This window comes from Riemerella anatipestifer (assembly GCF_009932355.1).
Lineage (GTDB): Bacteria > Bacteroidota > Bacteroidia > Flavobacteriales > Weeksellaceae > Riemerella > Riemerella anatipestifer_E.
In genome coordinates, this window is record NZ_LEKU01000005.1 from 173014 (window position 1) to 230684 (window position 57671).

The 57671-nt window shown below is 34.2% G+C and carries 56 protein-coding genes, 6 tRNA genes and 1 pseudogene (2 of these 63 only partly in view); 41 read left to right on the top strand and 22 right to left on the bottom strand.

Annotated elements, in window-relative coordinates; genetic code table 11:
• The 4 genes from GXW81_RS01925 to GXW81_RS01940 form a co-directional block, all read right to left on the bottom strand.
• A protein-coding gene (locus tag GXW81_RS01925; RefSeq protein ID WP_161530962.1) for an Arm DNA-binding domain-containing protein crosses the window boundary here: on the bottom strand, positions 1–50 show its 5' end (the start). The gene continues 112 nt to the left of window position 1, outside the view; the window shows 50 of its 162 coding nt (coding positions 1–50); its start codon is at positions 48–50; its stop codon lies off the left edge, out of view.
• A gap of 189 nt (positions 51–239) precedes the next feature.
• Positions 240–313, bottom strand: a tRNA-Asn gene (locus tag GXW81_RS01930).
• A gap of 71 nt (positions 314–384) precedes the next feature.
• Complete coding sequence (gene rseP, locus GXW81_RS01935; RefSeq protein WP_161530963.1) at positions 385–1716, bottom strand: RIP metalloprotease RseP; 1332 nt, start codon at positions 1714–1716, stop codon at positions 385–387.
• A 107-nt stretch (positions 1717–1823) separates the two neighbouring features.
• Positions 1824–2252 carry a DUF6646 family protein gene (locus GXW81_RS01940; RefSeq protein ID WP_161530964.1) on the bottom strand — a complete coding sequence of 143 codons (429 nt, stop codon included), beginning with the start codon at positions 2250–2252 and terminating at the stop codon, positions 1824–1826.
• Between the two features lie 80 nt (positions 2253–2332).
• Between GXW81_RS01940 and GXW81_RS01945 the strand changes: the two genes are divergently transcribed.
• Complete coding sequence (locus tag GXW81_RS01945) at positions 2333–3094, top strand: amidohydrolase (RefSeq protein ID WP_161530965.1); 762 nt, start codon at positions 2333–2335, stop codon at positions 3092–3094.
• Positions 3095–3155: 61 nt separating this feature from the next.
• Here the strand turns inward: GXW81_RS01945 and GXW81_RS01950 are convergent, their stop codons facing one another.
• A complete protein-coding gene (locus GXW81_RS01950) occupies positions 3156–4202 on the bottom strand; it encodes a Cj0069 family protein (protein WP_161530966.1) in 1047 nt (348 codons plus the stop codon).
• Positions 4203–4358: 156 nt separating this feature from the next.
• On the opposite strand from GXW81_RS01950, the gene uvrB reads away from it, so the two are divergent.
• The 26 genes from uvrB to GXW81_RS02070 all read left to right on the top strand — a co-directional run bounded on the left by uvrB (position 4359) and on the right by GXW81_RS02070 (position 27199).
• Positions 4359–6359 (top strand): excinuclease ABC subunit UvrB, encoded by a 2001-nt coding sequence (gene uvrB, locus GXW81_RS01955; RefSeq protein ID WP_161530967.1) that lies wholly within the window; start codon positions 4359–4361, stop codon positions 6357–6359.
• A 25-nt stretch (positions 6360–6384) separates the two neighbouring features.
• Positions 6385–6909, top strand: a complete 525-nt coding sequence (locus GXW81_RS01960; RefSeq protein WP_161530968.1) for a Crp/Fnr family transcriptional regulator — start codon at positions 6385–6387, stop codon at positions 6907–6909.
• 48 nt (positions 6910–6957) lie between these two features.
• Positions 6958–7506 (top strand): DinB family protein, encoded by a 549-nt coding sequence (locus GXW81_RS01965; protein ID WP_161530969.1) that lies wholly within the window; start codon positions 6958–6960, stop codon positions 7504–7506.
• A 173-nt stretch (positions 7507–7679) separates the two neighbouring features.
• Positions 7680–8915, top strand: coding sequence for an OmpP1/FadL family transporter (locus GXW81_RS01970; RefSeq protein WP_161530970.1), 1236 nt, complete (start codon positions 7680–7682; stop codon positions 8913–8915).
• A gap of 12 nt (positions 8916–8927) precedes the next feature.
• Positions 8928–10445, top strand: a complete 1518-nt coding sequence (locus GXW81_RS01975) for a G-D-S-L family lipolytic protein (RefSeq protein WP_161530971.1) — start codon at positions 8928–8930, stop codon at positions 10443–10445.
• A gap of 94 nt (positions 10446–10539) precedes the next feature.
• On the top strand, positions 10540–11478 hold the full coding sequence (locus GXW81_RS01980; protein WP_161530972.1) for a ribose-phosphate pyrophosphokinase: 939 nt from the start codon (positions 10540–10542) through the stop codon (positions 11476–11478).
• A 56-nt stretch (positions 11479–11534) separates the two neighbouring features.
• A complete protein-coding gene (locus tag GXW81_RS01985) occupies positions 11535–12143 on the top strand; it encodes a 50S ribosomal protein L25/general stress protein Ctc (RefSeq protein ID WP_004916215.1) in 609 nt (202 codons plus the stop codon).
• Between the two features lie 80 nt (positions 12144–12223).
• A complete protein-coding gene (locus GXW81_RS01990) occupies positions 12224–12805 on the top strand; it encodes a SprT-like domain-containing protein (RefSeq protein WP_049334464.1) in 582 nt (193 codons plus the stop codon).
• A 9-nt stretch (positions 12806–12814) separates the two neighbouring features.
• Positions 12815–13903 carry a mannose-1-phosphate guanylyltransferase gene (locus GXW81_RS01995; protein WP_161530973.1) on the top strand — a complete coding sequence of 363 codons (1089 nt, stop codon included), beginning with the start codon at positions 12815–12817 and terminating at the stop codon, positions 13901–13903.
• Between the two features lie 44 nt (positions 13904–13947).
• On the top strand, positions 13948–15480 hold the full coding sequence (locus tag GXW81_RS02000; RefSeq protein ID WP_161530974.1) for a YifB family Mg chelatase-like AAA ATPase: 1533 nt from the start codon (positions 13948–13950) through the stop codon (positions 15478–15480).
• 178 nt (positions 15481–15658) lie between these two features.
• Positions 15659–16249 carry an RNA polymerase sigma factor gene (locus GXW81_RS02005; RefSeq protein ID WP_161530975.1) on the top strand — a complete coding sequence of 197 codons (591 nt, stop codon included), beginning with the start codon at positions 15659–15661 and terminating at the stop codon, positions 16247–16249.
• Positions 16250–16447: 198 nt separating this feature from the next.
• Complete coding sequence (locus tag GXW81_RS02010; RefSeq protein ID WP_161530976.1) at positions 16448–17143, top strand: HAD family hydrolase; 696 nt, start codon at positions 16448–16450, stop codon at positions 17141–17143.
• 97 nt (positions 17144–17240) lie between these two features.
• Positions 17241–18209, top strand: coding sequence for a tryptophan--tRNA ligase (gene trpS / locus GXW81_RS02015; protein WP_014937644.1), 969 nt, complete (start codon positions 17241–17243; stop codon positions 18207–18209).
• 46 nt (positions 18210–18255) lie between these two features.
• Positions 18256–18942 (top strand): LysE family translocator, encoded by a 687-nt coding sequence (locus GXW81_RS02020; protein ID WP_161530977.1) that lies wholly within the window; start codon positions 18256–18258, stop codon positions 18940–18942.
• Positions 18943–18948: 6 nt separating this feature from the next.
• Positions 18949–19878 (top strand): LD-carboxypeptidase, encoded by a 930-nt coding sequence (locus tag GXW81_RS02025; RefSeq protein WP_161530978.1) that lies wholly within the window; start codon positions 18949–18951, stop codon positions 19876–19878.
• 3 nt (positions 19879–19881) lie between these two features.
• Positions 19882–20250: a YraN family protein gene (locus GXW81_RS02030; protein WP_161530979.1), complete on the top strand. Its 369-nt coding sequence runs from the start codon at positions 19882–19884 to the stop codon at positions 20248–20250.
• Between the two features lie 70 nt (positions 20251–20320).
• A complete protein-coding gene (locus GXW81_RS02035) occupies positions 20321–21067 on the top strand; it encodes a prolipoprotein diacylglyceryl transferase (protein ID WP_161530980.1) in 747 nt (248 codons plus the stop codon).
• Positions 21057–22448, top strand: coding sequence for a radical SAM protein (locus GXW81_RS02040; RefSeq protein ID WP_161530981.1), 1392 nt, complete (start codon positions 21057–21059; stop codon positions 22446–22448). Before GXW81_RS02035 ends, GXW81_RS02040 begins: the two co-directional genes overlap by 11 nt.
• On the top strand, positions 22445–22648 hold the full coding sequence (locus tag GXW81_RS02045; protein ID WP_161530982.1) for a hypothetical protein: 204 nt from the start codon (positions 22445–22447) through the stop codon (positions 22646–22648). The genes GXW81_RS02040 and GXW81_RS02045 overlap by 4 nt, the downstream gene beginning before the upstream one ends.
• A gap of 155 nt (positions 22649–22803) precedes the next feature.
• Entirely contained in the window at positions 22804–22998 is a 195-nt protein-coding gene (locus GXW81_RS02050) for a hypothetical protein (protein ID WP_161530983.1), read from the top strand.
• Between the two features lie 121 nt (positions 22999–23119).
• Positions 23120–23263: a hypothetical protein gene (locus tag GXW81_RS10335; protein ID WP_185153007.1), complete on the top strand. Its 144-nt coding sequence runs from the start codon at positions 23120–23122 to the stop codon at positions 23261–23263.
• 83 nt (positions 23264–23346) lie between these two features.
• Positions 23347–24015, top strand: coding sequence for a hypothetical protein (locus tag GXW81_RS02055; protein WP_161530984.1), 669 nt, complete (start codon positions 23347–23349; stop codon positions 24013–24015).
• Between the two features lie 166 nt (positions 24016–24181).
• Positions 24182–24352: a hypothetical protein gene (locus GXW81_RS10340; RefSeq protein WP_185153008.1), complete on the top strand. Its 171-nt coding sequence runs from the start codon at positions 24182–24184 to the stop codon at positions 24350–24352.
• A gap of 350 nt (positions 24353–24702) precedes the next feature.
• Positions 24703–25362, top strand: a complete 660-nt coding sequence (locus tag GXW81_RS02060) for a hypothetical protein (RefSeq protein WP_161530985.1) — start codon at positions 24703–24705, stop codon at positions 25360–25362.
• A 57-nt stretch (positions 25363–25419) separates the two neighbouring features.
• Positions 25420–26442 (top strand): sensor histidine kinase, encoded by a 1023-nt coding sequence (locus tag GXW81_RS02065; RefSeq protein WP_161530986.1) that lies wholly within the window; start codon positions 25420–25422, stop codon positions 26440–26442.
• Positions 26443–26452: 10 nt separating this feature from the next.
• Positions 26453–27199: a LytTR family DNA-binding domain-containing protein gene (locus GXW81_RS02070; protein WP_161530987.1), complete on the top strand. Its 747-nt coding sequence runs from the start codon at positions 26453–26455 to the stop codon at positions 27197–27199.
• On the opposite strand, the gene GXW81_RS02075 is transcribed toward GXW81_RS02070, so the two are convergent.
• From GXW81_RS02075 to GXW81_RS02095, 5 genes are all read right to left on the bottom strand, one after another.
• Positions 27196–27552: a DUF4870 domain-containing protein gene (locus GXW81_RS02075; RefSeq protein WP_161530988.1), complete on the bottom strand. Its 357-nt coding sequence runs from the start codon at positions 27550–27552 to the stop codon at positions 27196–27198. The two genes, GXW81_RS02070 and GXW81_RS02075, sit on opposite strands and share 4 nt — an antisense overlap.
• 93 nt (positions 27553–27645) lie before the next feature.
• Positions 27646–28821: a CapA family protein gene (locus GXW81_RS02080; RefSeq protein WP_161530989.1), complete on the bottom strand. Its 1176-nt coding sequence runs from the start codon at positions 28819–28821 to the stop codon at positions 27646–27648.
• A 109-nt stretch (positions 28822–28930) separates the two neighbouring features.
• Positions 28931–29653, bottom strand: a complete 723-nt coding sequence (locus tag GXW81_RS02085) for a C40 family peptidase (RefSeq protein WP_161530990.1) — start codon at positions 29651–29653, stop codon at positions 28931–28933.
• A gap of 229 nt (positions 29654–29882) precedes the next feature.
• Entirely contained in the window at positions 29883–32078 is a 2196-nt protein-coding gene (locus GXW81_RS02090; RefSeq protein ID WP_161530991.1) for a glutamine synthetase III, read from the bottom strand.
• A gap of 97 nt (positions 32079–32175) precedes the next feature.
• On the bottom strand, positions 32176–33285 hold the full coding sequence (locus GXW81_RS02095) for a DUF3078 domain-containing protein (RefSeq protein ID WP_161530992.1): 1110 nt from the start codon (positions 33283–33285) through the stop codon (positions 32176–32178).
• A 106-nt stretch (positions 33286–33391) separates the two neighbouring features.
• Between GXW81_RS02095 and GXW81_RS02100 the strand changes: the two genes are divergently transcribed.
• Positions 33392–34156 (top strand): rhomboid family intramembrane serine protease, encoded by a 765-nt coding sequence (locus GXW81_RS02100; protein ID WP_161531022.1) that lies wholly within the window; start codon positions 33392–33394, stop codon positions 34154–34156.
• Here the strand turns inward: GXW81_RS02100 and GXW81_RS02105 are convergent.
• Together GXW81_RS02105 and GXW81_RS02110 are read right to left on the bottom strand one after the other, a co-directional pair.
• A pseudogene (locus GXW81_RS02105) lies at positions 34157–34626 on the bottom strand (YdeI/OmpD-associated family protein).
• Between the two features lies 1 nt (position 34627).
• A complete protein-coding gene (locus tag GXW81_RS02110) occupies positions 34628–35335 on the bottom strand; it encodes a DNA alkylation repair protein (RefSeq protein ID WP_161531023.1) in 708 nt (235 codons plus the stop codon).
• Between the two features lie 68 nt (positions 35336–35403).
• On the opposite strand from GXW81_RS02110, the gene GXW81_RS02115 reads away from it, so the two are divergent.
• Together GXW81_RS02115 and GXW81_RS02120 are read left to right on the top strand one after the other, a co-directional pair.
• The gene (locus GXW81_RS02115) at positions 35404–35775 is read left to right on the top strand and encodes a hypothetical protein (RefSeq protein WP_260393527.1); all 372 of its coding nucleotides are present in this window, start codon (positions 35404–35406) and stop codon (positions 35773–35775) included.
• A 106-nt stretch (positions 35776–35881) separates the two neighbouring features.
• Positions 35882–38236, top strand: a complete 2355-nt coding sequence (locus GXW81_RS02120; RefSeq protein ID WP_161530993.1) for a TonB-dependent receptor domain-containing protein — start codon at positions 35882–35884, stop codon at positions 38234–38236.
• Between the two features lie 67 nt (positions 38237–38303).
• On the opposite strand, the gene GXW81_RS02125 is transcribed toward GXW81_RS02120, so the two are convergent.
• From GXW81_RS02125 to GXW81_RS02135, 3 genes are all read right to left on the bottom strand, one after another.
• Complete coding sequence (locus GXW81_RS02125) at positions 38304–40910, bottom strand: TonB-dependent receptor (RefSeq protein WP_161530994.1); 2607 nt, start codon at positions 40908–40910, stop codon at positions 38304–38306.
• A 228-nt stretch (positions 40911–41138) separates the two neighbouring features.
• The gene (locus GXW81_RS02130) at positions 41139–41966 is read right to left on the bottom strand and encodes a sulfurtransferase (RefSeq protein WP_161530995.1); all 828 of its coding nucleotides are present in this window, start codon (positions 41964–41966) and stop codon (positions 41139–41141) included.
• Between the two features lie 11 nt (positions 41967–41977).
• Complete coding sequence (locus GXW81_RS02135; RefSeq protein WP_161530996.1) at positions 41978–42610, bottom strand: NAD(P)H-dependent oxidoreductase; 633 nt, start codon at positions 42608–42610, stop codon at positions 41978–41980.
• An 85-nt stretch (positions 42611–42695) separates the two neighbouring features.
• Between GXW81_RS02135 and GXW81_RS02140 the strand changes: the two genes are divergently transcribed.
• Positions 42696–44303, top strand: a complete 1608-nt coding sequence (locus GXW81_RS02140) for a hypothetical protein (protein WP_161530997.1) — start codon at positions 42696–42698, stop codon at positions 44301–44303.
• A gap of 129 nt (positions 44304–44432) precedes the next feature.
• Positions 44433–45203 (top strand): NUMOD4 domain-containing protein, encoded by a 771-nt coding sequence (locus GXW81_RS02145; protein ID WP_161530998.1) that lies wholly within the window; start codon positions 44433–44435, stop codon positions 45201–45203.
• Positions 45204–45258: 55 nt separating this feature from the next.
• Here GXW81_RS02145 and hflX read toward each other — a convergent pair whose 3' ends face one another.
• On the bottom strand, positions 45259–46479 hold the full coding sequence (gene hflX, locus GXW81_RS02150; RefSeq protein WP_161530999.1) for a GTPase HflX: 1221 nt from the start codon (positions 46477–46479) through the stop codon (positions 45259–45261).
• 16 nt (positions 46480–46495) lie between these two features.
• Positions 46496–47683 (bottom strand): tRNA 2-thiouridine(34) synthase MnmA, encoded by a 1188-nt coding sequence (mnmA, locus tag GXW81_RS02155; RefSeq protein WP_161531000.1) that lies wholly within the window; start codon positions 47681–47683, stop codon positions 46496–46498.
• Between the two features lie 146 nt (positions 47684–47829).
• Here mnmA and GXW81_RS02160 point away from each other — a divergent pair, with 146 nt between their 5' ends.
• The 3 genes from GXW81_RS02160 (at position 47830) to feoB (ending at position 50787) form a co-directional block, all read left to right on the top strand.
• A complete protein-coding gene (locus tag GXW81_RS02160) occupies positions 47830–48366 on the top strand; it encodes a hypothetical protein (RefSeq protein ID WP_161531001.1) in 537 nt (178 codons plus the stop codon).
• Between the two features lie 95 nt (positions 48367–48461).
• Positions 48462–48713: a FeoA family protein gene (locus GXW81_RS02165; RefSeq protein ID WP_161531002.1), complete on the top strand. Its 252-nt coding sequence runs from the start codon at positions 48462–48464 to the stop codon at positions 48711–48713.
• 34 nt (positions 48714–48747) lie between these two features.
• Positions 48748–50787 (top strand): ferrous iron transport protein B, encoded by a 2040-nt coding sequence (gene feoB, locus GXW81_RS02170; RefSeq protein ID WP_161531003.1) that lies wholly within the window; start codon positions 48748–48750, stop codon positions 50785–50787.
• Positions 50788–51059: 272 nt separating this feature from the next.
• On the opposite strand, the gene aat is transcribed toward feoB, so the two are convergent.
• Both aat and GXW81_RS02180 read right to left on the bottom strand, forming a co-directional pair.
• Complete coding sequence (gene aat, locus GXW81_RS02175; protein ID WP_161531004.1) at positions 51060–51743, bottom strand: leucyl/phenylalanyl-tRNA--protein transferase; 684 nt, start codon at positions 51741–51743, stop codon at positions 51060–51062.
• A 72-nt stretch (positions 51744–51815) separates the two neighbouring features.
• On the bottom strand, positions 51816–52196 hold the full coding sequence (locus tag GXW81_RS02180) for a DUF3127 domain-containing protein (protein ID WP_154137456.1): 381 nt from the start codon (positions 52194–52196) through the stop codon (positions 51816–51818).
• A gap of 250 nt (positions 52197–52446) precedes the next feature.
• Between GXW81_RS02180 and GXW81_RS02185 the strand changes: the two genes are divergently transcribed.
• From GXW81_RS02185 to GXW81_RS02200, 4 genes are all read left to right on the top strand, one after another.
• Positions 52447–52528 (top strand) — tRNA-Leu (locus GXW81_RS02185).
• A gap of 6 nt (positions 52529–52534) precedes the next feature.
• Positions 52535–52607 (top strand) — tRNA-Gly (locus tag GXW81_RS02190).
• 10 nt (positions 52608–52617) lie between these two features.
• Positions 52618–52701 (top strand) — tRNA-Leu (locus GXW81_RS02195).
• A gap of 136 nt (positions 52702–52837) precedes the next feature.
• Complete coding sequence (locus tag GXW81_RS02200) at positions 52838–54460, top strand: S41 family peptidase (protein ID WP_161531005.1); 1623 nt, start codon at positions 52838–52840, stop codon at positions 54458–54460.
• Between the two features lie 62 nt (positions 54461–54522).
• On the opposite strand, the gene GXW81_RS02205 is transcribed toward GXW81_RS02200, so the two are convergent.
• The 3 genes from GXW81_RS02205 to GXW81_RS02215 form a co-directional block, all read right to left on the bottom strand.
• Positions 54523–54597: transfer RNA gene (locus GXW81_RS02205), tRNA-Val, on the bottom strand.
• A gap of 3 nt (positions 54598–54600) precedes the next feature.
• Positions 54601–54678 (bottom strand) — tRNA-Val (locus GXW81_RS02210).
• Positions 54679–54712: 34 nt separating this feature from the next.
• Positions 54713–55960 (bottom strand): folylpolyglutamate synthase/dihydrofolate synthase family protein, encoded by a 1248-nt coding sequence (locus GXW81_RS02215; protein WP_161531006.1) that lies wholly within the window; start codon positions 55958–55960, stop codon positions 54713–54715.
• Between the two features lie 61 nt (positions 55961–56021).
• Between GXW81_RS02215 and GXW81_RS02220 the strand changes: the two genes are divergently transcribed.
• Both GXW81_RS02220 and rimP read left to right on the top strand, forming a co-directional pair.
• Positions 56022–57170, top strand: a complete 1149-nt coding sequence (locus GXW81_RS02220; RefSeq protein ID WP_161531007.1) for a hypothetical protein — start codon at positions 56022–56024, stop codon at positions 57168–57170.
• A 222-nt stretch (positions 57171–57392) separates the two neighbouring features.
• Positions 57393–57671: the 5' portion of a ribosome assembly cofactor RimP gene (rimP, locus tag GXW81_RS02225; protein WP_064969851.1), read on the top strand. Its footprint extends 189 nt past the window's final position; the window shows 279 of its 468 coding nt (coding positions 1–279); the start codon lies at positions 57393–57395; its stop codon lies off the right edge, out of view.

Sequence of the window (57671 nt, forward strand, 5' to 3'; positions counted from 1 at the left end):
TTCATATTAATTTTGTTCTTTCTTAAAAGGAATAATAATGATAATTTCATAGTATTTTAATAAGAGTTTGAATGGTAACCTGAAAAATAAAATGGGTAACCTAATTGTATGCCTTTTTATCTCAAAAACTAGGATAAAATAATGACTTAAAGACTATGAGAAAAATATTAAGTTATGAGATAACTTGCAGATATAGAGTTATAAAACAAAAAAGACTTACATTTCTGTAAGTCTTTTTGCTCCTCCTGCTGGGCTCGAACCAGCGACCCTCTGATTAACAGTCAGATGCTCTAACCAACTGAGCTAAGGAGGAATGGTTTGTTGTTTTTTCGTGGCGCAAATATAGAAACTTTTTCTAATATCTTCCAAATTTATTTTTAAAATTTATTTAAAAATTTTAAAAATGTCGCTTCCAATAATGAGTAGCATCAATCCCATAAGGAAAATTACTCCTATGGTTTGAGCGTTTTCAAGCACTTTTTGAGGCACGGGTTTTCCTGTAATAACTTCCCATAGAGTAAACATAACATGCCCGCCATCTAAACCTGGTATAGGCAGTAAATTAAGGAATGCCAACCATACCGAAAACATAGCAGTAAACGCCCAAAATGCTTCCCAATTGATAGAGGTTGGCATCATTTTAACGATACCTATTGGTCCAGAAACTTTTTTATAACCTTGTGTCTTTTGGTTGAAGATAATTTTGAACTGTTTTACTTGCATTACTAGAGCGTCTATTGTTCTTTCTAGTCCTCTAGGTATAGCTTGTAGTAAACTGTACTCCTTGTTTACTAATGTACTATTAAGTGATTTTAGGCTTTCTTCTTCGTCGGGAATAAAACCAAGTTTTCCATCCTTATTTACTGTAATAGTTTGCTTCAATAGATTCCCATTTCTCAGAACTTCAATTTCTGTCGTTTGATTTTTAAGATTTTTAAGCACAGAGGCAAGATTATCAAAATACTTTATAGGAGTATTGTTTATACCAACTATTTTGTCTCCTTTTTTAAGTTGAGCCTTTTGTGCAGGACTATTGGATAAAATACTATCTATAACCACAGGGAATCTAGCAGAATAGATTGCTCTAACTTCATTAGCTTTCATAACTTCTGCTACACCATCTTCATTGGTAGGAAAAGTAACCTCTTTGCCTTCTCTAAGAACGGTAATTTCATTTGATAATAGTAGGTTTATCATGGAGTTTTCCATTCTTTCAGCAGGTTTTCCATCTATGGCAACTATTTTATCTCCATTTTGTAATCCCATCTTTTGGGCAGCCTCACTTACGGCAATTCCGTCCTCAAATTTGCTATTATCGTGGTAAGTCTCTCCATTAAAAAAACTAAGACAAGAATAAATAAGCCAAGCTAAAAAGAAATTCACGGTAACACCACCAAGCATAATGATGAGCCTTTGCCAAGCAGGTTTAGAACGGAACTCCCAAGGTTGTGCAGGTTTTTTAAGTTGTTCGGTGTCCATACTTTCGTCCACCATACCTGCTATTTTTACATAACCTCCGAACGGAAGCCAACCGATACCGTATTCTGTTTCCCCTATTTTCTTTTTAACAACAGAAAACCAAGGGTCAAAGAAAAGATAAAACTTCTCAACTTTAGTCTTAAAATATTTAGCGGGAATAAAATGTCCTAACTCATGTAAGGTAACTAAAATTGAAATACTAAGAACAAATTGAAATATTTGGGTTAACAAATCCATGCTGTATTTTTGTTTTAAATTCGTGCAAAGGTAATAAACTAAAATGATTTAGAATAAAAAAGAGACTACCAAAGGCAATCTCTTTCTAAAGATGTTGATGGATTTATTTATAAGTTGATAGAAACTCCTAGTCCTCCATTGTTGCCGATTTCGGCAAAAACCCCTAAATTTTTATTAAAGAAATATCTTGCACCAATATGTGCTCCTAGCCCGAAACCATGTCCTAATACACCTATATCTAAACCAGGATAAATATCTAATTGGTCTGGAAGATTAAGAGCGTCTTGCAAATGATAGTTTGCTCTACCAAATAAGAAAAAGCCGTTTTCTTTTTTATTGTTGAAATAAAAATGAGCTCCACCTCCTAGTGAGATGGCGTTTGTAATTCCGTAATCATAAGTACCAGATAGTCCTGAGCCATAACCCCAAGCAGAAAGTCCTATTTGAAGTTTTTGGTCTCCTTTTCCATTCCAAGCTTGAGCAAACGAAAACTGAGCTAGCACAACTGTCATTAAAATTAAAATTGTTTTTTTCATAGGAATCTATTTTTAGTTTAAATTAGCCTCAAAAATAAAGATATATTTCTGTATAGTAACGCCATTTTTTCAATTTAATTATGAATGATTTTAAAATTACAGCTTTAAACTTTGATATTCAGTGGAAATCACCATTAGATAATTTTAGAAAAATAGAAGATAGTCTTAAGGGGGCAGATGCCAACTTATTTCTCCTTCCAGAAATGTTTTCTACAGGATTTTATATGAAACCAGAAGAAATTGCAGATGAGGAAGGAAAAGTATTACAGTGGATGAAAACTTTCGCTAAAAATAAAAATGCTGCTATTGGAGGTAGCGTTTCTGTGAAAGAAGGCAATAATTACTATAATAGATTTTATTTTGTGAAACCTTGTGGAGATTATCATTTTTACGATAAGAGACATCTTTTCTCATACTCTGGGGAAGATAAGGTTTACTCTAAAGGTAATGATAGAGTAATTGTGGAATATGAAGGTGTGAGATTTCTACTGCAAATTTGCTATGATTTACGTTTTCCTGTATTTAGTAGGAATAAAGGAGATTACGATGTGGCTTTATATGTGGCTAATTGGCCTGTCCAAAGAATAGATGCGTGGAATACTTTGTTAAAAGCTAGGGCAATTGAAAATCAAGCTTATGTATTTGGTGTTAATAGGATAGGTATAGATGGTAATGGTTTAGAATACCCTGAAAGTACCCATTGCTTTTTCCCTGACGGAAGTGAAGTCTCCTGTAAAAAAGGAGATTTAGTAGAAGTTGTTTTAGATATGGAACGTTTGAAGAGCTTTAGACAGAAATTTCCTTTTTTAGGAGATGCTGATAACTTTGAAGTCAATATCTAAAAGGAAAAAATCTCTTAAACTATAAAACTAGTTTAAGAGATTTAAAAAGTTAAAAATGATATTATCTGCCTTCTGCTAGTCGTATTGCTTCTTTAGCAACTTTCTCTTGTATGCCCATATCTAGATGGCTTGTAAAGCCTACACACGAACAATTAATTTCACCTAAAACATACTTGTCGCTACCGTCTGGATGATAGTCTAGCATAAAATCTGCCGTCCAAATGAGAGGTGTGTTTTTCTCCTCTAATATTTCTTTTACTTTTGGAAGTTGAGAGAGGAAAATATCCATCAGTGGTTTCCAATCCTCTGGACTATCATAGCGGTACTGTGCTCCAGAGAATAAAGTCGCAGAAAAGGCATCTTCTGTATTGGCTGGTTTTTTGTGTACCACAAAAACAGGTTCTTCGCCTATCATTAGAATCCTAATTTCGCCCTCTTTAATTCTAGGCATAAATCTCATATCTACTAGCATACCGTTTTCCCCAGTAATGTACCTCTCACAAAAATCCATAAATTCTTCTAGAGTTTTGTATTCCACATGATTGTCCACGGCTTCGGTTAATTTGAGTGGCGTATCTAGAGGCAGTTCATCTCCTGCTTGGTAAGAAAGATTACCTTCTACTTTTACTCTCCAAATACCTTCCCCAGTACTTCCTCGGTTTTGTTTTAGAACTCTTTCACCATGCGAGATACTTCTTGGGAAATGCTTTCTGAATTCTTGTATGGTATAGTAAGCGAAAGTATCCGTAGGCACAAGGCTGGTATTTGCTAATTTTACAAGAGCATCTTTTGCTCCGAATTTTATCATGGACTTCGGCTCACTCATTCCTACAAGACCATGTTCTGAAAGTTTTGATAGAATGGAAAAATATATCTTTTCATTGTCAGGTAACGAACCTGGGTTCACTCTACTAATATAGGCATCAAAGTTTTCTTTTACATAACTAAAGATTTCTTCAGCCTTATCATTTTCAAACTTTACTACTTCAGCTCCCCAACCTAAATCTTTAATAGAGTTTAAAATAGGTAATGTATCCTTTCTGTGTCCATCTGCACCTTTGTCACTACCTCCAACAGATTCAAAAATTACAATTTTCTTATGTTTCATAATCAAATAAAATTAACCTATCAAAGGTAAGGATAAACTACTTTAAAAACTATGATGTTTATCAATATTTACATTTTTGTAATATGATATTAATAAGTGTTTTTAGATATGAATTTATGGTGATACCAGTTTTTAATTATTAGTTATATTTGTGAAATGAAATTTAAACTCCATTCTGAATTTAAACCTACTGGAGACCAGCCACAAGCGATTGATAAATTAGTCTTTGGGATAGAACAAGGTCAACCCTACCAAACTCTGCTAGGAGTTACAGGCTCTGGTAAAACTTTTACCATTGCTAATGTGGTGAACCGTATTCAAAGACCTACTATTGTTCTTGCTCATAACAAAACTTTGGCGGCGCAGCTATTTATGGAGTTTAAGGAGTTTTTTCCTGAAAATGCGGTAGAGTATTTTGTGTCCTATTACGATTATTACCAGCCTGAAGCATACATTGCCAGTACGGGAACTTATATAGAAAAAGACCTTAGTATAAATGAGGAAGTAGAGAAATTAAGACTTTCCGCTACGACAAGCCTTCTTTCAGGGAGGCGAGATGTGCTTATAGTGGCATCGGTGTCGTGTATTTATGGTATTGGTAACCCTACGGAGTTTAATAAATCTCTTATAGAGTTGGAGCTTCAGTCTAAAATTTCTAGAACAGATTTGCTTCACAAGCTAGTTAATGCACTTTATTCTAGAGCGGTTAATGAATTTGTACGAGGAAGTTTTAGGGTTAAAGGAGATGTGGTAGATGTTTTCCCTGCTTATGCTGATAATGCGATTAGAATAAGGTTTTTTGGTAACGAAATTGATAAAATCCAAAGTTTTGACCCTGTTTCAGGAAATATAATGGGTGATTTTGATAAAATTAATATTTACCCTGCTAATCTATTCGTTACTTCAAAAGAAACTATGAATAGCGCTATTAGAGAAATCCAAGATGACCTTGTAAAGCAAGTGGATTTTTTTAATGAAATAGGGAAACATCTAGAAGCTAAGCGTTTGAAAGAACGAACAGAATTGGATTTGGAAATGATAAAAGAGCTAGGTTATTGTTCTGGTATAGAGAATTATTCTAGGTATATGGACGGCAGAAAACCTGGTTCTCGTCCGTTTTGTTTATTAGACTATTTTCCTAAAGATTATTTAATGGTGATAGACGAAAGCCATGTAACCATACCTCAAGTACACGCAATGTACGGGGGCGACCGTAGTAGAAAAGAGAATTTGGTGGAATATGGGTTTAGACTACCAGCCGCTATGGACAATAGACCCTTGAAGTTTGAGGAGTTTGAAAAAATGCAAAACCAAGTCATCTATGTGTCTGCTACGCCGGCGGATTACGAGTTGGAAAAGACACAAGGCGAATATGTGGAGCAGATTATCCGCCCGACAGGTTTACTGGACCCGATTATAGAGGTAAGACCTACACTTAATCAGATAGATGATTTAATGGAGGAAATCCAAAAAAGAGCGGAGGAAGACGAGAGAGTCTTGGTAACCACACTCACAAAAAAAATGGCGGAAGAGCTTACCAAATATTTTACCAAATTTGGCATAAGAACTAGATATATTCATTCTGATGTGGATACATTAGAACGTATACAGATAATGCAAGATTTGCGTACAGGGCTTTTTGATGTGCTTGTGGGAGTTAATCTACTTAGAGAAGGTTTAGATTTGCCAGAAGTATCTTTGGTGGCTATCTTAGATGCGGATAAAGAGGGTATGCTTCGTTCTCGTCGTTCAATGATACAGACAGTGGGGAGAGCGGCTAGAAACATCAATGGTAAAGCCATTATGTATGCGGATAAAATGACTAAATCTATGCAGGCTACTATTGATGAAACTAATTATCGTAGAGAAAAACAGATGAGCTATAACGCGGCTAATGGTCTTACGCCACAGCCTTTAAATAAGAAAATATCCGATGTTTTGGTAGGGCGTACGCCTGATTTCCCGAAACAAGAATACACTCAAAAAGAAATTGTGAGACAAGCAGCGGAAACCAAGGCTAGCTATGGTAATACAGAGGATTTAGAGAAAATAATAGCAGAAAAACAAAAACAAATGGAGGCAGCTGCAAAACAATTAGACTTTATTTTAGCGGCGAAATTAAGAGATGAAATAAAGGTTCTAAAGGGAACGGTGTAAATACTCTCAATTAAAACCATAATTGATGCTGACGGCTCAAGACTTCAATAATATCATTAAATTATCGGAGAAAACCATTCACCTGAAAAGGAATAACTTACTTAAAGTGTCTGGTTCGGTGGACACTAATCTTTATTACATTACTAAAGGAAGTTTTAGAGTATACCTTCTGAATGAAAATGGAGAACAAACAATAAGATTAGGTTACACAGGAGATTTTATTGTCGCTCTTGATTCTTTTTTGTCTCAAAAACCATCGGAATTTTTAATTCAAGCGATAAAAACTTCGGAGGTAAAGGTTATTCCTAAATCTAAAATACAAGAGTTTCTACATAAAGAGGAAAGCAAAAAATTATGGATAGCCTTGCTAGAAAACCTACTTCTCCAACAAATGGAACGAGAGAAAGATATTTTAACATCATCTCCAAAAGAAAGATATTTGCGAGTTTTAAGACGAAGTCCAAAGCTTTTTCAGGAAATTCCTAACAAATATATAGCGGATTATTTGGGTATGAGTGCAGAAACTTTATCAAGACTGAAAAAATCTTGACTTCCATCAATTTTTATTAAAACTACGCTACGGAACTTTGCAGAAAAAATGCATACAGAAGTTTTATTACACACCTTAGAGTTACAAATAAAAGGAGCTATAACAACGGTTGAAATTCTTAAAACCAAAGACTTAGACTATCTTACTTGGAGACCACAGGAGCACTCGTGGAATATATTAGAATGTATAGAACATCTTAATCTGTATGGTGATTTTTATCTCCCCGAATTTGAGTCAAAAATAAAATCATCTCATACTGTGCTAGAAGTCAATTTCAAAAGCAGTTGGTTGGAAGGTTATTTTGCAAAAAGCATACTACCGAATCCTAAAAGCAAAATGAGAACGGCTAACAGTAAAAACCCAATCAACAAAAACCTAGATAAATCGGTTTTAGAACGATTTATTGGTCAGCAGGAGAAATTTTTAGAATTTTTAAACCTTTCTAAAAGTATCAACTTGAATAAAACGAAGATAAATATTTCCATTTCTAGATGGATAAAATTACGACTAGGAGATGGTTTTATGTTCTATGTCAATCATATTTTAAGACATTTACATCAGATAGAAAATATACAATCAGCTTATCATGAAAATTAAACAGTGTTTAATATTAAACACTGTTTAATTTTTAACTATATTTTAAGTTTAAAATGCTGTTTTTAAGTATATATATACTATGTGTAATTACTTTAATTTTTAAACAAATTTTATTTTATAGTTGTTGTTTAAAAAAAAGTTCTATATTTGAAAACTTTAATTAACATAATTTTATGAAAAAAATAATATTAACAACGGCAGTATTGTGCGGTATGTTAGCTCAAGCGGGAGGCTTTAGAGTCTCTTTGCAAGGGGTAAAACAGTTAGCTATGGCACATACAAGTGCCCATGCAGAAGATGCTAGTGTCGCTTTCTTTAACCCTGCGGGTATATCCTTTATTCCGGCTAAACTTAGTGTTGTAGCGGGTGGTTTTGGAGCTTTGTCTAGTGTAACTTATCAAAACTTAAATACTTTAAATTCTTACACAACTGATAATCCTCTAGGGACACCTTTCTATGCAGCAGCAGCTTATAAGGTAACAGATGATGTTTCATTAGGGTTTAGTGTTACAACTCCTTTTGGAAGCACTGTACAGTGGGGGGAAGATTGGGCTGGAAAGGAAATGGTTCAAAAAATGGAACTCAAGAGCTTCTTCTTTCAACCAATGGTATCTGTAAAGTTGGCAAATTGGGTATCTTTAGGAGCAAGTTATATTTACGCTAAAGGTTCTGTAAATTGGGATAAAGCTGTAACCAGTGTTAATGGAACAATGAACATTAAAGACGGAAAAGCTTCAGGGCAAGGTTTCTCATTTGGTTTTTACTTTAAACCTGATGAGAAGTGGGATGTTAGCGTAGCGTACCGTTCTCCTGTGGATATGAAAGCTAATCACGGTAAAGTAACATTCAATATGCCAAGCAGTCTATTTGCTCTTAGAGGGCTTGATGCTAATGGACAGGACAATTTTAAAGCAACATTACCTCTAGTAGACGAGTATACCATAGGAGCAACCTATAAGATTACACCTAAATGGTTAGTTTCTGCGGATTTTAATTATACAGGTTGGTCAGAGTACAGTCATTTAGCTTTAGATTTTGAAAATGCTAAGCTTGGAAATCAGGCTAATGATGCTACTTTACTTGTTACACCTAAGAATTTCAAAAACACTCAAACTTGGCGTTTTGGAACACAGTATATGGTAACGGATAAGATAGCTGCTAGATTAGGTTATTACTATGATGAATCTCCTTATGCAGACAAAGATTTTATCCCAGAAACACCATCGTTTAATTCTAGTGTTGTTACAGCAGGTTTAGGATTTAAACTAAACAAATTTGGAGTAGATTTAGCAGGTGCTATGGCTTTTCCAAAAGCAAGAACAGTAGCTAATGAATATTATAATTTTTATGGACAAGCTAAAGCTAAAGCAGTTTATTTTGGCTTAGGTCTATCTTACAACCCATTTTAATTTAACAGATTTATGAAAAAAATAATTATATGCTCATTAGCAGCAGTATCTATGCTATCTGTAATGAGTTGTGAAACAGATTTTGATGATAGAGATGTTTCTAAGATTAGTATCACCAATGGAGAAGCTGATTTCTCTAAATATGTAGCCTTAGGGAACTCTCTTACTTCTGGTTACAGAGATGGGGCGTTATACTCTAGTGGACAATTAGAGTCTTATCCATCTATAATTGCTTCTCAAATGCAAAAAACAGGTGGTGGAGCTTTCACTCAGCCGCTGATGCCTAATGATGTAGGAGGCTTTAGTGATTTATCTGGTTTTCCAGGTAAATTGGTGTTAAGCTTAGAGGAAGGAGCTCTAACTCCTAAATATTCAACTCCTACTGAGGCTTTAGATAAACTGACTGGAACTTTTAATAATATGGGAGTGCCAGGAGCTAAATCATTTCATTTGGTAGCTGATGGTTATGGTAGTCAAGCTGGCTTAGCATTGGGAAAGGCTAATCCGTATTTTGTTAGGTTTGCATCAAGTGCTAGCACTAGCGTGCTTAAAGATGCTATGGCTCAAAAACCAACTTTCTTCTCTTTATGGATAGGAAATAATGATGCTCTTTATTACGCTGCTTCTGGTGGAGTTGGTAAAGACCAGACAGGAAACTTTGACCCAAGAACCTACGGAAATAATGATATTACAGACCCTAATGTATTGGCGGGTTCTATTAAGGCTGTTCTAGATGGTATGAAGGCTGTTGGTGCTACTAAAGGAGTTATAGCGAATATTCCAGATATTACTTCTATACCATTCTTTACGACAGTGCCTTATAATTCTACTCCGTTAATAACAGCGGCTCGAGCTAGTGAAATTAACCAGAGTTTAGCGGAAGTTAAGCAAATTCTAGAGGTGTATAAACAAGGAGGAAGGTTTGTAATTTTAAAAGAGGGAGCTAATCCGCTACTAATCAAAGATGAGACTCTTAAAGATATGTCTGCTGAAATTACAGCAGCCCTGTCTAAGACAGGGATGTCTTTAGCACAAGCAACTGTAGTAGGTAAGGTTTTAGGACAAGCAAGACATACAACGGCGGAGGATTTAATTCTATTAAGTACGAAAAAGATAATAGACACTAAACCTAATAGCCCTTATGCAATAGCTCCGTTTGATGGCTATGGAGTTACCTTCCCATTGGAGGATCAACATGTTTTGATTCCAAGCGAAAAACAGGCGGTTTTAACAGCTACGGCTAAATATAACGCAAGTATAAAAGCTTTGGCGGATACTTATGGGTTAGCCTTTGTAGATGCTAATGCTAAAATGGTAGAGCTAAATAGCACTTCTGGAATTCAATTTGATGGAGTTAAATATACTACCTCTTTTTTAACAGGTGGAGCATTTTCGTTAGATGGAGTACACCTTACAGGAAGAGGTTACGCAGTGATTGCTAACGAATTTATAAAAGCAATTAACGCTAAGTATAAATCCACACTTCCACAAGTGAGTCCAAATAGTTATTCAGGAATTAAATTCCCATAAAATTTAAATAATTGAAAGAGTAAAAGCAGTTTAAAAATTTTAAACTGCTTTTATTTTATTTTTTTAAATTTGCAACCTCAATAAAAAAGTAAAAATGGCAAATCAGGCAAGTTATCTATTCAGTACAAGAACCAGTAAAGACTTAGCAGAGAAAATCGCAAAACATTACGGTCAAGAATTAGGGAAAATTAACTTTCAATCCTTTAGTGATGGCGAGTTTGAACCTGTTTTAGACCAATCTGTAAGAGGTGGAAGAGTGTTTTTGATAGGCTCTACTTTCCCTCCAGCAGACAATCTTTTAGAAATGCTTTTAATGATAGATGCGGCTAAAAGAGCATCAGCTAAGAGCATTACTGTGGTTATACCTTACTATGGTCTTGCAAGACAAGATAGAAAGGATAAGCCTAGAGCTCCGATAGGTGCAAAATTGGTAGCAAACCTGTTGACTGCTGCAGGAGCAACAAGAATTATGACGATGGATCTTCATGCAGACCAAATACAAGGGTTCTTTGAAATTCCAGTAGATCATCTTTATGCTTCTACTATTTTTGTAGATTACATTAAATCCTTAAATCTAGATAACTTAACCATTGCTTCACCAGATATGGGCGGAGCAAAAAGAGCTAAAAATTACGCAGGTCACTTAGGTGCTGAGGTTGTGATAGCTTACAAGGAAAGAAAAAAAGCCAATGTGGTGGAGGAAATGTTCCTAATCGGTGATGTAACAGATAAGAATGTTATTTTAATAGACGACATGATTGATACAGCAGGAACGCTTTGCAAGGCGGCAGACATCCTTATAGAAAAAGGGGCGAAAAGCGTAAGAGCTATGGCTACTCATGCGGTATTTTCTGGGAAGGCTTATGAGAATATAGAAAACTCTAAAATAACAGAAGTTATTGTAACTGATACAATTCCTATCAAAAATAATTTGTCATCTAAAATAAAAGTGCTATCTTGCGCCCCATTATTTGCTGAGGTAATGCAAATGGTTCATGAGCATAAATCTATTAGCAATAAGTTTATTATTTAACTGATTGCTAGCAAGTAAAAACAATTAGAAATAAAACAATTTTAAATTTTTTATAAATGAAATCTATTACAATTCAAGGACAGAAAAGAGAAAGCGTAGGCAAAAAATCTACGAAAGCGTTACGCGATGCTGAATTAGTTCCTTGTGTTGTTTATGGAGGTAAAGAACCTTTACATTTTTCTACTGAAGAAAAATCGTTCAAAAACTTGGTTTACACTCCTGAGGCACACACGGTATCTATTGAAGTAAACGGAGAAACTATTCCAGCAGTATTGCAGGATATTCAGTTTCACCCTATTACAGACAGAATCCTTCATGTGGACTTCTATCAGTTAAGCGATGACAAACCAGTGGTTATGGAGGTGCCAGTAAGAATTACAGGTAGATCTAGAGGGGTTGTTGCAGGTGGTGTACTTAGACAATCTTTCAGAAAGCTTAAAGTAAAAGCTCTTCCTGCTAACTTACCAGACGAAATCGTTATAGATGTAACGAAGCTAAGAATTGGTAACAAAACTTATGTAGGTGATATCAAATCTCCAGATTACACATTTATGCACCCAGACAACGCTGTGGTAGTAGCAGTTAAGATGTCTAGAACGGCAATGAAAGGTGGAGCTATTGCTGATGATGACGATGAAGAGGAGGAAGAAGCTGCAGCTGAATAAGATTTAATAAGAATTTATAATCATGAATCCCACTTTTAACAGGTGGGATTTTTATTTTTGTATATAGGAAAGATTATAGAATGTCAAAAGAGAGGCTGGTAGATTTTCTTCCATTGGGAGCTTTTAGTTATGTGGAAAAATGGTGTAATGGTTATTCTGTATTTATTAAAATAACTAAAGATAGAGTGTCTAAGTTGGGGGATTATAAGAAATTAAAAAATAAAGGTCATCAGATTACAATTAACGGAGGACTTGAGAAACCTTTGTTCTTTTTTGTATTAACTCACGAAATAGCACATCTTATAGCATTTGAGAAATATAAAAAGATAGCTCCTCACGGCAAAGAATGGAAGCAAACTTTTAGGGAGCTAATATTAGAAAGCTTGGAAATTTATGATGTTGATTTTCAAAAAATATTATTAAAATTCTCTAAAAATCCTAAGGCAAGTTTTAATGCGAGTCGGGATTTAGAAATGTATTTTAAAAAAGAAAACAGAGATGGAGCTTTATTTATAGAAAATTTAGACGAAGGGCAGATTTTTACTTTCAGAAACGCCAAATTTAGAATGATTGAAAAAAAGAAAAAGCGTTATCTTTGTACTCATCTGGATACAGGGAGGCAATATTTGTTCAGTCCTTTTGCAGAGATTTTAATTGATTAAATAAGAGAAATGGAATATAATAAAAATCACTATTGTGTCATTATGGCAGGGGGGATTGGGAGTCGTTTTTGGCCTCTAAGTACCCAAAGCTATCCTAAGCAATTTCAAGATATACTAGGTGTGGGTAGAACTATGATACAACAAACTTATGACCGAGTATCTAAGTTGATTTCTGCCGAAAATATTTTTGTTATTACTAATAAGGAATATGTTAGCCTAACATCGGAACAGTTACCAAATCTACCCCCGCAAAATATTATAGGAGAGCCTATAATGAAAAACACTGCTGCTTGTAATATCTATATGGCTAATATTATTGCAGAGCAAAATCCAGATGCTCAAATAATAGTTACCCCTGCAGACCACCTTATTTTAAAGGAAGACAGGTTTTTAGACAAAGCTCTATTGGGGTTAAATGTTGCGGCAGAAAACAACTATCTCATCACATTAGGGATTACACCTACCCGTCCAGATACGGGATATGGCTATATTCAGTTTGTAGAAGGGAAAGGTATACCACTACTAAAAGTAAAAACCTTTACCGAAAAACCTAACCTAGAGATTGCTAAAACATTCTTAGAAGCAGGAGATTTTCTTTGGAATGCCGGGATATTTATTTGGTCTGCTAAAAGTATTATAAAAGCATTCTCCAAGCATCTACCTGAGATGAAGCATCTTTTTGATGAATGTGACTACGACGCTAATGAGACTGAACCTAATTGTATAGAAAAAATATATCCAAAAGCAGAAAAAATATCTATCGATAATGGGATTATGGAAAAGGCAGATAATGTCTATGTGATTCCTGCAGACCTTGGTTGGAGCGATTTAGGAACTTGGAATTCTGTTTACGACAATGCTGAAAAAAACAAAGAGCAAAATTCCACCAATTCTAAATATATTTTAACCTATAACTCTAAAGGAAATGTAATAAGGTTAAAAGAAAGTAATAAATTGGCAATTATAGATGGGCTACAAGATTATATAGTGGTAGATACAGAAAAGGCACTACTTATCTGTCCTAGAGAAAATGATCAAAAAATAAAAGATTTTGTTTTAGATTTAAAGAATATCAAAAACGGAGAAGATTTTATGTAGTATTTAAATAAAAACGCTTAAATTTAGCTCAAAATCTATAACAGATGTTGGTAAAAGTTTACGGTAGTGCTATACATGGTGTTTCCGCACAAACCATTACAATAGAGGTTAATGTAGATCAAGGAGTAGGTTACCATTTAGTAGGGTTGCCAGACAATGCTATTAAGGAAAGTAGTCATAGAATTTCCGCTGCACTTAAAAATGTAGGTTATAAATTGCCAGGGAAAAAAATTACCATAAATATGGCTCCTGCCGACCTCAGAAAAGAAGGTTCTGCTTATGATTTAAGCATTGCGTTGGGGATTTTAGCTGCATCTGGTCAGATTATAGCTCCAGAGATAGAGCGGTATCTTATTATGGGAGAGCTTTCGTTAGATGGAGGTTTACAACCAATTAAAGGAGTGTTACCCATTGCAATAAAAGCAAGAGAAGAAGGTTTTAAAGGAATTATTTTACCGAAACAAAACACAAGAGAGGCTGCTATTGTAAACGATTTGGAAGTTTATGGTATAGAAAACATCAAAGAAGTAATAGATTTTTTTAATGAGAACTATCCTTTAGAACCAACTAAAATCAATACACGAGAGGAATTTCATAAAAAAGTAAATCTTTTTCCGTTTGACTTTTCTGAAGTTAAAGGTCAAGAGACCGCTAAAAGAGCAATGGAAGTTGCGGCGGCAGGAGGACATAATATTATTCTCATTGGTCCGCCAGGAAGTGGTAAAACAATGTTAGCAAAACGGATTCCAAGTATTCTTCCTCCTTTAACATTGAAAGAAGCGCTGGAAACCACTAAAATACATTCCGTAGCAGGAAAGATGGGAGCAGAAGCTTCCCTTATGACCATCAGACCTTTTAGGTCGCCGCATCATACTATTTCCGATGTAGCATTAGTAGGTGGCGGCAGTTATCCTCAACCTGGGGAAATTTCTTTGGCTCACAATGGGGTGTTATTTTTAGATGAGATGCCAGAGTTTAAAAGAACCGTTCTAGAAGTTATGAGACAGCCTTTGGAGGATAGAGAAGTTACTATTTCTAGAGCTAAATTTACGGTAAACTATCCTGCTAGTTTTATGCTTGTGGCGTCTATGAATCCTAGCCCTAGCGGATTTTTCCCTGATGACCCTAATAATACCTCTTCTTCTTTTGAGATGCAACGCTACCTTAATAAACTTTCTGGACCTCTCTTGGATAGGATAGATATTCATATAGAAGTTCAAAAAGTGGAATTTGACCAGCTGTCTGACAAAAGAAAAGGAGAGTCTAGCGAGATTATTAGACAAAGAGTTCTAAAGGCAAGAGAAATACAGCAAGAGCGCTATCAAGATTTATCTATTAGCTACAATGCACAGATGGGACCTAAAGAAATAGAGCGTTTTTGTGAGTTAGATGAAGTGTCACTACTTTTAATCAAAAATGCTATGGAAAAACTAAATCTTTCTGCAAGGGCTTATGACCGTATTTTGAAAGTATCTAGAACCATAGCAGATTTGGAAGGAGAAGCCAATATACAAAGCCATCATATTGCGGAAGCTATACAGTATAGAAGTCTAGATAGAGATTTTTGGAAAGTTTAAAATAGCTTTTTTTGTTAAAAAATCTTAAATATCATATTTTTTATATACATTTGTCCTCTCAAAATAGACATTTATAGAGATAACTTTACATTTTTTAATCATTTAATAATTAGTAATAATCAACGGTCTTCCAAGTAAGGAGCTGTGTTTTACTTTGATTTAAATTAAAGGTAAAGTTATGGAAATAATTACGGATAGTCTGCTCATACAAGAGTACCAAAATGGCAATGAAGTTGCCCTAGAAAGGCTTATAGAAAGAAATCAATCTGATCTTTTCAACTTTATTCTTTACAAAGTGCTAGATGAAAGCCTAGCAAATGATATTTTTCAGGATACCTTTATGAAAATTATCGTTAAGCTAAAAAAAGGAGAGTATAAAGATGAGGGCAAATTTATACTTTGGGCAAAGCGTATTGCTCATAACCTGATTATAGACCATTATCGATTGTTATCTAAGCACAAAAAAGTTTCAGAAACCTCATATTCAGATGATGAGTTTTCTATTTTTGACCATATTAGCGAACCTACGGAAAATATAGAGGATTATTTAATTTCTCTTCAGATAAATGAAGACCTTATGAAAATGATACAACTCTTACCAGATAACCAAAAGGAAGTGGTAAAACTCCGTTTTTTTGATGGACTTAGTTTTAAGGAAATTGCAGAGCATACGGATTGTAGTATCAATACCACTTTAGGCAGAGTAAGGTATGCTGTGATGAATCTTAGAAAAATAATGGAAGAAAATCAAATAATTTTAACAAGGTAAATACTAAAAGGTTTAAGCTTTTCGTTCTATGGTAAAGTATATATGCCTATGAAAAAAGTTTATCCTAGTATAGTAAAGGTAAAATTACCCAAACCCTCTACTATAAAATTTTTATTAGATTTCTCAAAATCTTTATCAGTGCTTTCCTCCAAGAAGAGAGTTTATGTACTTCCAAAAAATTAACTAATTTTGTGCCTTATGAAAATAAGGCATATTTTTTTTGATTTAGACAACACGCTTTGGGATCATCGTAAAAATGCGAGACTCACACTCCAAAATCTTTTTAATAAATACTCGATTGAGGATAAAATCAGAGTAGATTTTGAAACCTTTCACGAAGTGTATCATACCATTAACGAAGAGCTTTGGGCTAAAATTAGAGACGGGATTATAGATAAAGAAACATTAAGAAAACATCGTTTTTATGATGTGTTTCTTCATTTTGGATTAGATGATTTTGAGCTGTCTCAAACCTTTGAAAATCTTTTTCTAGATGAGATTATAGAATACAACGAGCTGGTAGAGGGTAGTATTTCTATTTTAGATTATTTAAAAGATAAAGGCTATACTCTTCATATTTTGTCTAATGGTTTTCAGGAGGTTACTCATAGAAAGTTGGAAGGAAGTGACATTGCTCATTACTTTGATACAGTAACAAGTGCAGACGAAATAGGACTAAGAAAACCTCATCCTGAGATTTTCCAACTCTCTTTAGATAAAGCGAAGGCAACGGTGGAGGAGTCCTACTTTATAGGAGATGACTGGATTGCAGATGCTTTGGGTGCTAGAGATTTTGGAATGAAGGTTTTATTTTTTGATGTCTTCAACGAAGGTTTTGAGGAGCAAGGTATTATCAATATTAAATCTTTAGCGGAGGCAGAACATTATCTTTAAAAAATGTACTCCCACAAGGAGTGGTAAAAAATCATTACTTTTGTAAATCCTTTCCTGATAAAGGAAGGGATATTTAATTTTAAAAATTAGAAATACTATGTCAAGAATACTTACGGGAATTCAAGCTACGGGAACACCTCATTTAGGAAATTTGTTAGGAGCGATAATCCCAGCAATAGAGTTATCTAAAAACCCTGAAAATGAATCGTTTTTATTTATTGCCAATATGCATTCTTTAACCCAAATAAAAGATGCAGAGGTATTAAAACAAAACACCTACGAAATAGCGGCTGCTTGGTTGGCTTTTGGTCTTGACACAGAAAAAACTTATTTCTATAGACAAAGTGATATACCTGAGGTGTGTGAATTATCGTGGTATTTGTCTTGCTTTTTCCCTTATCAAAGGCTTACTTTAGCTCATTCATTTAAAGATAAAGCAGACCGTTTGGCAGATGTAAATGCTGGGCTTTTTACTTATCCTGTTCTAATGGCAGCGGACATACTTCTGTACGACGCAGAGATAGTTCCTGTAGGAAAAGACCAGCTGCAACACTTAGAAATGGCGAGAGATATGGGTGCTAGATTTAACAATCAAATGGGTGAAACTTTTGTATTACCACAAGAAGAACTGCAAGAAAATACTAAGTATGTTCCTGGTACTGATGGTAATAAAATGTCTAAATCTAGAGGAAACATCATCAATATATTTTTACCAGAGAAACAGCTTAAAAAACAGGTAATGTCTATAGAAACGGATTCTAAAACTTTAGAAGAGCCTAAAGACCCTGAAACAGATAAAGTATTCGCTTTATACGAGCTAATAGCTACGCCAGAACAAACAGAGCAATTAAGGCAGAAATATTTAGCAGGAAACTTTGGCTACGGACACGCTAAAACAGAACTTCTTAATTTAATTTTAGAAACTTATTCAAAGGAGAGGGAGCTATTTAATTATTATATGACTCACCTTGATGAGCTAGAAGCTAAACTAAAAGAAGGAGCAGAAAAAACTAGAAAAGTAGCAGCAGAAACTTTAGCTAGGGTGAGAAAAAACCTAGGAATGTAGTTGTTAGGTCATTTGCTAAAGATTTTGTAATATTGAAAAAAACTAAATGCTAGAACTTATATTTTCTGCTATCGGCTTAGGGCTAATGTTGAGCTTGGTTTTTATAGGACCTATCTTTTTCCTACTTATAGAAACTAGCTTTTCGCGTGGAGCAAGGCATGCATTAACCTTAGATATAGGAGTTATAACTGCAGATTTGGTTTGTATTTTGGTGGCCTACTTTGCAAGTGATGATTTAGTAGAGATTATAGACGAATATCCTAGCTTTTATAGAATTACGGCTTTTATTATCTTCATTTATGGGATTTTTATGATAGTCTCCAAAACTAAAATGAGGATAGAGGGAGGACAGAAAATCATCAGTCAAAATTATTTTAAAACTTTTTTAAATGGCTTTTTATTGAATATTCTTAATATAGGTGTAGTTTTATTTTGGTTGGTTACTGTAATATCAGTGCGAAACCAATATCCTAATCCGTATAAATTTACATTATATATTGGAATTATGATAGCCACCTACATTGGGATAGATTTAATTAAAATCCTTTTAGCAAAGCAGTTTCATTATAAATTGACCCAAAACTTAGCTAATAAAATACGGAGTACTGTGGGAGGGATATTGGTTATCATTAGTGTATTTATATTTATGCAGAGCTTCAAAAAATTTAATAAGTTTGACCAAGAGTTAGAAAGAAGCGGCTATGTGAGGGATTCTCTAAAAAACAGAAAATAATTGTATATGATAACATTTCCCGAAAAACTAAAAAAAGGAGCTAAAATAGGCATTATTTCTCCCGCAGGTGCCGTAGAGGCTTCACAAATACAAGCAGGTATAGAACGAATACAATCTAAAGGATATGAGTCTATTTTAAGTCCGCATTGCTTGGGGATTTTTAAGAATGGATACAATTATTCTGGAACAGAAAAAGAACGCTTATCAGACATCAATTGGGCATTTTCTAACTCAGAGCTTTCAGCAGTATGGACAACTAGAGGAGGTTATGGTTGTCAACATCTCATTAAAAAGATTAAGTTATCTGCTTTCAGAGAGAATCCTAAATGGTATATAGGTTATTCGGACAATACTGTAATCCAAAGCTATCTTCTAAAAAACGGATTTGCTAGTATACACGGGCAAACACTTAAAACCGCTTCGTTTGGGGTATCGGAAGAAAGTTATCAGCTTATTTTTGATGTTCTTGAGGGGACACTTCCTAAATATAAAATCACACCACATTCATTTAATAAAGAAGGTGTTGCAGAAGGCATTTTAATAGGTGGAAATTTGGCTTTGGTTTATGCCTTATTGGGAAGTCCATATTCTTTTAATTTTAAAGATAAAATCCTTTTTATAGAAGATATAGGCGAAAACTTTTATGCCCTTGATAGAATGCTGATGGGGCTAGAACTTGCAGGAGCATTCAGAAAAATAAAAGGGCTTATCATAGGTGGTATGACGAATATGGGCTCCGAAACCGATAATCCAAACTATGAAGACAGCTTTGATAGCTTTGCTTATGAAATTGTGAAACAAAGATTGGAGAAATATAAAATCCCTGTGATGTATCAGTTTCCTAATGGGCATATCTATCATAATTTGCCGCTTATTTTGGGAGCTTCGGTTCGCCTTGAAATTACCTCTGAAAAAGCAGAACTTTTTTATCTATAAATAATGGCAGAGCATAATGATTTTGGAAAGGAAGCCGAAAATCAAGCCATATTTTTCTTAGAACAAAAGGGCTATAATATCATAGCCAAGAACTTTAGATACCTTAAAGCAGAGCTAGATATTATTGCCGAAAAAGATAATACTCTAGTGGTGGTAGAAGTTAAAGCGAGGCAACACAGTACTTTGGTAGAGCCTCACGAAGCAGTGAACAGGCGAAAAATAAAACTCATTATCTCTGCCACTAACGAATTTCTACAAAGCTATCCGAAAAATGTGGAAGTAAGATTTGACATTGTTTCCATTATTAAAACATCTCAAAATGCGTTTGAAATCACTCATATAGAAAGTGCCTTTGAAAGTATAGATGGATAGGTTTATTTTTAGGCTTTACTTTTGTCTAAAATATGTACCTTTGGGAAGTAACTTTTCTAAAAAATAAAAATTGACCATACCTTTTGAACCTATAGTATTTGGAGTAAAATTAAATATCCATTTGATTTTGGAGTATTTAGCATTTTTTGTTGGCTTTAGATATTATGTATGGTTGAGAAAGTCGGTGCAGGACACTATACCCAGCCAAAATAGAGTTTCTATTATTTTGGGAGCTATCATTGGAGCTTTCTTAGGCTCTCGGCTAATTGGCTTTTTAGAGAATCCAGTTTTGATTGATTTCAGTCCTAATCAACTAATCCAATTATTCAACACCAAGACTATTATGGGCGGATTATTTGGCGGACTTATTGGGGTTGAAGTAATGAAAAAGATAATCAAGGAAAAACAATCTTCGGGAGACCTATTTACCTTTCCTATTATCGTTGGGATTATTATTGGTCGATTTGGTTGTTTTCTTACTGGAATTAATGAATTTACTTATGGAAAAGAAACCAAACTTTTTACAGGAATGGATTTGGGAGACGGGCTCTATAGACACCCTGTTTCTTTATATGAAATAATATTTTTGGTGTTTCTTTTTCTATTTTTGAAAAAAAATAAAGTAACTTTACAGAAAGAGAATGGCTTACTATTTAAAATATTTATGCTGTCTTATTTCGGTTTTCGATTTATAATTGAATTTATTAAGCCTAATATTTTCTATACTTTAGGTTTAAGCAGTATCCAATGGCTTTGCATAGTTTGTTGGATTTATTACTACCCTACCATTAAAAAAATAATAAAAAATGCCTACTAGAAAATACACTTATTACGACTATACCCTTAGTTTGTGTCCTGAATGTTTAAAGCGTATTGATGCTAAAATTGTATTTGAAGACAACAGGGTTTATATGCTTAAAAGATGTCCTGAACATGGTAATTCTAAAGTGTTAATTGCTGATGATATAGCGTATTATAAGAACATCAGAAACTATAACAAACCTTCTGAAATGCCATATAAGTTTAATACTAAAACCCATTATGGCTGTCCCTACGACTGTGGATTGTGTCCCGATCATGAGCAGCATTCGTGTCTTACAGTTGTGGAAATAACAGACCGTTGTAATTTAACCTGTCCTACTTGCTACGCAGGTTCGTCTCCTACTTATGGAAGACATAGAACTTTAGAAGAGGTAAAAACGATGTTAGATACCATCGTTAGAAATGAGAAGGAGCCTGATGTGGTGCAAATAAGTGGAGGAGAGCCTACAATACACCCTCAGTTTTTTGAGATATTGGATTACGCCAAAACGCTTCCAATAAAACATCTTATGGTAAATACCAACGGGATTAGTATTGCTAAAGATTTCGAATTTGCAAAACGCTTAAAAGGCTATGCTCCTGACTTTGAAATTTATTTACAGTTTGATTCTTTTAAAGAAGAGGCTTTATTATCACTGCGAGGAGCTACTCTAAAGAAAATTAGAGAAAAAGCAATAGAACATTTAAACGAATTAAACCTCTCAACTACTTTAGTAGTCACCCTACAAAAAGGGCTTAATGATGATGAAATGGGTGAGATAATAGAGTATGGGCTTAAACAAAAATGTGTAAGAGGAGTTACTTTTCAACCTACGCAAATAGCAGGAAGATTAGAACATTTTAATCATGAAACCGACCGAATTACACTCACAGAGGTTCGTAGAAAGATATTGGAACAGACGGATATATTTACACCAGATGATTTAATTCCTGTTCCGTGCAATCCAGATGCATTGGCGATGGGCTACGTATTAAAACTAAATGGAAATAATATCCCACTTACAAGATATATTAACCCTGCAGACTTGCTAGATAATAGTAAAAATACCATTGTGTATGAGCAAGATGAAGCACTGCATCAAAAAATGTTTGAGATATTTAGCACAGGGACATCTACTGATAAGGCTTCTTCTAAATTGCATAGTCTTTTGTGTTGTCTTCCTTTTGTGGAAGCTCCTAATTTAGGATATGATAACTTATTCAGAATTATTATTATGCAATTTATTGATGCTTATAATTTTGATGTTCGTGCCATAAAAAAATCTTGCGTACACATTGTAAATAAAGACAATACCATTATACCTTTTGAAACTATGAATTTGTTTTACAGAGACGAAAAGGTAGACTATTTGAACCAATTAAAAAAAGAAATATGACATTAGAAGAATTGCCCTATATTATAGTAGCCCTCTTGGCAATATCAAGCCCAGCTATACTTTTTGGTATTATAGGTATCTTGGTAAAAAAACAGAACCCTAAAGCAGCTAAAGTCTTTTTTAATTTAATATGGGTGTATTTCATATTATTTTTCATATTACTTATAATAGGTATTGGTATCTGTGGAGGATTTAAATAACCATTTTTTCTAAGGTGAATAATTTGTGCCAGAAAGTTTAACAAAATATCTTAATTTATAAGAGCATCTTTGAAAGATGAGGTTTGTAGATGTCGCATGTGTTTGATTATGAAATGATTTTATAGGATTCAGTTAGATAAATTAAAAAAACAAATATGACAATATTAGAAGCTGGTAATTTAAATGGATTAGTTGCTCTTATGATGATAATAATGTTTGGTCCTCCGTTATTATTTAGCATTATAGGGATTCTTTTGAGGAAAAAAAATCCTAAAGTGGCTAATATATTTTTTATTCTAGCTGGAGTATATATCATAATAGGCATTGGCATTTGTGGAGGATTATTTTAAGTATTTTAATAATAAATAGCCGTTCACTCATTTAAAACTACCATTCAGTAAGATATTTTTCTTTAAGGCAAATGTCCGTTTTACATTTGCATCAGAAAGTTTAACAATAAAATATCTTATTATGAAAAACAAAGTTTTAAACACAAAGAAATGGGTTGAGGTTTTAGCCGTAGTAGTTAGTACAGGTTTTGCACACGCACAAACCGATTATCAATCTCAACTACAAAAGAGCATTGTTCAGATGGAACAATCCAAAAATGCCTAAGAGTTGGCTCTTGTAATTAGAGAGTTGGTGGTAATACTGTTCAATCCCAACACAAATTAAAAACAACTAAATAATTAAAAAGTATGGAACAAACAATTAAGATACTTATTTATATTCACGCTTTTTTTGGAGGACTTGGTTTAATAACAGGAATGATAAGTATTTTCGTGAAAAAAGGAGGTTTTAATCACAAAAGAACGGGGAAAATATTTTCATACACAATGATAATAAGTTCATTGATTTCACTTATTGTAGCCAGAATGCCCAATCACGAGAATTTATTTTTATTTCTAATCGGAATATTTACAATTTATCTGATTCTGGCAGGAAACCGAGCATTGACATTAAAGAATAAGACTAAAACCAAAGCAGACTGGATTGACAAGCTAGTATCTGGAATAATGCTTTTAGTTTCAATTGGAATGTTAATACTTGGAATTATTGGAATGATTCAGAAAATTGAAAATAGTATATTATATCTTTTCTTTGGTGGCTTTGGGGTGTTTATGACAATAAGAGATTTTCAAACTTTTCAGGTTTTTACCGAAAAGAAAGATGCTTGGTTAATTAGTCATTTAGGACGAATGATGGGAGCATTGATAGCTTCTGTAACCGCTTTTTTAGTTGCTGGATTACATATTGGAACAACATTAGTTTGGATTATGCCGACAATTTTAGGAACGGTTTACATTGTACATTGGAACAGACGATTGAAATCAAAAAATAAAAGCAAAATCGAGCTTGACAAATAAGCATTACCATCAACAAGGTATTGCCAAAATCGGGTTGAAGTTGTTTTTTATAAAATTTTGTTTATTTTCGAAGAGTGATTTCAGTTGAAGTTGGGTGCTAAGAAGCCTCGCTTTCGGCAATACTCCAACCATTTCCGCCGCCCCCTATTTTTTATAATTATGGGTAATGAACTCGCAGCTATTCGATTTAGCTGAACACACCAACCCAAGTCTCTTTCTCACAGAAAAAGCTGGAACGGACAAAACCACCTTCCTCAACCATTTCGTTAAAAACACCCAAAAAACATTGGGGGCAAAACAAAAATCAACTGGGGAAACAAAAAAATATCTGGGGTGATAGACCAACAAGGTGGGACGACTCAAAAAAATAGCGGGCAACATAAAAATAAGGTGGGGTAAAAGAATAATGACAATGGGCAACATAAATGGTTGATAAAAAACAGGAAAACAACTTGGGGCGATAGAAGAATGAATGGTTTTTATCCATAAAATTGAACATAATTCAAAAAAACTGAACGTACATCATTAAAATTCCTTAAAATGGTTTTGAAATTCCTCACATAGGGCTTAAATAGGTAAGTTTTACAGTTCAGTTACCCAATAGTACCGTTCAGTAAGATATTTTTCTTTAGGGTAAAGGTTCGTTTTACATTTGCATCAGAAAGTTTAACAAAAAAATATCTTATTATGAAAAACAAAGTTTTAAACACAAAGAAATGGGTCGCTGTTTTAGCAGTAGTTGTTAGCACAGGTTTTGCACACGCACAAACCGATTATCAATCTCAACTACAAAAGAGCATTGTTCAGATGGAACAATCCAAAAATGCCCAAGAGTTGGCTCCTGTAACTAAAGCGTTTGCGAAAATAGCCGAGGAAAATCCTAACCAGTGGTTGCCTTACTATTATGCGAGTTACAATAGTGTAATGGAAGGGTTCAGAGGTAATTACGCCGATAAAGCCAAACTAGAAACACTAGCCAACCAAGCTGAAGAATGGATGAAAAAGGCAGAAGCCCTTTCGCCTGAAAATGCAGAGATTTATATTCTCAAAGCTCGCATCAATGGATTGAGAATGATGATAAATCCACAGAAATATTATGCGACTGATGGCAAATCTTATGGCGAAAATTTAGCGAAGGCTAAAAAACTTAGCCCAAATAATCCTAGAATTACTTTGCTGGAAGCTGAAACAGTGTACTATACACCAAAAGAACACGGTGGAAGTAAGGAACTTGGTTTAAAACTATTTGAAAAAGCCTTAAAACAGTTTGAAACCCAAGAAGCCGAACAAAAACTATTACCTCATTGGGGCAAGAAAGAGGCTCAGTATTTCTTATCTTTGAAGTAAATATAAATATTTTGGTGAGGAAGAACTTTCCTCACCATCTTTTTCAAAATTTAACTTATGAAAACATTTTCTTTTAAAAATATACGCACTTTATTTATTGTAAGTGTACTTTCTGCCCTTTTCTTCTTTTTATTTGCTACACCTGAAAAAACAATTCATAACTTTTTTATTAGTTGGGCAATATCGCTTCTATATACATTTGGGTTTGGTATTACTAATGGCTTGCTAAACGAGTTTTTAGATAAAAAATACAATTGGACGACCCAACTTAAACCTAGACTTTTTGGGGGAATAATCGTGATTATTATTAATATTATTATTGCTTATGGGCTTAATTATTTCAATTTTGTAATTATTCAAGGAATGCCCGCAGAGGATTACTTTAGTGCCAAATCACATTCTGTAAATTTATTTATGGTTATCTTTGCTTTATTGATATCTTCTGTTCTTCACGCCTATGGTTTTATGAAAGCCTTGCAACAAAGCACTCAAGAGAAAATAGAAGTGCAGGAACAATTAGCCAAAGCCTCGGAGGCACAATTTCAAAGTTTAAAGACTCAGTTAGACCCGCATTTTCTGTTTAATTCTTTAAATGTCTTAACGGCGTTGATTGAGGAAAACCCACCGAAAGCCCAAAAATTCACGGAGGATATGTCTAAAATATACCGCTATGTTTTGGAACAAAGGGACAAAAAAACCGTAAGTGTTGCCGAAGAAATCAGCTTTGCAAAAACCTATGCCGAACTCCTTAAAACCCGTTTTGAAGACAGTGTTAATTTTAGTTTTGATATAAATCCCAACTTTGAAAATCATTTAGTAGTGCCATTGTCCTTACAATTATTGTTGGAGAATGTGATTAAACACAACTTTGCTACCACTCAAAAACCGTTGAATATTAAGGTTTATACCACCTCGTCTTATTTGATGGTAGAAAATAATTTACAAGCGAGAGAGATGTCCGCAGGTAGTACAGGCGTTGGATTAAAAAATATTCAACAACGCTACGCCTTACTCACGCATAAGGAAGTGAATATTGTTAAAAATGAAACTATTTTTCGTGTAGAAATCCCTTTGATATAATATTAAAAAAATGAAAGCAATTATTATAGAAGACGAACAATTAGCCGCAAGAAAGCTAAAACGAATGTTAGAGAAGTTTCCAGAGATAGAGGTAGTGGCAACTTTAGCTTCGGTAGAGGAAGGCGTTGATTATTTTAAAACACAATCACACCCTGACCTTATTTTTTCGGATATTATGTTAGGTGATGGGCTGTCTTTTGATATTTTCGAACAAGTGCCTACCAAAAGTTTTATTATTTATACTACGGCGTTTGACCAATATACTTTAAAGGCGTTTAAACTTAACTCTATTGATTATTTACTAAAGCCTTTTTCACAAGAGGATTTAGAACAAGCGATAGAGAAATTTCACTCCTTTCTTCCAAAAGAACAAGGCTACGAACAGCTAAATTTTAAAGAACTTATCCAAAAGAAAACACCTAAACTCACAAGAGTTGTAGCTAAAGTAGGATATAATTTAAAGGTATTGAGTATAGAAAATATTAGTTGTTTTTACAGCGAAAACAAAATCGTTTATGCTCAAACCGAGAACAGAGCTTATCCTACGGAATTTACTTTAGATGAGTTAGAAAAACTGTTAGATTTAAAGAAATTTTTCAGAGTTAGTAGACAATTTATTATCCATTTAGAGCATATTAAAAATATTAACACTTCCCCATACTACAAAGTGGAACTCAATCACCCGTTAGAGCAAGAAATTACAATAAGCAGAGAGCGAGTAAAACACTTTAAATCTTGGCTAGAAGGAGGATTTTAAATAAATCTAATAGTTAAAGGATATCTTACAGATTGATTATCTTTAGATTTAATAGCTTGTATAATAGGTGCTATAATCATAAGAAGTGCTATAATAGATATGAATAAAAAACCTATCAGAATAAAGCATAAAGGTATAGATACCAAAATGGATAGAAACATAGTGATTTGAAAGTTAATAACCTCTTTGCCTTGTTCATTTATTCCCTGTATTTCATCTTTTTTGAAAGCCCAAATTAAGATAGGAGCTATAAGCCCACCGAATCCTGTAATAAGATTAAATAATTGAGATAAATGTAGTAGAAACAACATATCTTTGTCTTCTTTCATTTGAGAAAAATTAAGGTTTTCCATTTTTATAAAGTTTTTTACGAAAATAACTAATTTATTTGATATTGAATAATCTTATAAAACTATTTAATAGCTAAAAAATAATACAAGAAGCTATTAATTGTATTTTGGGAGGATAAATCCGTTGCTGAATTCTAAGTTTGTTTCTGGGAAGTCCAGCTCTGTGAGTTCTTTTATTTTATAAAATGCTCTCTGTTCGTTATCTAATATAGGACCCCCTTTCCCTGTCTGAATTCCACTTATTACTTTCACTTTTACCAACTCTCCATTGGGTGCAAGTTGAATTCTGAGCATAGGTGCTAGAGCATTATCTCCTTTGAGGTTAAATTGTCCGTAAGTGCAAAAGTTTCCCAAACTATAAGCTATAAATTTATTTTTATACATTTCTACAGCTCTTATCACATGAGGACCGTGTCCTAATACCACATCTGCTCCTGCGTCTATCATTTGGTGGGCAAATTCGTAGACATTACCTCTATTTTGCTGATAAAAGATTTCTCTTTTTCTGGTGACCCTTTGGTGTTTAGCACCTTCTGCTCCTCCATGGAAACTTACAATCACAAAGTCATTATTTTTTCTAAGCTCCTTAACTATAGATATAGCGGTTTCTAGGTCATTCATATCTTGAGAGCCTGTATGAGGAGCAAATGCAGCAAACCCAACCTTTTTATTATTAGCTATTAGCTGAGTGTAGGGTTGAGCTTTAGACCCCGCAAAAGCTATTTCTAGCTGACGCAATGTGTTTTGAGACGATTCTATCCCTACTTGACCAAAATCTGCCATGTGATTGTTAGCTAGACTCAAAAGATTAAATCCGTAATCCTTGTAAATTTTAGCCATTTCAGTGGGTTGGCGAAAACAGAAAATATTATTTCCTTTTCCTTTAGGTGTACCTCCTGAATCTAAAAATACGCCTTCTACATTGGCAAATGCAACATTTGTATCCTTTATAAAAGGTTTAAATTCAGCCATTAGTTCTTTACCACCATCAGGAGGAAGAAAAGAAGGGTCTGGGAAATTAGAGCCAAACATGACATCTCCTACCGCAATAATATTCAAACTATCTTGATTTTGAACGGTTGCAGAGGGCGATATATTTGGCTCTATGTTATTTACTTGTGTAGTATTTGTTTTAGTTGAAATATCTACTTTATTATTGTGTTTTAAACCAGCTAAAATGTAATATATAGAAAAGCCTAGTAGTAATAAACCTATAGTAGCCCATAGGCTTTGTTTCCAAATTCTCATAGATTTATATTCAATAATGTTCATGGGGTAAATATAATAGATTTTTAAAAGATAGATACTATTTTATTAGCATAAAAAATCCGATATAACTATATCGGATTTTTATTATTTATATCAAATAAGTATTTAGTTTTTATAAAGAAGCTGCTTGTATATCTTGCTTTTTTTGTTGAGCTATTACCATTTCAGGTGTTAATATTCTTTTAGCAAATCTAAATCTAGATTTCCAGTAATTGCTGTTTAATGAAGAGAAGCTCACACCCTGAGAGGTAGAGGCGTGTATAAACTTCACATCACCTTCTGCGGTTACTTCATGGACAATTGCAACATGAGAAATTCTTCCTCTTCCTTGTGAGAAAAATAATAAATCTCCTTTTTGTAATTCTTCTTTCGATACTACTTCGCCCTCTTGTGCCTGTGCAGCAGCTACTCTAGGAAGGCTTATGCCAGTAACTTCGTTAAATACAGACAGTACAAATGCAGAACAGTCTATGCCACTTCTAGTAGTGCCTCCGTAACGGTAAGGGGTTCCTAAATAAGTACTCGCTTGATTAAGAATTTCGTCTATTGTTTGTGAGTGCTTAATAGCCTTCTCTATCTCGGCTTTAGTTTCTAAATTATTTACTCTTGCTAAAGTTGTTTTTGCTGCAACATAATTAGCTTCAGCTTCATCTTGGTAAAGAGATTTTTTTGCTGAAGTTAAACTTGCTTTGCTTATTTTAGGTACTTTGGTATTAGATTTGTACTCAGTGTTAGCATTAGAAGGAGTAGCTGTAACTACATAGTTACTTACACATGACTGTAAAGAAAAAGCGACTAAAGCTAATAAAACGTATACTAAATTTTTGTTTTTCATTTCTGACTTATTTTAGTAGTCCCTATTAAATAAAGAATTCTTTTTCTTTAAAAAGACCTTACAAAGGTAAGTAATCTATAGGGAACCTCTTTTTAGAGTGTTACAGGAGAATATATATTTTAACAGTTTTTAACATTATTATAGGGTTTGTTAAAATAAAAAACCACAGAAAACCTAAAAATAGGAGTTTCTGTGGTATTGATTTGTTAATATATTTTAACACCCTGCTCTATCTTGTGAAGAGGAGTTCTCTATATTTTGTCATTGGCCAAAGCTCATCATCTACCATCATTTCTAACTCATCTGATGCTTCACGAATGCCGTCAAACAAAGGTTTTACTTTTGAACAATAAGCTTCCGCTTGTTTCATACCGTGCAACTCTTTAGCTTTAGCTTTTTCTGAAAGAAGTTCATCTACGCCTAGTTTTATTTTGGATACATTTTTAGAAATTTCGGAGATGAGGTTTAGTTGCTCTTTTGCGAGAATCTTGTACTCTTTTTCAGGGAAGATTTCTTTTAATCCTTTAACATTTTCTATTAGTCTATTTTGATAGTTAAGTGCGGCAGGGATAATATGATTTCTTGCAATATCTCCTAATACTCTAGCTTCAATGTCTATTACGGTAGAATATTTTTCTATCTTGATTTCGTTTCTCGCTTGGAACTCTCTTTTTGAATAAATTCCGAGTTCTTCATAAAGTTGTACAAACTTATCGTTTAATTCATTTTTAAGAGCTTCAGGTGTAGTTTTTAAATTGTTAAGACCTCTTTTCTTTGCTTCTTTTTCCCATTCTTCAGAATAGCCATCGCCTTCAAAAATGATATTTTTAGACTGTTTTACATATTCTCTTAATACATTAAATATCGCTTCATCTTTTTTAAGACCTTTTTCAATCAGCGCATCTACTTCTTTTTTGAAAACGCCTAGTTGTTTAGCCATAATTACATTCATTACCGTCATTGGTTCGGCACAGTTTGCAGAAGAACCTACGGCACGAAGTTCGAATTTATTTCCTGTAAAAGCGAATGGAGAGGTTCTGTTTCTATCGGTATTGTCCAATAAAATCATTGGAATTTTCCCTACAACATTTAGTTTTAAATCTGTTTTTTCTTCAGGAGATAATTTTCCGAAAGTTACTTTTTCAAGTTCGTCGAGAACGCCTGAAAGCTGACTTCCTATGAAAGCGGAAATAATGGCAGGTGGGGCTTCGTTTGCTCCTAAACGGTGGTCGTTACTTGCAGAAGCGATGCTTGCTCTAAGTAAATCTGCATAGTCATGAACGGCTTTTAAGGTATTTACAAAAAATGTTAAAAATTGTAAGTTCTTTTTAGGGTTTTTACCTGGGCTTAAAAGGTTTTCTCCAGTATCTGTGCTTAGAGACCAGTTGTTGTGTTTTCCGCTACCATTAACTCCAGCAAAAGGCTTTTCGTGGAATAAAATATGGAAGTGATGTTTGTGTGCTACTCTCGCCATAACATCCATCAAAAGTGAGTTGTGGTCTACAGCGACATTGGCTTCTTCAAACATCGGAGCGAGTTCAAATTGGTTAGGAGCTACCTCGTTGTGTCTTGTGGTAACAGGTATTCCTAGCTTCATACATTCTATTTCTAGCTCCTTCATAAAGTTCATTACTCTAGTAGGAATGGAACCAAAATAATGGTCGTCTAGTTGTTGCCCTTTAGCAGGAGAGTGTCCTAAAAGGGTTTTTCCTGTAATTACAAGGTCTGGTCTAGATTGATAAAGAGCTGTGTCTACTAGAAAATATTCTTGTTCCCAACCAAGAGTAGCGGTAACTTTATTTACATTTTTATCAAAATAAGCTTTACACACCTCAGTCGCTGCCATATCTATAGCGTGTAGAGCTTTTAGAAGAGGTGTTTTGTAGTCAAGAGTTTCTCCTGTATAAGAAATGAAAATAGAAGGAATACATAAGGTGGTTCCCATAATAAAGGCAGGAGAAGTTGGGTCCCAAGCAGTGTAACCTCTAGCTTCAAAAGTATTTCTTATTCCTCCGTTAGGAAAAGAAGAAGCGTCTGGCTCTTGCTGAATAAGCATACTTCCGTTAAATCTCTCAATAGCTCTACCATCTCCTATAGGAGTGAAAAAGCTATCGTGCTTTTCTGCTGTAGCACCTGTAAGTGGCTGAAACCAGTGAGTGTAATGTGTAACACCTTTGCTCATAGCCCAATCTTTCATGGCTACTGCAACTTGGTCTGCAATGTGGTGTTCTATCTTAGAACCCATTTTCATTGCATCTAAAATAGAATTGAAGGCCTCTTTGGTTAAGTATTTTCTCATAGTTTCTACGGAAAATACATTTTGGCAAAATAAATCTGATAATTTAGTAGGTACATCTATAGCGTTAGATCTTCTATAGTCCCTAAACGGAAGCTCTGATAAGGCTTTAAATCTTAAAGTTGACATATTTTGTAATTTTAGATGGGGCTAAATTACAAAAAAATCAATTATAAAGTTAATGCACCCTATAAAATTTAGGGGTATTTGTTTTAAAATAGTATTTTTATCTAAACTCGTAGGGTTTTAAAATCTTTTTTTGAGGTATTTTACCTTTTTCATCTGCTCCAAAGTTATAGGTAAGACCTATGCCCAAGGTTTGTTTCATTTGTAGTTTTTGTACCTGATCATGGTCATAAAGTAGATTTACCATTACCATAGTCGTAATAAATTTACTGAACTTAAGGTTAAGGGTTCCTGTATAGTTGATATCTACTCTTTCTGGGTGATAGAGGTAGTTGGTAAAAAAGCCTATTTGGTTAACTAGGTTGATGTCTTTATAAATTTTAAGTCTATACAAAGCGGTAAGCATCGCACCGAGCTCTGTTCTTACTGATTGTCCATCTTTTTCTAAACCATATCTGCCTGCTCGCTGTAACTCTTTATCCAAAACAAAAGTAAGTTTTGTGTTTGCAGGACGGAAGATTACTTGAAAGTTTTCATTTGGGTTATAAGAAATACCCATACCCGCATTGATATACCCTGGAGCCATGAATTTTGAAATCCTATTCTCGTAGGAAGGTTTAGGTGTAATTGCGTAATTATACCCTGGCATAAATTGAGTTAAAAACTGAGCTCCTATAGATAAGTAATAGTTTCCTCCTATTTCGTAGCCATAGTTGCTCATAATATTAAGGTAGTCATCGGTTTTTCTTGCTGCTTGGTTTTGAGTTGAAACCATACCGTATCCCATTCTTACAATGTTTTCCCAATAATGGTTTCTATTTTTATAGCTTAAGTTATAGTCTATATTTCCTATGACTCCAATACTGTTATTTCCCCCAGAGTTCCAATTGGAAAAGCTAGATTGATTAAAAACCAAAGTATTCTGTCCCCAAAAGTACCATTTCTGAGGAGTGTCCATTTTTAGAAATTTATAGGGAGTTACAGGGATATCTTCCTTAATGCTCTTGGGTGGAGATGAGGGGATTAAGGTATCTATTTTATAGGATTTAAGGGCAACTAAATGCTCTTTACTAAAGCTATCTATGTCTATGATATTGGATTCCCAATGCTTGTTGCTTATAGAATCTATTAGCTTTTTATTATGCTGTATTTGTCCTAGCACAAAAGTATGACAAATTGATAAAATAAAAAGGGCTAAATGTTTTAGCATTAGTAATTTATTTATAAATTTAGTACAAAAATAGGACAGTTTTTCTATTTACGAAAAATAAAGTCTCTTTTTTTGGTTTGGCAAAACATTTGTGACGAAAACCGACATGTTTAAAAATGAATCTTTTCGCTCTATAAAAGTGCCAATTGTAGTATTGTCAGCCATATGGATTGGGTTTTTATTACAATCCGTGGGCTTAGTGGAGCATTGTCAGGGAGCACTAATTCCGTTAGCTCCAGAAGGACTAAAGGGTGTTTTATTTTCTCCTTTTTTACATTCTGGGCTAGAGCATATATGGAGTAACTCTGTTCCTCTAGGTGTTTTACTTTTTTTATTATACGAATTTTATCCCAAAATAGCAAATGTTATTTTCTTATTGGGCTGGTTGTCTACGGGTTTTTTGGTTTGGCTTACACCTCAGGTAGACTTATTTACAGGAGAAATGCATTATACCTGTATTATAGGAGCTAGTGGTATTGTCTATATGTTAGCTTTCTTCTTATTCTTTAGTGGAATTTTTAGATGGAATATGAAATTACTCACCATTTCTCTCCTTGTAGCTTTGTATTATGGAAGTTTAATTTGGGGAATTTTTCCTGAAGAATTCTTTTCTCAACTAGACCAGCCCAGCCAAATCTCATGGCAGTCTCATTTAGTAGGAGCGATAGTGGGTGTTGTTTTAGCTTTTATGTATAGAAAACAAGGCGAAAAGAAAAGCCGATTTATATGGCAGTACCCTAATTATTACAGTGAAAAAGACGATAAGCTTTGGCAAGCCTACAAAGCAGAACATCCCGAAGATTTTGAGGAGCTCCCAAAGCTGAATGAACCTGATATATGGGAAGAACTTAATAGATTGCGTAGGCAGTAACTATTTATTTTTGGTTTCCTCTAAAATAATGGAAGGTAGTTGCTGTTTTCTTCTTTCTTTAGTTTCTTCTTTTTTGGCAGAAGTAATCCATAGCATTAGCTCTTTTTTCGAGTGTACGACAACTTGTCATAAGCTAATTTTACTTCAGGATAAGCATTAAATATAGTTAATACTTCCTCTGGTATAACAACAACTCGTTCCTCTAAATCTTGCTGAAGGCTTACCTCTACAGTGTCTCCAAAGGTTTTATTTAATGATGCTCTAATTTCTTTAGTTAAAATTAAAAAATGGTAGGATTTGCCCATTTTAGCAAGACTTCCTCGGTATGGCACTTTATTGTCAAATAGCACTTTTACCTTTACTTGCCCTTTCTTTCCAAAAAGTTCCTCGGTGGAAAAAGGGAAGACAACATAGCCAGCATTGTCCGTTCCGTGTTGGATAATTTCTGCGATGAAGTTAATAGTTTCCATATTAAATATTTCCTTTTAGAAACTCTTGTCTTAGAGGTTCATCTAGTTTTTCTATGGCATATCTTAGAGTAGTTCTTGGCATAGCGGTATAGTGCTGTTTGAGGAACTCTAATAATACTTCTTCGTTTCTTTTGCCTAGTTCTCTCAACATCCAACCATTAGCTTTATGCATTAAGTCGTGAGGGTGGTTAAGGTGTTTCAAGATGAGTTTTTGAGGGAGAGAATACTGCTTTTTTCGTATGTAATAAAGCATTGATACTACTGCAATTCTATTATGCCACAAATTTTTAGAATTGGATAGACTGTCCAAAAGATATTCAGCATCGTTATCAAAACAATATCTGCCCAAAAGTTTATAAGCGGAAGTATCTACCAAATCCCAATTATTAACACCTTCAAGGTTTGATAAATAAAAATCCACCAGCTCTTTTCGTTTTGAAGGTGTTTTTTCAAATTTTAGCACGAGCATAAGCAGTGCTGTCAATCTATGCTCATGTATTTTTGACTGTAGGAGTTGCTTAATATCTTCCAAAGAAACCGTTTGCCAAAACGCTTTTGCAACTTGTCTTTGGTCTGGTACTGTAACCCCAATAAATTGGTCTCCTTCGGCGTATTCTCCTTTATTCGCTTTAAAGTATTTAAGACTAAATCTAGCCTTTTGCTCATCGGATAAATCTTTGAGGGCTTGTTTAATTTCTTGTAAAATCATTTTGCAAATGTAGTAGATTATAGGATACATTCATTTAAAAAAAATAATGACTATATTTGTTCTGTCAAATGAGTAAAAAAATCCACATATTGTTTTTGCTACTGTGTTTAGGTATTTTTATTTTTCCTAAGCAGAACAGTTATGCAAGTATGACGAAAGTGGTGCAAGTAGAGTCTTCTAACTGTTGTGGAAAGGAGCATTCTAAGGAGTGTTGTTCTACTCATTCTAAAGGAGAAAATCAGCATCAAAACCCTTGTGGAACGGATTGTAATAAATGCCCTAATGTTTATTCATTTAATCAATTAGTCTATTCCTTGGATACCACTCAATGGGTGGCTTTATGTCATTTAAAATTTCATAAAAAACCAAATACTCATTATTTCAGATTTATTCCTACTAAGCCTTTAGTAGAGATTTGGCAACCACCCAAAATAGGTTAATTTATTAAGTGTTTTTTAGGTAAGATAATCCTAAAAATAGCAGTTAAAATATCGTTTCGTTAAATAATGAAATGATAATGTTTCGTATAAATTAAACCTAAAATCAATGAAAAATAGATTAAAAGGAGCAATGCTAATTGTTCTAATATTGGTGTTTGCCAATCATATAAAAGCACAAATTCAAAACCCTAAAACAGGAACAGCCATAGTATTAGGCAATTGTGGTATGTGTAAGACAACCATAGAAAAAGCAGCTAATGAGGAAAATATAGTGGAAGCCGTTTGGGATAAAGAAAAGAAAATTCTTACTTATACTTATGATTCTAAAAAGACTTCAAAAGAAAAAATTCTCAAAAAAATTGCAGAAGTAGGGTATGATAATGAGCTATATAGAGCAGATGAGGATACTTATAAGAAACTCCCTCAATGCTGTTTATACACTAGACGACTTTCTAATACTACACCAAAATCTGAGGGAGATTCTATTCAGAAAGATGACCATCATCAAAAAGCGAAGCAAATAGATGAGGTTGTGGTTACCAAAGTAGGAGAGGCTACATCACTAAATAAAAAAGAGGTGGGTTTAACGTTTAATATTTCTTCTAAAGAACTTCTAAAAGCCGCTTGTTGTAATCTCTCCGAAAGTTTTGAGACCAATGCAACGGTAGATGTCGCTTTTACCAACGCTGTAACAGGGACAAAACAACTTAGAATGCTAGGTTTGGAGCAAAAATATACCGCTCTTACCAAAGAACTTTTACCTGAAATAAGAGGGCTAGCGACCGCTTATGGGCTTAATTTTATTCCTGGTAGATGGATTGGTGGTATACAGCTTACCAAAGGAGGAAGTACCGTGGTTAGTGGCTACGAGGGTATTACGGGGCAAATTAACACAGAGTTAGTCAAGTTTAACCAAAAACCAAAAACAGAGCTTAATTTTTTTGCTGATGAAAATGGGCGTACAGAGTTTAACCTCGTTAATACTTCGTTGCTTTCTGAACATTGGAATCAGTCTATTTTAGTACACGCTAATGGAACTTTTCCAGAAATGGACAGAAATAAAGATGGATTTTTAGACCAACCTAAAGGTCATCAACTTAATGTAACTTACCTGTTGAACTATACTGATTTAGACCATACGGGTTGGGGCAATCATTTGGGACTGAATGTGGTTAAAGATGAAAGGAAGGCTGGGCAGGTTGGTTATGATTGGACAAAAACTCAAGACCAACAAAGTCTTTATGGCGTAGGTGTTGATATTTCTAGGTTTCAAATTTGGAATAAAACAGGTTATGTTTTTAAAGGAAAGCCTTATCAAAGCTTAGGATTTATCAATCAGTTTACCTATCATCAGCAGGATAGCTTTTTCGGAAAGAGAACTTATTTTGGAAAACAGCAATCTTTCTATTCCAATTTAATTTTTGAGAGCATTATTGGCAATACCAATCACAAGTATAAAGTGGGAGGGAGCTTTTTGCATGATGCCTATGACGAATGCTATTTAGCTCAAAATTTTATAAGGACAGAGCGGGTAGCAGGGGCGTTTGCAGAATATACCCTCACGGGAGCGGTTTACACTTTGGTGGCTGGGTTGAGGTCTGATTTCCATAATTTGGCAGGAACACAACTTTCTCCTAGATTGAATTTTAAGTATGATATTAACGATAAAACCATTGTAAGGCTAAGTGCAGGGAGAGGATTTAGAACGGCTAATATCTTTGCAGAAAATCAAAACTTTTTTGCCTCTAATAGGGCAATAGAGGTGCTGAATCCTAACGGAAAAGTTTATGGACTTTCTCCAGAAATTGCATGGAACTACGGACTAAGTTTGCAGAAAGATTTTAAACTTTTTAAGAGAAAGGCTTCATGGCTAACAGATGTTTTTCGCACGGATTTCCAAAATCAGGTCATTGTGGATTTAGACTACTCTCCTCAAAAAATGCTTTTTTATAATTTAGAAGGCAAGTCTAGGGCGTTGGCTTTCCAAACACAGTTGGATTTTAGCCCAGCCAACAGATTAGATTTTAGGTTCGCTTATAAGTATTATGATGTATGGGCAGATTATCTAGAGGGAAGACGGGAAGTTCCATTTATGGCAAAACACAGAGGGTTTATCAATGTGGCATATTCTACGGTAAAAAACAGTAAACAGGCTTACTGGAATTTAGATGCCACTTTGCAGTGGGTTGGTGTTCAAAGGTTGCCTAATACTTACCAAAACCCAGAAGAATACCAAAACAAAGCGTTTACGAAGCCTTACGCTCTACTGAATGCTCAAATATCAAGATTTTTTAATCGTAATATTAGATTGTATTTAGGGGCAGAAAACTTAACTTCCTATACTCAAAAACGCCCAATCATAGATGCTAAAAATCCTTTTGGTAACTACTTTGACGGTGGAATGATTTATGCCCCCATTATGCCTACCAACTTTTATACGGGTATAGATGTGAGTTTTTAGGATTTCTACAAGCAAAAAACCAATGCATATGCATTGGTTTTTTCATCTTATTAAGATTTTTATTTTCTTAGAATGTAAAGCTTACAGAAGCAGACCATGTTCTTCCGAAGCCAAAGAATACTTCATTAGATGTATCTAAACCTTTATAAGTGTTGTTTTTCAGATAAGCATCATACTGTTGCTGTGCAGTAACTCCAGTAGTGGTATTGTCTTTAAAGTCAGCTACTGTTTTAGTATGGTTGTTAGTTCTTGCTTCAGCAATGTAAGTGGTATCAAAAACATTATAAACATTACCTCTGAAAGTAAATGCATTTCTATTATTTAGCTTTAACTTATAAGAAAGCCCTAAGTCCATCAGGTTATAACTAGGTAGTTTAAGAGAGCCCTTATGATTAGCTACAGTAAAGTTGCTAGGGTTGATATCAGCATACAAATTGTCTACATATCTCCAGTCAGCGTTTAAAGATAAATCTTCTACTGGTCTAATTGCTAATCCTAAGCTAGTTGTTAATTGAGCTGAGTTTCCTACTTTCACATTATCTAGATAAAGTGTAATTTGATCTACAGCTTTATTATTAGCTCCTAAAATAGGTGAGTTGCTATCATCAAAATAACTTGCAGAAACATTTCCTTTATACTGCCAGTTTCCTGCAGAGAACATACCAACTAGTGATATTAGCTTGGAAACTTTATATTCCATATCTACCTCTATACCCTTGTGTACTTGGGTAACCCCAAAAATACTAGCAGTTCCTTGTATAGTTTGTGTTTTACCACTAGCATCTTTTAATACAGGATAGTTTCCTTGAGCATCTGGAGTCGCCTTATAATCGTATAAATTAAAGGTGTTTCTAGTAGAAATTACTCTATCTCCCCAGTGCGTTCTATAAAGATTCAAGTTAGCATTGAAATTGTTAGATCTAAAGCTGTATCCTACTTCTGTTCCAAATATTTTTTCATTAGTAAGATTAGGGTTTAGGTAGTTTCTGTTGTTAGGATACACTGCATCAAAGAAAGGTTGTCTTTCGTAGTAGCCTACATTAGCAAAAACATTATGATTTTCGTTAATATTGTAGTTAGCACCTGTTTTTACATTAAAACCAATAAGGTTGTTAAATCCTGTTTTGGTTTTCATTGCAGAATTAGGATTTGTAGCTACCGCTAATGTTCCTGGTAGTAAAAAGTGGTCTATTCTTTGGAATGATTGGTTAGACAAGGAACCTTGGAAGAATGCAGATAGTTTATCACTAGTATATTCTAACTGACCAAATACACCTCCCCAAAGAACTTCACCATCATTGTTATAAGAAATAGCCTCATGGTTTATTTTAGCAAAAGGATTCCACGGTGCTCTATCCGCGTAAGTTGTTGTAAGTTGTCTAGTAGGGTTAGCTAAACTCTTATTGGATGTATCTGTGTAGTAATTAGCTCCTAACAAATCGTTTAGTACTTGATAGTGCATTCCCTTATAATATCTACCATCTAAACCAACACTCATTTTTAAATTAGAATTAAATTTGTGAGTGAAGTTGGTTAAGAAACCATACCAGTCATGTTGATTGATACCAGATCTTCTAAGAATTTTAGGAGAATTAGGGTTGGCAGAGTTATCCGCTACCATTTGGTCTATATTTAATTGACCGTTAGTCATTCTATATCCTTCTAAATTTCTTGCAATAAGAGGGCTGGTTCCACCACCACCTCTTCCCCAAGAGCCGTAGATTACAGTTGCTAAATCATTGTTAGAATTAATCTTCCAGTTCCAGTTAAACATAGCTACTGGTTTGTGGTAATAGTTTACCCACCAAGCATATTTTTCTCCATTAAGATAACCCCAGTCAGCGTTGTAGCGTCTGTTAGGTTTTCCATCTGTACTATATTTTATGTAATCAGCAATGGTAATTTGGTTTCTTCTTTGTTCGTGCCATTGTGGAGCACCTGTAATTGTAAATTGGAAATCGTGAGCTTTATTAGGTTGAAATCCTAATGCAAAGTAATAGTTATATCCTTCAAAATCAGTTCCATCAGCGTACATTGCTCCAGCTGTTCTACTCATCAAGAAAGAAGAAGACCATCCTTTTTCATTTTTACCTGTGTTGTATGAGAATAAAGACTTGTGATAACCATCATTACCTACGCCTACACTTACTATTCCCTGTTGTTTTTTGTCAGCTGCTCGTGAAACAATGTTAATAGTTCCCCCTACAGAAGCGATAGCTAACTTGGAAGCTCCAAGACCTCTCTGGACCTGCATTGCAGATGTAACATCAGAAAGCCCAGCCCAGTTAGACCAGTATACTTTGCCGTTTTCCATATCGTTAACAGGCATACCGTTAATCATTACAGCAATGTTTTCTTGAGCAAAACCTCTAATGTTTATTCTAGAGTCTCCGAAGCCACCACCACTCTTTGTTGCATAAACAGATGGTGTGGAGTTAAGAATTTCAGGGAATTCTTGATTACCCAACTTTTCTACGATTTTAGACTCTTTAATAGTGGAAACAGCTACAGGTGTTTTTCTGTCTTTGGCAATATCTGCTACTCCTGTAAGAACTACGGTCTCAATATCTTTAGACCTTGCTGAATCTTTTACTGACTGTGCGAAATAAACGCTTGCAGTAGAGAGTGTTACTACGGCTGTAAATGCCGTCTTTCTTAAAGCATTAATTTTCATAAGATTTATTATATCTAAAAAATAAGTTTTTCGGTGGCAAATATCGTTAATTATTCTTTAACTAATTTTAACTTTATGTTAATTTTTTTAATTGAATTTAAGAAAAAGGTGTTTTTGAGTTTAAGCTATTGATTTTTAATTGTTTATTTATTTTGTTTTTTGTTGAGTTAAATTATGTATAGTATAATTTTACCCTCCCTTTTTTGTTAAAAAGTTAATAAAAAAAGTCTAAATAGTTCCGATAGGTAGGTTGTTTCGGCTCCATTCACTCCAAGAACCTACATAAAGCATGGGTGGTTGCAATCCAGCATGAGACATTGCCAAAAGTGTATGGCATGCGGTAACTCCCGAACCACAGTGTGCTACTACTTTCTTTAAATCTCTCTTTTTGAGTAGAGTGTTGTAAAGTGTTTTTAATTCTTCAGAGGTTTTAAAGAGCCCTTCAGGTGTCAAATTTTCACTAAAGGGAATATTGATTGCATTCGGGATATGTCCAGCGATGAGGTCAATAGGTTCAGCTATACCTTTATATCTCGTGGCGTCTCTTACATCTATAATGGTGTAAGTTGGGTCTTCATATATCTCTTTCATAAAAGAAATATCAGCTAAAGGGAGTTGCCACTGGTCTACTTTAATGGTATCCTCTGAGGGGGTAGGTTTTGTGATTTCTGCTGATATAGGATAGTGGTTTTGCTTAGCATGAGCTAACCCTCCACTAAGTACCTGAACCTTTTCAATGCCCACAGCATTCAACATCCACCAGAATCTAGCGGCAGCATTTGCTCCGTTTTGGTCGTCATAGATAACAATGTGGCTTTTCTTGGTAATACCTAAGTTACGAATTAATTCTAAGAATTTATCCATAGGAGGTAACGGGTGTCTGCCTCCTATAGCGGGGTTTATGGGAACCTCTGCTAAATCTTTATCTAAATCTACATATAATGCATCTTTAAGATGCTCCTCCGTGTATTTACGAAAATTATTACCTGTATTTATTAGGATAATATTTGAGGCGTCTAAATTTTGTAGTTCTTCTACTGAAATAATAGGAGACATTAGAGGAATAATTATTTAATGTATTGAAATAAATCTTCAGAAGGTTTTCTTATTTTTTTACTACGTTGAAATAAATCATCATGGGCTCTATAACCTAATGCTAAACATACCGTAGGAATTTCCTTAGAAGAGTCTATGTCTAAAATTTCTGCTACTTTATGAGCGTCGAATCCCTCCATAGGGCAAGTATCTACTCCTTCTAAAGCAGCTGAGAATATAAAGTTGCTTAGTAATATATAAGCTTGTTTTTCATTCCAATAAGGTAGAGTTTCGCTGTTGTGCCTATTGATATAGCCTTCTACACTACTTCTGAAAGGCTGTAATGCTTCTAATGGAGCTTGACGCTCTTTGGAAATTAGGTTAAAGTAACTATCTACATAGTTTTTCTCTAACTCCTTTTTAGAAATAATGACTAATAAATGCGAACAAGTAGAAGTCTGTGAAGGGTTATAAAAAGCTGAAGCTAAATCTTCTTTTTTTGAAGGGGAAGAAATAACTAAAACTCTATAAGGTTGCAGCCCTAGAGAACTTGCAGATAGTCTACCTGCTTCTAATATACGACTTAGGGTATCCTCTGTAACTTTTTTTTCAGTATCAAATTTTTTTACAGAGTAGCGTTTGTTGAGTGCGTCTATATAATTCATTTAGCAAATATATAAACATTTCTGTAAAAGCACAGTTATTTGTATTTCTCATTTACACCTATATTTGCAGATATAAAATACAAAAATGCAGAGCCTAAAAACTTTTTTTTATTTCCTATGCCTACTGTGGTGTACCATAGGCTTTGCACAAGATAAAAAATATTTTTTACACGATACTGCCACTAAGAAAACAGTTATAAAAAAAGATTCACTTTCTGCAGTTAAGTTTTTAGATTCATTGGTAGAAAATAAGTATTACTTCACAAAGCTACTCAAAGCAGAAAAAACTGGTAACAGGATTGATATTTATTTCGATAAAGGACAAAATTATCAGCAAGTTTTAGTAAAATTACCAGATTCCATAGCGAGTGAATTAGGCTTGAAAGGTACATTTATTACCACGAATCTAGATTCTCTAAAAAATACTATCAATAAAATTTATTTAGAAAAAGGTTTTGCATTTAATCGGGTTAAATCTAACTTTTTAGGTTTAGATGCTACAGGTAAACCAATCGCTAGTATTTCTATAATTAAAGATAAAAAAAGAGTAATAGATGCTTTCAAAATAAAAGGCTACGATAAAGTGCCAAAACGATTTGTTTATAATTTAGAAAAGGAGTTTAAGGGAAAACTGCACCACTCTACCCAACTGATGGCTATACATAAACGGTTACAAAATCATAGTTTTGTTCTGTTAGAAAGACCACCTCAGACACTATTTACGCCAGATTCTACACAAGTATTTTTATTTTTACAAAAAAAGAAAAACAATAGTTTTGATGGTGTTTTAGGATTTGGTAATAACCAGTCCGAAAAACTAACGCTTAATGGGACGCTTAACTTTAACCTGAAAAACATATTTAATAGCTTTGAAACACTCAATCTTTTTTGGCAAAGGACGCCTAATAGTGGGCAAACCTTTGATGTAGGTGTAGAGGTGCCTTATTTGTTTAATTCCGATATAGGTACTCAGTTTAAAATGTCTGTTTTTAGGCAAGATTCTACTTTTGCTCACGTTAAAATTCAGCCGAGTTTGTATTACCAGTGGAAATTTAGGCATAAGATTGGTGTTAGAGGGAGTTTTGAATTGTCTTCGGTACTTTCCGAAACTTACAGTTTGGCAAGAGAGTTTAGCCGAAAAGGCGTGGGGCTTTGGTATGACTATACTGAAAATAGCGACAATGAACTAATGCCATACCTTATGAAAATAAATGCTGAAGCGGATATACTGAATACTCAATATACAGATAGTAAGGCTTCGCAGTGGCGTTATAGGATTTTTGCGGAACGAAACATTAACCTCAAGGGGAAACATTACCTCAATTTGCATTTCAATTCCGCTCGGTTGCAGACTAGAGAAGCATTGTCTATAAATGAATTATATAGGATAGGCGGTTGGAACTCGTTAAGAGGGTTTAACGAGGAAGGTTTACTTACAAACGCTTATTTATATGGTGGTGCAGAGTATCGTTATTTGGTAGGGCAGCAAGCTTTTTTTGATGTTTTCGGGCAACTGGCTCAAGTAAGGGCTTCTAGTGGTATTCATAACTATTTTTATAGCGTAGGTACAGGGTTTAATTTTAGATTACCTCTCGGTATTATGAGTTTTCAAATCTCTAATGGTACGGCTTTTGGTAGTCCTTTTAGGTTTAAAGATGTTAAAATACATTGGGGATTAGTAACTAGGTTTTAAACAAGTGATTAAATGAAGGATTGAGATAAGAATTAAAAATTGTATCTTTGTAACCCTTTTTTAATTCTGAAAAATATTTATGGTACACTATTCATAAGGAGTTTTCCGTTATACAGATAGTTGAAAAATATGAACAATAACGAGTTTGGTAAAGAAGTTTGGAAGTCTATTGAGTTTGATTTTGAATTTACTAACGATTGTAGATTTGAAGTCTCTAACTTAGGGAGAGTAAGAAGTTTTAATAAAGTTTCACAAGGTAGAATTTTAAATGGTTCTACCACTGTAGGGTATAAAATACTTAGACTAAAACTATACAGACCAAGAACAGAAAAAGAGCAACAAAAGTTTGATGAACTTAAAGCAGAAATCTCAAACCTATACAAGAAAAGAAGGGAGTATATAAAAAAGTATAATGATATAGCAAGCTTTGAGGCTACAACACTATTGCTAGAAAAAAAGAAGAAACAGCTAAGTCAAAAATTAGCAAGAAATTTAAAGAAGCGAACCATTAACCATCATTTTTTAATACATCGTTTAGTAGCGGCTTATTTTCTACCTAAGCCAAAATTAGAGGAAACTGTTGTAGGACATTTAGATTTTGATAAAACTAATAATACGGTGGGTAATCTTAAATGGATGACTCCTGAAGAAAATCAAGCTCATCAAAATAATAGTCCTAAAGTAATAGCAGAAAGAAAGTGGCGTAAATACAGAGGAAGCAATCGTACAAAGGGAATGAAATTAACTTCTACCCAAGTTATACATATCAAAACTCAACTGAAAAGAAATCGTCCAGTTAAGCAAATTGCAAAGCAGTTTGATATTTCAACTATGCAAGTTTGGCGGATTAGAAGCGGAGAAAATTGGGCTCATATCAAAATTCCAGAATCACATAGTTAAAACATACTTTTAATAAAAAACTCGTTTTGAAAATCATCAAAACGAGTTTTTTAGTTTATTCTTCTATTTCGGCATCATTGTCATAATACTGAAAGAGGAAATCATTATAAGGAAATCTAGAAATATGTATACGATGAACTTCGTCATAGATAAGTTTTTTCATCTCTGGGAAGTTTTCCTTCGTTAATGCAGAAATAAACACGGTCGGAAATTTAGATTTAGCCATCCAAGTTTTTTTCCATTCGTCTAGCGATATGTTTTTCTTGGTAGAAGGCGTTAAATCATCTTCGTCTTTTTTTTCATAGGAGAAGTCATCTATCTTGTTGAAAATCATAATAGCAGGCTTTCTATGAGCGTCTATTTCCTGTAAAATTTGATTTACAGAGTCTATATGGTCTTCAAAACTCTCGTGCGAAATATCCACAACATGCACCAATAGGTCAGCTTCTCTCACTTCGTCAAGTGTGGATTTGAAACTTTCCACCAGTTGAGTAGGAAGTTTTCGGATAAAACCAACGGTATCTGTCAAAAGGAAAGGTAAGTTGCCAATCACTACTTTTCTTACCGTGGTGTCTAGTGTTGCAAAGAGTTTGTTTTCTGCAAATACTTCCGATTTGGATATGGCATTCATTAGAGTAGATTTGCCCACATTGGTATAGCCCACCAAAGCCACACGCACCATTTTTCCTCGGTTATTTCTTTGGGTTGCCATTTGTTTATCAATGGTCTTTAGTTTTTCTTTTAGTAAAGAAATTCTATCTCTAATAATTCTTCGGTCGGTTTCAATTTCGGTTTCCCCAGGTCCACGCATTCCGATACCACCACGCTGACGCTCTAAGTGTGTCCACATACGAGTAAGTCTAGGGAGTAGATATTCGTATTGTGCAAGTTCTACCTGTGTTCTAGCATAAGAGGTTTGAGCTCTTTGTGCGAAGATATCCAAAATCAAATTCGTACGGTCTAGGATTTTCACTTCCATTTCCCTTTCAAGATTTTTAAGCTGTGAGGGTAAAAGTTCATCATCAAAAATAACTGTTCCTACTTCGTTTTCCTTTACAAAGTCTCTTATTTCCTCCATCTTTCCTTTGCCTACAAAGGTTCTAGAATCTGGTTGAGAGAGTTTTTGGGTGAAACGTTTTTCTACCGTAGCTCCTGCAGTATAGGCTAAAAATTCTAGTTCGTCCAGATATTCGGTGAGTTTATCTTCGTCTTGGTCTTTGGTAATTAAGCCTACCAAAACGGCTTTTTCATATAAATGTTCCTTTTTTTCTAACATAAATCTAATTCTTTGATTAAGAAATTACACCGCTCCCCACTAATTCATCTTCTAAATACCATGCGACAAATTGCCCTTCTGCTACGGCAGATTGTGGGTTTTCAAATTCTATGTATAGCCCGTCTTCGTATTTGTGTAAGGTAGCTTTTTCCAATGGTTGGCGGTAGCGTATCCTTGCCATCACTTCCATAGTTTCGTTGTTTTTTAGCTCTAAATCTTCTCTTACCCAATGAATATCGTTAGGCTCTATCTTGATTACCTTTTGGAATAAACCTGGAAAATTTTTGCCTTCTCCCACAAAGATGAGGTTTTCTTTAACATCTCTAGAAATGATAAAACAACTCTCCTTATGTCCACCAATGCCTAGACCTTTACTTTGCCCGATGGTGAAAAATTGAGCTCCTTGGTGTTTACCAATACTCTTACCATCGGATTTTTTATAGGTGATTTTTTTTGAAAGATATTTTAACTCTTCGTGCTTATCAATAAAGTGAGGAAGAGATTGATGATAGGCTTTAAAATCTTTAAAGATTTCTATAATTTCGCCTTCCTTAGGTTTTAGCTGTTGTTGTAAAAATTGAGGCAGACTTACCTTTCCTATAAAGCATAACCCTTGGGAGTCTTTTTTGTTAGCAGTTACTAGTCCTATTTCTTTGGCGATTTCTCTTACTTCTGGCTTAGTAAGTTCTCCAATGGGGAATAGTGCTTTAGAAAGTTGCTCCTGATTGAGCTGGCATAGGAAATAGCTTTGGTCTTTGTTACGGTCTTTCCCCGCTAAAAGATGGTAGGTGGTAGTTCCGTTCTCATGATCTGTGGTGCTTAGCCTTGCGTAATGCCCAGTAGCTACCTTGTCTGCTCCTAAAGAAAGAGCGGTTTTCATAAATACATCAAATTTGACTTCTCTGTTGCATAAGACATCAGGGTTAGGAGTTCTTCCTTTTTCGTATTCTTCAAACATATAATCTACAATACGCTCTTTGTAGAGTTCACTCATATCTATTACTTGAAAAGGAATGCCTAGCTTTTGGGCAACCAATAGAGCGTCATTACTATCCTCAATCCAAGGGCATTCATCTTCTAGCGTTACCGAAGCATCGTTCCAATTTCTCATAAATAAGCCGATAACTTCGTGCCCTCGTTGCTGCAAAAGGTACGCCGCTACACTGCTATCTACACCGCCTGATAAACCTACAACTACTTTCATTTTAGTGATTTAAAAATTATAATTATTTCACATATAAATCCGAAATAATGCTGCAAAGTTACAATTTTTAACCTTGTTTTTAGTAAAACGAAAATGCCAGCACGAAATTTGTAATGTTGAGATATAAATTAAATTTCTTAAATATTATGAAGTATTTATTAGCTCTAGGGTTAGGTGTAGTTTCAGTATTTGGTTTTTCTCAAATTCAAACTGCTAAAAGAATAGATTTAGGTAACAAATGGACTTTTGGCGGATATGCAGGGCTTGGTGGTGCTTTGAGTGGTGGAGGTAGAGCTACCTCATTATTTGTTTCTCCTAGAGTGGGGTATATGGTGTCTCCTAATTTTGAAGTAGGTATGGCGAGTAATCTTACATGGACTAATGCTTCTAGTTTTTCTAATACCATGATTGGTGTAGGTCCTTTTGCTAATTATTATTTTGATAGGAAATTTTTTGTGCAAGGTCTATATCAACATCATTTCATCAATCTTAAAAATAAGATAAATAACGAAAAATATTCAACAAACGAACCTGCTTTGTATCTAGGAGGAGGTTATATGCAACGCTTGGGGAATAATGCTTATATGCAAATAGGAGGTATGTATAATGTGCTTTATAACAAAGATAAAAGCTACTTTAGTAATGCTTTTGTGCCTAATGTTGGGATAGTGTTTGGGCTGTAAATTGCTTTACTGATGATTATCATTTTGGTTTTAGTATAAATTATTATTTAGATTTGGTTTAAATAATTATATTTGCAGTCTAAAACTGAAATCTATTGAAATCCACAGCAGAAGATAAATTAAATATCTTTCCCAAGCATACTTATGGTAGGGTTTTGGGCTATGATGATAGCCAATTAGAAATGCCTACAAAAATTATGGAAATGGGGTTGCTACCCGATACTGTATTTAAAGTGCTTTATCAAGCTCCTTTCAATGGACCTTTATACATTGAGTTTGGAGAGGAAAAAAATCGTATCGCTCTTAGAGAAGAAGAAGCGGCTTATATTCTAGTGGCACCAATGTAAAGTTTTAGGAGACTTATCAAAACTAAAATATCCAATGATGAAGGAAGATAAGACCACCAAAAAAGTACTCTTAGTAGGAAATCCTAATGTAGGGAAATCTACTATATTTAATAAACTTTGTAATCTTCAGCAAAAAACAGGTAACTATGCTGGGGTTACGGTATCTAGCCATTCGGGGACTTATATTTTTAATAACGAAACAGTACAAGTTACAGACTTGCCTGGGGCTTACAGTATCTATCCTTCATCAGAAGACGAGGCGGTTTTTAGTCAGTTTCTCCTTAGTAATAGAGAAGATTACTCTGGGATTATTTATATTTTAGAGGCAATTAGTATTAAAAGAGGATTGCTATTATTTCAGCAGATACAAGATTTGGGTATTCCTGTTGTGTTGGTGGTTAATCAGATAGACCAAGCAGAGAAAAGAGGTGTTAAAATAAACATTAATTTGCTTGAAGAAAAATTAGGAGTTAAAGTTTTAGCTACCAACGCTAAAGAAAATGAAGGTATAGATAATATTAAAGAAGCTGTTTATCAAAATTTATTTAGTGTTTTAAAAGAAAATGCTTTTAAGATTCCTAGCGAGCAGTCAGGTTTAATACATAAATTATCACTTCAAATTCAAGAAAACAATCATTATAAAGTATGGACTTTGTTAGCGTCTGAGGAATATCTTGGAGAAGTTAAAAGTATTAAACAAAAGCTTGATAGCAAAGATACTAAATGTGTTATTCCTAAAAGATTACAGGTTAAAGAGACGATAAGGAGATATCAAACAATAGAGCCTATTGTAACTGAGGTTATATCTAGAACTCCTCAAACAACAGAGAGTTTTACCGAAAAGCTGGATAAATTGCTGGTGCATAAAGTTTTTGGGTATCTTATTTTTGGGGTTTTATTGATGATTATCTTTCAAAGTGTATTTTTTCTTGCGGATTATCCAATGACATGGATAGATGAAGCTTTTGCATGGTTGGCAGAAAAATCGGCGGAGATATTACCAGAAGGACCAATCAATAGTTTAGTTTCTAGTGGGATAATACCAGGGCTTGGTGGCATTATTATCTTTGCACCACAGATAGGTATTCTTCTCTATTTTCTCTATTTGCTGGAGGATTCTGGCTATATGGCAAGAGTGGTTTTTCTTATGGATAGGCTATTGAGACCTTTTGGGCTGAATGGTAAAAGTATCGTACCTTTAGTCTCTGGGACGGCCTGTGCGATACCCGCAATTATGTCCACCAGAAATATTGAAAATATTAAGGAACGCCTCATTACTATTTTGGTAACACCGTTTATGACTTGTGCTGCAAGGCTGCCAGTGTATAGTATTATTATTACCTTAGTTATTCCAGACAACTATTTTCTAGGTGTGAGTTATAGAGCGATGGCACTTATGGGTATGTATCTTTTAGGCTTTGTTACGGCTCTTTTAGCATCTTTAGTATTGAAAAAAATTATTAAGACAAAAGAAAAGTCTTTCCTTGTTATGGATTTGCCTACTTATAAAGTGCCTCTTTTTGGGTATGATTTAAAGTTGGTTTTAGGCAAAGTTTGGGATTTTATTACAGGAGCGGGTAAGGTTATCTTTTCGGTGAGTATCATATTGTGGGTTTTAAGTTATTTTGGACCAAAGCAATCGGCAGATGAATGGATAAGTACCGATGTAGCTTTAGAAAACTCTTATCTTTCTAAAATGGGCAAAGCAATAGAGCCAGCGATTAGTCCGTTAGGATACGATTGGAAAATGGGCGTAGGGATAATCACTAGTTTTGCAGCAAGAGAAGTATTTGTGGGAACAATGTCTACCCTGTATAGTTTAGATGAAGATGTGGAAGAAGGTACTATTGTCCAGAAAATGCAACAAGATACAAAGGCTAACGGAGAAAAAGTATTTAGCTTTGCTACTGGGCTTTCCATATTATTATTTTACGCTTTCGCGATGCAGTGCATCTCTACTATAGCAGTGGTTTATAGAGAAACTAAAAGCTGGAAATGGACTTTGATTCAAATCGTAGGAATGTCAGGATTGGCATATGTAGCATCTTTAATAGTGTATCAAATATTCAAGTAAACTAAACTATGGATACACTTTGGTTACAATATGTTATTATTTTACTTGTTTTTTTAATAGCGAGTTATTCTCTTTTTAAAGTGGTAAAAAAAAGTGTTTCTCCTACCAAATTCAAAAGCAAACGAACCCATTGCGACAAAGATTGTAGCTGTTCTTGAGTTATTTAAGTGTTAAATAAAATTTATTTTTAAGAAAAAATAGCGAAACTATTGTTTTGTATTGATTAAAGTAGTAAATTTGCAGTCTTTCATTTTTACTTTTTATTAGATTTATTAGGATTGCTGTGTGTAACTGTTTAGTTCACACAGCTTTTTATTTTTAATTTGAGGGTCTAAAATATCAAGGAAAATCTCCTTTCTTATGAGTGTCGCTCCAAGGCTTTCTAAATGTTGGGAGTAGACCTGACAGTCTATTAATCTTACTTGGTTGCAATATTTCTCTGCAAAATAGATAAGTCCAGCTTTAGAGGCGTTGCTTACCTTACTGAACATACTTTCTCCACAGAATATATTATGAATCATGATACCATAAAACCCACCGGCGAGAATGTTATTCTGATAAACTTCTATACTTTTTGCAATACCTAGTTGGTGTAATCTAAGATAAGTTTCTATCATTTGCTCAGTAATCCAAGTTCCGTCTTGTTCGGAGCGTTTTATGTGAGCACAATTTTTAATAACGGCTTCAAAGTTGTGATTTTCTTTAAACTCAAAACAATTACTTTTCATAATTTTCCTCATAGATTTAGATATTTTTATCTGTCTAGGAAATAGAACAAATCTTTCTAGCGGAGACCACCAAAGAATTTCTTCTCTTTCATTAAACCATGGGAAAATGCCATTTTGATAAGCTAATAGTACTCTTTTAGGAGAAAGGTCGCCACCAATAGCTACAATGTCTTCTTTTTGATAATAGGGATTAGGAAAAACGATAGTTTCTTTAGGTAAAAGAATCATAAGGAGTAAGGGTTGAAATAATAATCCCACCTATTTAAAATGGTGGGATTGTATTAGATGATATTATTTTAATTAAAATGGTAAATCGTCATCTTCGTCCTCAAAAGGATTTTCGTTAGATGATGAGGTTGTTTGTGGAGCGTTCATAGCTTGTGTGGGTTCGTTTTGATAGCCAGAACCTTCGGTTTTTTCTATTCTCCAGCCAACGATAGAGTTAAAGTATTTTACTTCACCTTGAGGGCTTGTCCACTCTCTACCTCTAATGTTGATGCCTATTTTTACAGCATCACCTTCGGAAAAAGGTTCTAAAGCATGAACTTTTTCTTGTAAAAATTCTATATTGATAGGTTGTGGGTATTGTTCTTGGGTTAGTAAAACTAATTCTCTTTTCTGAAACCCACTTGGAAATGTTTGTGTTTCTCCTATTTTTTTAATTGTACCTTGTAACTCCATTGTCTTGAAATGTATTTTAAATAGACCGTAAAGATAAGAATAAAAAATAAATATTTCATAAAATTCGGTTTTTAGCTTTTCTTTTTATTGTCTATTTATATTGATTATCAAATCAGTAAAAATAATATTGTAAAAATTAACAAAAAAACTTGGATAGAATTGAAAAAAGTTTCTATATTTGCAACCACAAAAGAGGAGTTATCTCTTCTTGAGTAGAGTAAAAGTTTTTACATAGTTTTTTTAAACACCTGCGGATGTGGTGTAATTGGTAGCCACGCTAGACTTAGGATCTAGTGCCGAGAGGCGTGGGGGTTCGAGTCCCTTCATCCGCACTGTTTGCGAAAATAGCTCAGCTGGTAGAGCGCAACCTTGCCAAGGTTGAGGTCGCGGGTTCGAACCCCGTTTTTCGCTCTGTCTATATGCCCTGGTGGTGGAACTGGTAGACACGCAGGACTTAAAATCCTGTGCCTCTTTTGGCGTGCGGGTTCAAGTCCCGCCTGGGGTACTAAACCGTTGTTAATCTCTTTTGATTTTCAGCGGTTTTTTTTGTTTTATAGGAATTTTTTTTCAACTATACTTCTGTTTTGTTACTTCTCATCGTGAAAAAATTTTACATTTGTTTTCTTTAAGAAAGCAAAGGTATGAATTCAAAGGTAAGTTATATTGTATTACTAGTGATTGTGTTAGTGAGTTGTAATTCGTTAGATAGATATAATCGACGTATAGAAACGCCTATTCCCAAAGATAAATTGATAAAGGATATTAATTATGTGGAAAGGGTTTTGTTTAAAAATCATCCTAAAATAGATTGGTATATAGAGCAAAAAGCATTGCATTATTCTTTTGATTCTTTGAGAAGAACTATAGATAGACCGTTAACTCCAAAGGAATTTTATTTAAAAATAACACCTGTGGTGGCCAAGATAAAACAAGGTCATATCACGATGAAGCCTCTCCTTAAAACTTATTCAAGTTCAGAAAGAAGTAAATACAAGGAATCCAAAAATCCATTGAGCGGGTTAAGCTATTATTACGAAAATGGGCGATTGTTTATAGAGAAAAATACAAAAAAAGAGGCTGATGTTCTTCTTAAAGGTATGGAAATTGTTTCGGTTAATGGTATAACTCCTCAAGAATTATATAAAAAATATAAAGCAGGACTTACCTCAGATGGTTATAATCAAACCTTTATCCCTTACTATTTTGCGGGTATGGTTAACCGTTTTTATCTAAATGAGTTAGGTTTTGTAGATAGTCTAGAGATAAAAGCAAAATGTGCAGATAGATTGGTGATTTTTAATGCTAAAAGAGAATTTAAGAAGATTGTTCACAAAAAGTTAGAACCTAAAGGGCAGATTAAAGACTCTCTTTCTAAAGTTAAAAAAGAGATTGAACATTTAACGAAAGAAGAAAAAATAGCCAACAGATTAGAACAAAGAAAAGTCAATAAGAAAAAGAGAATTTACGGTTATGATACTGATGAGAAAGTTTATATAAACGATTTATCTTTTCCTGTAAAAGGTGATTCTAGTATAGCGGTTCTTAAAATTAGAAGTTTTTCTTCAGGTCGTAAGAAGGCTTATGACGAAATTTTTAAGATATTAAAAGAGCGTGAAGTTAGACACTTAGTGTTAGACCTTAGAAATAATTTGGGAGGTCGTATTTCTCAAATATACCACTTATCAAAATACTTGTCTCAAAAGGAGTTTCGTATGGTTGATGACCCCATAGTAACAAATAAAATGGTGTATCTTAATTACTTTAGAGGCGGGAATATTGTGAGTAAAATATTGCTTTCTCCCATTACTATTCCTCTTTTTCTTAAAAATACAATTTCTACTTATAAAGATGCTAACGGATACTGGCGTACTCCAATTAAACAATCTCGAAAAACACAGCCTAAAGCACTTAATTATACTAATAAAGTTTATGTATTAATCAATGGTAAAAGTTTTTCTGCCTCTAGCATTATTAGTGCGTATATCAAATCTTTGCCAAATGTAACTTTAATAGGAGAGGAGACAGGTGGAACGCATAATGGCACAGTGGCTGGTATGATGCCTAGATTTGAATTACCATATTCAAAACTCAATATAAGATTTGGATTACTTAGTATAGAGCCTACTTATAAAGTGGATAAAGAGGGAAGGGGAGTAATGCCTAATATTGAGTTCAAAGAAAAAGCAGAAAATGTTATAGAAGAGGATGATAGAATGTTAAACTTTGTGCTTTATGATTTAATTCCTCGTACTTTTTCTTTGTGATGTTAAGTGTCTTTATGGAAATAAAAAAAATCTCACATTGTTGTGAGATTTTTATTTAAAAGTGGGTTCTGAGGGATTCGAACCCCCGACCCTCTGGGTGTAAACCAGATGCTCTGAACCAACTGAGCTAAGAACCCTTTTGGTGGGCGGTGAGGGATTCGAACCCCCGACCCTCTGGGTGTAAACCAGATGCTCTGAACCAACTGAGCTAACCGCCCCAAATTTCTCATTTGAGTGGTGCAAATATACGAGTTATTTATTAACTGGCAAATTTTTTTCTAAAAAATCTCCTACAACAAAGTTGCTTCCACCAATGAAAATCATCTCATCTGCTTTGCAGAGGTGTTTCGCGGCATTGTAGCCTTCATTTACATCGTCAAAAATTTGATAGTTTAAACCCTTGTTTTGGATTAAATTCTCGTAGTTTTTGGGGTGAAGTCCTCTGTTTATTTGAGGTTTTACAAAGTAATAATGGTCTTTGGGTGAGGTTAAATCAAATACGGGTTCTATTTTTTTATCATTTACGAAGCCTATCACAATATGTTTTTTCTTTGATATGGCATTCAGTTGTTTAAAAACTTCGGTTAAACCAGCGTGGTTGTGTCCTGTATCGCAGATGACGAGAGGGTTTTTAGAAACTTCAAACCACCGCCCCATAAATTTGGTGTTATTATGTACATTAAGCAGTCCATTCTCAATAGATTGGTCAGAAATTTGGAAGCCTAATTTTTTTAATTCTTGTATAATCCCTATTACAACACGAATGTTTTTCTTTTGGTAATCTCCTTTTAAATCGGTTTCGTATGATGTTGCTATGGAAGTGGCGTCTATGAAATTAGCCTCCTTGGATTGTGCTTTTTTTTGTATTACTTTTTTTATTTCTGGCTGTTCTTCGCCGCAGATGATGGTGGTTTTTGGTTTAATGATTCCAGCTTTTTCTGTAGTGATTTCTTCCAATGTTTCTCCTAGAAGGTTTTGGTGGTCTAGTGCAATGTTGGTAATGGCGGACACTAAAGGAGAGATAATGTTAGTAGCATCTAATCGTCCTCCGAGACCGACTTCTATAATGGCAAAATCTACCTTTTGTTCATAAAAATACTGAAATGCCATTATGGTGGTAAATTCAAAAAAGGAAGGTTTGATATCCTTAGGGAGATTTTTCAGTTTATTTATGAAATTAAAAACGAAGCTCTTATCTGCGTTGGTGCCATTTACTTTAATTCTTTCTGTAAACTCTATAAGGTGCGGAGAGTTGTAAAGCCCTACTTTATAACCTTGCTCTTGAAGTATGGAAGCTAACATATTGCTCGTAGAGCCTTTGCCATTAGTTCCACCTATGTGTATTGTTTTTAATTTGTTTTGAGGGTTTCCAAAAAAATCGCAAAGTTTTTTTATATTGTCTAGTCCTGGTTTGTAGGCTTTTTGTCCATCTATTTGGTAGTTGGGCATTTGTGTAAACAGCCACTCCAAAGCACTTTGATATTCTTCTGTATTGAACATGATTTATTTTTATCCAAAGATAAACATTTTATACTTTTGCGATTGACTTAAAAGTGAGAGTATGGTTTTAAAAAGTTTGAAAAATCTATTTAAAAAATCTAGGATTAACTCTGAAAGTGAAAATAATATGACTTTAGAAAGTTTTAAAGCTCTTCCTGATATTGTACGATTTATGGAGGAGCCTGACCGCCATTGGCAACAAAGCGTAAAGCCTAATTTATCTCAGTTTAAATCGGATATATTGTTGGAATACCTCAATTATCCTTCGTCTTTTACAAGTGGTGATCCAGAATATGATAAAGCAAGTCTAAAAAAGATAAAAGCTAAAAATATATTTGAGCCATATGAGAAAACATTTTTAGAGCCTTTTGATATTGGCTGTTTGTCGGATGAGGATAAAAATAATAATGTTGAATATAGTTTGATTGTAATGCATTGTACCATTCCACCAGTTGGCAAGTTCAAAAAGCATTTTACAGCACAAAATCTGATGTTCTTTTTGATTCCATCGTATTATGAAGATGGAACAATGAAGGTAACTGTTTTTTACCATGTAGAGCAGTGTCTTTCTACACTTGAAACAATTACTCATGCTAAAGTTCTTGTTGAGGATACTCAAGATGAATATGAAAAGCACTACATTAAATTTTTCACTGAGGCTATAGAAATTGTTTGTAATGAGTTTGAGATTGCTACGGTGAGAAACCAAGGGGAATTTGTAAAGCAAGTAGAAAAAGATTCAGGAAAACTACTGGAAGAATTTATAAAAATTGTTGGTTTGAAGGGCTTTCGGAGTGAAGAGGAGATAGAGGTGTTTAAACAAAATTGGCACTTAATTCAAGAAAACCCAGAAGAATACAAAGAGATGCTTGTGGAGGAAGGTTATTTTGATGAGGATTCTGAGGTGGATATACCTTATTTTACTCAACATTTGTTATCTGAGTTGTTATTGACTTTCAATTCCGATTGGAAAGTGGATTATGATGATTTAAGTGAGTTTATTTCCGAAGAAATACAGCAAGAATTTACTATTAAAGATAAAGAAATGTGGCAGATTGCAGAGAAAATAGAAAAAGAATCTGACTTTACAATGCTAAATATTGATACACAGATGGATAGTTATTCGCTTTTTATTTGCGAAAAGTCAGAAAAAGAGAGGATTTTGGAAATTGCAAGAAAGTTAGATTTTCCTATTGAAGCTCATTTTTAGCAAATAGGTAAACAAAATTTATAGAACGGATAGATAAAACTCAGTTGAAAATATTTTGAAATAAAGTATTTGAGCTTTTATTTCAATAAGTTGAGTGTGTTATGTTTTGTGGTGTGATAAAAAAACTGTACCTTTGCGGAGGATTTGCGGGAAATAATGGAAAGGCTTCGAAAGAAAGCCTTTTTTCGTAGTCCTACTATTCGAGGTTTAACAAACAAGAGTATGAGTATAAAAGCACAGGTGGAAACACTACTTAACGATTTCCTTTCGGAGAGAGAAGATTTATTTTTAATAGATCTTAAAGTGTCGGCGGGAGATGATGTGGTGGTTATTTTAGATGGAGATAATGGAGTTACCTTGCAAGATTGTCTAGATGCAAGTAGAGCTATAGAGTTTAATATGGATAGAGAAGAGCATGACTTTAGCCTTCAGGTGATGTCAGCAGGACTCAGCGAGCCATTGACTCAAATAAGACAGTTTAGAAAAAACATAGGTAGAGAT

Coding starts and splice junctions, on each gene's coding strand:
- mnmA (WP_161531000.1), bottom strand. CDS start 47,683: ATGAAAGTAGTTGTAGGTTTATCAGGCGGTGTAGATAGCAGTGTAGCG.
- GXW81_RS02050 (WP_161530983.1), top strand. CDS start 22,804: ATGACAATATTAGAAGCTGGTAATTTAAATGGATTAGTTGCTCTTATG.
- aat (WP_161531004.1), bottom strand. CDS start 51,743: ATGATTCTTTTACCTAAAGAAACTATCGTTTTTCCTAATCCCTATTAT.
- GXW81_RS01975 (WP_161530971.1), top strand. CDS start 8,928: ATGAAAAAAATAATTATATGCTCATTAGCAGCAGTATCTATGCTATCT.
- GXW81_RS02180 (WP_154137456.1), bottom strand. CDS start 52,196: ATGGAGTTACAAGGTACAATTAAAAAAATAGGAGAAACACAAACATTT.
- GXW81_RS02135 (WP_161530996.1), bottom strand. CDS start 42,610: ATGAATTATATAGACGCACTCAACAAACGCTACTCTGTAAAAAAATTT.
- GXW81_RS02010 (WP_161530976.1), top strand. CDS start 16,448: ATGAAAATAAGGCATATTTTTTTTGATTTAGACAACACGCTTTGGGAT.
- uvrB (WP_161530967.1), top strand. CDS start 4,359: ATGAAATTTAAACTCCATTCTGAATTTAAACCTACTGGAGACCAGCCA.
- GXW81_RS02085 (WP_161530990.1), bottom strand. CDS start 29,653: ATGAAAAACAAAAATTTAGTATACGTTTTATTAGCTTTAGTCGCTTTT.
- feoB (WP_161531003.1), top strand. CDS start 48,748: ATGATGAAGGAAGATAAGACCACCAAAAAAGTACTCTTAGTAGGAAAT.
- GXW81_RS02075 (WP_161530988.1), bottom strand. CDS start 27,552: ATGGAAAACCTTAATTTTTCTCAAATGAAAGAAGACAAAGATATGTTG.
- GXW81_RS10335 (WP_185153007.1), top strand. CDS start 23,120: ATGAAAAACAAAGTTTTAAACACAAAGAAATGGGTTGAGGTTTTAGCC.
- GXW81_RS02140 (WP_161530997.1), top strand. CDS start 42,696: ATGCAGAGCCTAAAAACTTTTTTTTATTTCCTATGCCTACTGTGGTGT.
- GXW81_RS01970 (WP_161530970.1), top strand. CDS start 7,680: ATGAAAAAAATAATATTAACAACGGCAGTATTGTGCGGTATGTTAGCT.
- GXW81_RS01950 (WP_161530966.1), bottom strand. CDS start 4,202: ATGAAACATAAGAAAATTGTAATTTTTGAATCTGTTGGAGGTAGTGAC.
- GXW81_RS02095 (WP_161530992.1), bottom strand. CDS start 33,285: ATGCTAAAACATTTAGCCCTTTTTATTTTATCAATTTGTCATACTTTT.
- GXW81_RS02090 (WP_161530991.1), bottom strand. CDS start 32,078: ATGTCAACTTTAAGATTTAAAGCCTTATCAGAGCTTCCGTTTAGGGAC.
- GXW81_RS02115 (WP_260393527.1), top strand. CDS start 35,404: ATGAGTAAAAAAATCCACATATTGTTTTTGCTACTGTGTTTAGGTATT.
- GXW81_RS02160 (WP_161531001.1), top strand. CDS start 47,830: ATGAAGTATTTATTAGCTCTAGGGTTAGGTGTAGTTTCAGTATTTGGT.
- GXW81_RS01990 (WP_049334464.1), top strand. CDS start 12,224: ATGTCAAAAGAGAGGCTGGTAGATTTTCTTCCATTGGGAGCTTTTAGT.
- GXW81_RS02055 (WP_161530984.1), top strand. CDS start 23,347: ATGGAACAAACAATTAAGATACTTATTTATATTCACGCTTTTTTTGGA.
- rseP (WP_161530963.1), bottom strand. CDS start 1,716: ATGGATTTGTTAACCCAAATATTTCAATTTGTTCTTAGTATTTCAATT.
- GXW81_RS01940 (WP_161530964.1), bottom strand. CDS start 2,252: ATGAAAAAAACAATTTTAATTTTAATGACAGTTGTGCTAGCTCAGTTT.
- GXW81_RS02200 (WP_161531005.1), top strand. CDS start 52,838: ATGAATTCAAAGGTAAGTTATATTGTATTACTAGTGATTGTGTTAGTG.
- GXW81_RS02040 (WP_161530981.1), top strand. CDS start 21,057: ATGCCTACTAGAAAATACACTTATTACGACTATACCCTTAGTTTGTGT.
- GXW81_RS02110 (WP_161531023.1), bottom strand. CDS start 35,335: ATGATTTTACAAGAAATTAAACAAGCCCTCAAAGATTTATCCGATGAG.
- GXW81_RS02045 (WP_161530982.1), top strand. CDS start 22,445: ATGACATTAGAAGAATTGCCCTATATTATAGTAGCCCTCTTGGCAATA.
- hflX (WP_161530999.1), bottom strand. CDS start 46,479: ATGTTAGAAAAAAAGGAACATTTATATGAAAAAGCCGTTTTGGTAGGC.
- GXW81_RS02005 (WP_161530975.1), top strand. CDS start 15,659: ATGGAAATAATTACGGATAGTCTGCTCATACAAGAGTACCAAAATGGC.
- GXW81_RS01980 (WP_161530972.1), top strand. CDS start 10,540: ATGGCAAATCAGGCAAGTTATCTATTCAGTACAAGAACCAGTAAAGAC.
- GXW81_RS02100 (WP_161531022.1), top strand. CDS start 33,392: ATGTTTAAAAATGAATCTTTTCGCTCTATAAAAGTGCCAATTGTAGTA.
- GXW81_RS01945 (WP_161530965.1), top strand. CDS start 2,333: ATGAATGATTTTAAAATTACAGCTTTAAACTTTGATATTCAGTGGAAA.
- GXW81_RS01995 (WP_161530973.1), top strand. CDS start 12,815: ATGGAATATAATAAAAATCACTATTGTGTCATTATGGCAGGGGGGATT.
- GXW81_RS02220 (WP_161531007.1), top strand. CDS start 56,022: ATGGTTTTAAAAAGTTTGAAAAATCTATTTAAAAAATCTAGGATTAAC.
- GXW81_RS01960 (WP_161530968.1), top strand. CDS start 6,385: ATGCTGACGGCTCAAGACTTCAATAATATCATTAAATTATCGGAGAAA.
- GXW81_RS02145 (WP_161530998.1), top strand. CDS start 44,433: ATGAACAATAACGAGTTTGGTAAAGAAGTTTGGAAGTCTATTGAGTTT.
- GXW81_RS02065 (WP_161530986.1), top strand. CDS start 25,420: ATGAAAACATTTTCTTTTAAAAATATACGCACTTTATTTATTGTAAGT.
- GXW81_RS02000 (WP_161530974.1), top strand. CDS start 13,948: ATGTTGGTAAAAGTTTACGGTAGTGCTATACATGGTGTTTCCGCACAA.
- GXW81_RS02080 (WP_161530989.1), bottom strand. CDS start 28,821: ATGAACATTATTGAATATAAATCTATGAGAATTTGGAAACAAAGCCTA.
- GXW81_RS02025 (WP_161530978.1), top strand. CDS start 18,949: ATGATAACATTTCCCGAAAAACTAAAAAAAGGAGCTAAAATAGGCATT.
- GXW81_RS02125 (WP_161530994.1), bottom strand. CDS start 40,910: ATGAAAATTAATGCTTTAAGAAAGACGGCATTTACAGCCGTAGTAACA.
- GXW81_RS02020 (WP_161530977.1), top strand. CDS start 18,256: ATGCTAGAACTTATATTTTCTGCTATCGGCTTAGGGCTAATGTTGAGC.
- GXW81_RS02030 (WP_161530979.1), top strand. CDS start 19,882: ATGGCAGAGCATAATGATTTTGGAAAGGAAGCCGAAAATCAAGCCATA.
- GXW81_RS01965 (WP_161530969.1), top strand. CDS start 6,958: ATGCATACAGAAGTTTTATTACACACCTTAGAGTTACAAATAAAAGGA.
- GXW81_RS02130 (WP_161530995.1), bottom strand. CDS start 41,966: ATGTCTCCTATTATTTCAGTAGAAGAACTACAAAATTTAGACGCCTCA.
- GXW81_RS02215 (WP_161531006.1), bottom strand. CDS start 55,960: ATGTTCAATACAGAAGAATATCAAAGTGCTTTGGAGTGGCTGTTTACA.
- GXW81_RS02120 (WP_161530993.1), top strand. CDS start 35,882: ATGAAAAATAGATTAAAAGGAGCAATGCTAATTGTTCTAATATTGGTG.
- GXW81_RS01985 (WP_004916215.1), top strand. CDS start 11,535: ATGAAATCTATTACAATTCAAGGACAGAAAAGAGAAAGCGTAGGCAAA.
- GXW81_RS10340 (WP_185153008.1), top strand. CDS start 24,182: ATGAACTCGCAGCTATTCGATTTAGCTGAACACACCAACCCAAGTCTC.
- GXW81_RS02060 (WP_161530985.1), top strand. CDS start 24,703: ATGAAAAACAAAGTTTTAAACACAAAGAAATGGGTCGCTGTTTTAGCA.
- GXW81_RS02070 (WP_161530987.1), top strand. CDS start 26,453: ATGAAAGCAATTATTATAGAAGACGAACAATTAGCCGCAAGAAAGCTA.
- trpS (WP_014937644.1), top strand. CDS start 17,241: ATGTCAAGAATACTTACGGGAATTCAAGCTACGGGAACACCTCATTTA.